Raw genomic sequence first — 55,492 nt, 5'->3', positions numbered from 1 at the left:
TGTATTTGCACAAAGTAGAGGGACCCAGGTCGGTAACCCTGCCGGATGGAACGGTTTTATCCCGGGCTGATCTGCCGCCAAAAGAGACAACCCGCTGGGTGGCATCCCGTAAAGCGATTGTAGTCCGTGGCGTTCTTTACGGATTGATCACGCTTTCGGAAGCCAAAAACCAATATGGCCTCAGCGATGAAGAATTTAATTCCTGGGTTTCTGCGGTCGCAGAACACGGAACGGACGCATTAAAGGTCACCACAATAAAAAAATATCGACAACCTAAGGGAGAGTGTGAATAAATGATTCAACGGTAACGTCAGATTAACCATTTTTGAGCAGGCTCGATTTTAATCGGTAAATTGAGCTGAATTGGAGCAGTAAATGCGTATACTTCTTGTCGAGGATGATCCAACCACGTCCAAAAGCATCGAACTGATGCTGACACATGCCAATCTGAACGTATATGCGACAGATTTAGGCGAAGAAGGGATCGACCTCGCAAAACTTTACGATTACGACCTGATCCTCCTTGATCTCAACCTTCCGGATATGAACGGGCATGAAGTGCTGCGCCAGTTGCGGATTGCGCGGGTGGAAACGCCGATCCTGATCCTGTCGGGGGCCGACGATACAGAAAGTAAAATTAAAGGCTTCGGATTTGGTGCTGACGATTATCTGACCAAACCATTCCATAGAGAAGAATTGGTTGCACGTATCCACGCCATTATTCGCCGCTCAAAAGGGCATTCTCAATCCATAATCCACACCGGGCGCGTTGCAGTGAATCTGGATGCGAAAACCGTCGAAGTGGAAGGCAAGGCCGTTCACCTGACCGGCAAAGAATATCAAATGCTCGAACTTCTGAGCCTTCGAAAGGGAACAACCCTGACTAAAGAGATGTTCCTTAACCATCTCTATGGGGGAATGGATGAGCCCGAATTGAAGATCATTGACGTCTTTATCTGCAAATTGCGCAAAAAACTTAGCAATGCCACCGACGGCGCAAATTATATCGAGACCGTCTGGGGCAGGGGATATGTGTTGCGCGATCCTCAGAAAAACAGCGTCGACGAACCTCGCATTGCGGTTGGCGCCTAGGCGCGCAAGTTTTACGTCGCCAAGGGTCCGGGGCGACACCCTCGCTCACTGAACAGCACGTCTGGACCTAGCCATGCCCTCGCCCTATCACTGAACTCCAAGAACAGTTGACGGGGCGAGGGCATGAGCAATTCCATTTCTGTATCAGACCTGACGGAAGATCAGGCACGCAATGAACTGGCGCGGCTGGCTGGGCTTTTACATCATGCGAACGCATTGTATCATCAGAAAGACGCGCCTGAGATTTCTGATGCCGACTATGATGCGCTGAAACTCAGAAACTCAGAAATCGAGTCGCGATTTCCGCAACTCAAGCGATCTGACAGCCCATCGGATATCGTTGGTGCCCGCCCCGCCGATGGGTTCTCCAAGATTTCACATGCCGTGCGCATGCTGTCTTTGGGCAACGCTTTTCAAGACGAGGACGTCTCTGATTTCGATCGATCTGTCCGAAAATACCTAGGGTTGGATGACGAGACGGGATTGAGCTATACGGCTGAGCCCAAGATCGACGGTCTCTCCCTTTCGCTTCGGTATGAGAGGGGTAGGCTTGTCCAGGCGGCCACGCGGGGAGACGGAGAAGTCGGGGAAAATGTTACCGCAAATGCGCTAACCATATCGGATATTCCACAGGTAATCACCGGCGCACCAGACATCCTTGAGGTTCGCGGCGAGGTCTATATGTCTCACGAAGACTTTGATCGTCTAAATGAGAGCCAGTCCAAGAAAGGCGAAAAAACCTTCGCCAACCCGCGAAATGCCGCCGCAGGATCCCTTCGTCAGTTGGATTCCGCAATTACCCGTTCTCGTCCCCTCAAGTTTTTTGCTTATGCCTGGGGGGAGCTGTCTGAGCCTCTGGCAAGCACCCAATACGAAGCCATACAGCGCCTGAAGGAATTCGGATTTTCAACCAACCCGCTAACCCGTTTATGCGCGGATACAAAGCAGATTCTGGATCACTATCGCAGCATCGAGCTGCAGCGCGCGACGCTTGGATATGACATTGATGGTGTGGTCTACAAGGTAAACGATCTTGCGCTGCAATCACGGCTTGGGTTCCGGTCCAGCACACCACGTTGGGCAATTGCGCATAAATTTCCGGCCGAGCTTGCCTGGACCCGTCTTGAAGCGATCGACATTCAGGTCGGCCGCACCGGCGCGCTGAGCCCGGTGGCCAGGCTGCACCCGGTTACTGTCGGCGGTGTGGTCGTGTCGAACGCAACGTTGCACAACGAAGATTACATTTCTGGTAAAGACGCAAAAGGCGGCGAGATACGCGAAGGCAAAGACATTCGGATCGGCGACTGGGTTCAGGTTTATCGCGCCGGCGATGTGATCCCGAAGGTTGCCGATGTCGACATTTCGAAACGCCCGGATGATGCCGAAAAGTTCATCTTCCCGGAAAAATGCCCCGAATGTCACAGCGATGCGATCCGCGAGGAAGGTGACGCGGTCCGTCGCTGTACCGGTGGCGTTATCTGCCCTGCGCAAGCCGTTGAGAAATTGAAGCATTTCGTCTCACGCAAGGCCTTTGACATCGAAGGGTTTGGAGCAAAGCAGATTGAGATGTTCTATGATGATCCCGATCTGCCAGTTCGGACCCCGGCTGACATTTTTACTCTGAAACAACGAGATAGTGTAAACCCGAACAGGCTGGCTAATCGCAAGGGATGGGGGGCGCAGAGCGCCACCAATCTGTGGCAAGCGATTGATGAAAAACGAGTTATTCCACTGGGTCGGTTGCTGTTTGCACTGGGCATTCGACATGTCGGCGAGGCAGCGTCGAACCTAATCGCAACGCATTACGGATCATGGGATGAGCTGGAAAAAGCGGTTACCATAGCGCATTGTCAGACCGGGTCAGAATGGGATGAGCTGCTGAACGTTGACGGTGTTGGTGAGGTTATGGCCCGCGCATTGGTTTCAGCCTTCGCCCAACCTGCCGAACGGCAGAGCATCGACGATCTTGTGGCTCAGCTTGATGTCCAAGACGCGAAACGGCCCGATACCTCGGGCAGCCCTGTTGCGGGGAAGACAGTGGTTTTTACGGGAACGCTTGAAAAGATGACCCGCGCCGAAGCCAAAGCACGTGCCGAGGCACTGGGCGCTAAAGTGTCGGGGTCAGTGAGCAAAAAGACCGATCTTTTGGTTGCAGGACCGGGCGCTGGATCAAAGGCGAAAAAGGCGGCTGAGCTTGGGATCGAGACGCTCGACGAAGATGGCTGGTTGCAGCTGATCGACGGCAAATGAGTGGTCGTCCCGAATCTCTGTTCCCGCTGTTTTCGCGGCTGGAAACGCTTGACGGCGTGGGGCCGAAGACGGCTCAGGTCTTGGCGCAGTCAGGTGTCGAGACCCCGCGCGACGTCTTGTTCGGGCTGCCTTATGCGGTGATTGATCGGCGCAGAAGAGACACCATTCAGGGCGTGGATTTGCCCTCGACGCTGACCGTAGAAGTCAGCGTTGGCATCCATCGCCCCCCTAGAAACAAGGGCGGTGCGTACCGTGTCCATGTTGAAGACAGCCAGACTGAATTTCAGTTGGTGTTCTTTCATGCCCGCGGCGATTACTTGCAAAAAGTGCTCCCTCAAGGCGCGCGCAGGGTGATTTCTGGCAAGATCGAGCTTTTCGACGGCATTGCTCAGATGGTTCACCCGGATCACATGCTGCCGCCTGCGGATGCAAAGGATATCCCTGAGTTTGAGCCTGTCTATCATTTGACCCAGGGGCTGACCCAGAAAACTGCCTTCAAGGCCGCGCGTAGCGCGGTTGCACTCTCGCCGGAATTGACGGAATGGATTGATCCCGCGCAGGTCGCAAAAGAGAACTGGCCAGACTGGCTGAGCGCTGTACAAGCAGCGCATAATCCGCAGGGTGCGGATGATGTAGCGTCTTTTTCTCCAGCGCATGAGCGTTTGGCCTATGATGAGCTGTTCGCGCATCAACTTACGTTGGCATTGGCCCGCCAAAGAGAGCGCAGGGTCAAGGGGATCGCCAGCGCTGGTACGGGCAAGCTGCAATCCCGTGTGTTGTCGAACCTGCCATACAAGCCCACCAACGCCCAACAGCGCGCAATTCAAGAGATCGCAGGGGATATGGCCTCCGATACGCGCATGAACAGATTGCTTCAGGGGGATGTTGGGTCCGGCAAGACTCTGGTTGCGTTCATGGCGCTGCTGGTCGCGGTCGAGGCGGGCGGGCAGGGCGTCATGATGGCCCCAACCGAGATACTCGCTCAGCAGCATCTGGAAGGGTTGCGCCCCCTCGCCGAAGAGGCGGGCGTGGTTCTGGAAATCCTGACCGGTCGCGACAAGGGGGCGGATCGGCGTGCCAAGCTGTTGGCGCTTCAACGGGGGGATATTCACATTTTGGTGGGCACTCACGCCGTATTTCAAAGCGATGTCGCGTTTCAGGAATTACGGCTGGCAATCGTCGACGAACAGCACCGATTTGGGGTCCGTCAACGCATGGAGCTGTCGGAAAAAGGCAGGGGGGCGGACGTTTTGGTCATGACAGCAACGCCGATCCCACGCAGTCTGGCCCTGACTCAATACGGTGACATGGACGTGTCCGTGCTTGATGAAAAGCCGCCGGGGCGTAAACCTGTCAAAACAGCGGTTGTGAGCACTGAACGGATTCAAGAAGTTGTCTCGCATCTGCAAAAAGCTATTGCTGAGGGCCGCCAATGCTACTGGGTTTGCCCGCTTGTCGATGAATCCGAAGTATCGGATCTGACAGCTGCCGAGGAACGGTTCAAAAGGCTGCGAGCAATTTTGGGGGACGGGATCGTGGGGCTGGTTCACGGCCAAATGCCGCCCGCCGACAAAGACGCTGCGATGAAGGCATTTCAGCAGGGGCAAACCAAAGTTCTGGTGGCGACCACGGTAATCGAGGTTGGCGTGAATGTTCCAAATGCCTCGATCATGGTCATCGAAAGGGCCGAGATTTTTGGCCTGGCGCAGCTGCATCAGCTTCGCGGCCGTGTTGGGCGAGGCGAGGCAGAATCGACATGTCTGCTGATGTATCAGCCGCCCCTCGGCGAAGGGGGGCGCAAAAGGCTGGAAGTTCTGCGCGAAACCGAAGACGGGTTCAAAATCTCTGAGACAGACCTGCAAATGCGCGGAGCGGGCGATCTGATCGGTACCGCGCAGTCAGGTCTGCCGAAGTTTCGTATCGCCGATTTGGAAAGGCAGGCCGGTTTGATGGCAGTTGCGCAGTCTGACGCAAGGGCTCTGCTGGGCGCGGACGCCAAACTTGAAACGCAAAGGGGCAAGGCGGCTCGTGTTCTTTTGTGGCTGATGAAACAGGATCAGGCAATCCGTTTGATATCAGTTGGTTAGACGAAAACAGGAACATTAGTTCACAAATGTTCTCAAAAAGTTCTTTACCAAGACATCAAAATATGAGAACAAAAGGTCAACAAAGGATTAAAACCCTGACCGGAGGAACCCATATGCTGACCCAGATCAAGACCACCCTAAGTCGTTCCCAGTCGACGCTGTTGCAGGACGCAGCAGGTGCGGTTGCACTGGTGGTCATACTTATGGTCGCACTTCATCTTCCCGGAACGTATTAAGCCTTTCTGCCTGCGATCTCGTGCCGATCACGCCGCGCTTGTCATCCCCATTTCAATCAAGGGTGACCTGCCTGTCCCAATACCCTTGAAGGGCCATGCCTCGGCCCCGCGCGGATATCCGGACCCCACATGAGAAACGCATTACCTGCCGCCGCCCTTTCCGCCCGGAAGGTGCGGCGGTCTTTTTTTAAAGCTGGCCGGTTTTCATAATTTCCAACAAAGCCGACAGAACCGAGTTCACTGCGACCGATGCCAGGATCATCCCCATGACCCGGCTGATGATGGCGGCGCCTGAATGGCCGATCAGCCGAATGATCGGTTCGGCCAGCAACATCAGGACAAAGGCAATCGCAACAACCGACAGCATGACCAAAGCCGTGATCCCCTGATCAGCAACACTGTACCTGTTGTTATCGGTCAAGATGACGATGGCCAGCATCGCACCTGGTGAGGCAAGCGAGGGGACGGCAAGTGGAAAGATCGCTGGGTTGTGTTTGTGGAGTTCGTCTTTGATGTCGTCCTCGGCAGCGCGCTGCTCGACTTCCTGTTTGGGCTCGCCAAAAATCATGGTCAGCGCGAACAGGAAAAGGATAATGCCGCCAGCGACTTGAAAAGAGTTCAGGCCGATATCCAGTGCCTCGATCAGCAGTTGCCCGAAGACCAGGAAAAACAACAGAATCCCGGCGCTGATAAGCGAGGCCACAAGCGCCATTTTGCGGCGTGCAGCGGCCCCAAGCCCTGCGGTAACAGCGATGAAGACCGGGATTGTTCCAATAGGATCAATAACAACCCAAAGCGTGACAAAATGCTCAAGTAAACCGTTCAAAACTGGAATTCCCTTCGTTTATTCCGAAAGGCTATAACGTTTCGCCCGTCAAAACCATGTTTAGGCGCAATTTGCACGTTCCGCCTGTTCAAATGCCTCTGCGGTTGCATCAAGAACCAGCAGGATCGAGGCATGACGGTTCTTATATTCCCGTGCGGGCATCAAAACCTCTAGCCCATCAAATGGGGCCTCGGGTGCCGATCCATCCTTTTTCAGCATGGCGGACAGTTGCTCGCGCGCCTTTTCGACCTGAGCACGCGTTGTTCCGACGATTGCCCCGCCAACAACCGAAGCGGAGGCCTGTCCCAAAGCGCAGGCTTTCACGTCCTGACCGAACTCTGAAATTCTGCCATCCTGAACTTTGACATCAACCGTGATGGTCGACCCGCATAGGGGCGAGCGTTTTTTCACCGTAGCGTCAGCATCATCAAGCCGGCATAGGTGTGGGATGTCAGCAGCAAGGGCCAGAATTCGGCCAGAGTATAGCTTTATCAGGTCATTCTCGCCGGACATGGCTTTCCCTCGTTGAATGTTCCCAATACATAGTGGCCATCCACCGGGATGCAAAAGGTTTTTGTCATGTCTTCCTCAGTCGCGTTCGATGCATCGAGTTTGAAATTCAACGAGGCTGGGCTGATTCCAGCCATCGCTCAGGACGAAAATACGGGCGAGGTATTGATGATGGCCTGGATGAACCAGAGCGCCATTGAAAAGACGCTCGAAACCAGACGCGTTACCTATTGGTCCCGCTCGCGCCAGTCATTCTGGATCAAGGGTGAAAGCTCGGGCCATGTGCAGGAATTGGTTGATCTCCGCGTGGATTGCGACCGGGATTGCCTGCTTGTCCTTGTGCGCCAGACCGGCCCGGCCTGCCACACCAACCGTCGATCTTGTTTCTACACAGCGGTCAGAGACGGGGACGAGGTCGAAATCATGCACCCCATGACCTGATTGGTCAAAGCCCCACCATCGCCCGAATATCTTCGGGCGTCGCACCTTCCTCGCGGAACTTGGCAATGGCGCGCGCATCGTCGCGTTTGGCCAGCCGTTTGCCGGCCTGATCGCGTATCAGGCGGTGATGCAGGTAGATCGGTGTCGGCAAACTCAACAGCGTCTGCAGCAGAACGTGGATACGTGTGGCTTCGAACAGATCCTGACCGCGAACCACATGCGTAACTTTTTGTGCAGCGTCATCCAGAACGACCGACAAGTGATACGACGTGCCCATATCCCGGCGCGACAGAACGACATCCCCAACCGTTTCCAACATCTCTGCCTGTGTAAACCGGACACAGCCGGATTCAGCGCCTGGACCTTCTCCAATCTCTTGAAACCATGCAGTGTTTTTATCGATCTGAAACAGGCTGGATGTTTGTTGCAAAGCTTCGGCCATATTCAATCGCAACGGAATATTCAGCGGGCGTGGTTGACCCGATGAACCCTGTTGTTTCCAACGTGTGCGACACGTTCCCGGATAGATAATCCCGTCCGGACCAAGAAGTGGGGCTCCTTCCTGGGGAGCGCTGGCCGCGTTGGCGATGTCTTTTCGGTTGCAGCTGCACGGGTACAGCAGCCCCCGCGACCACAGATCGTCCAGCACGGAATCATAGATTGCGGTTCGCGTGGATTGGCACAGCACCGGTTCAGGCCAAGACAGGCCAAGCCAATGCAAATCATCGTAAATCTGGGTTTCCCATTCCGGGCGCGAGCGAGATCGGTCGATGTCCTCGATTCTCAGCAAAAACAGCCCATTATTCGACTTTGCAAAATCATGGGCCGACATCGCCGAATAAGCGTGGCCAAGATGCAGCGGTCCTGTGGGCGAAGGGGCAAATCTGGTTACTAAAGTCACACTTTTTCAACAATATAAACGTCAGACTTCATGTCCATTCCCGGAAGGTGCGGGCCATATTCCCGGAACAGCAATCGTGCTGCGCCCATATCCAGCCAATCGCTGAGGCGAACGGTATAGCTGTGATATTCAAGCGTATGATCATTATAGGAAAAAGCAATAAGGCCGCCTGACGGTAACGCGTTGATGAGCATATCCAAAGTCTCAGGTGGTGCGGCACCCACGCCGATGACCCCGATTGCGGTGATGACCTTATACGCGCCAGACTGCAGCGGGCTGGGATCTGCGATGTCAAAGCTGATCAAGTTGCGATAAACCCCCTTTGCCAGAGCGCCCTCTAACATCTGCGGGGTGGGGTCTATTCCATCGACGACCTCAAACCCGACCGCGTTCAGCGCGACACCTGACAGGCCGGTACCGCAGCCATAGTCCAGAATTGGGGTTTTGGGCTCGGGCAGTTGCGACCAGAGAGCCCGGGCGATACGTCCCGGGGTCGCATAACCGTTTGACCCAACCTCATCATCATAAGACGAGGCCCATTTTTGATAATGTGCTTTGGTCGCCTGAGGCGAATCCAGCCCATAGACATCCTTTAGGAATTTATCGCTCATACCGATATGTTAGGACGTCGGGGCCGGACCCGTCCAGTCACCAATGCGCCAACCACTTGGTCCATTCTTCCTTGGCCCGGTCAGTATAGGCCTTGTAGCGGTCTTTTCGGCCACGCCGACCGCCTTTTAACCCATCGACAGGACGGAACAGACCGAAATTCACGTTCATAGGCTGGAATGTCTTTGCCTCGGCACCGCCAGTGATGTGGTGGATCAAAGCGCCCATGGCACTGTCCTGCGGAACTTCGGGAACGGTACGGCCCAACATCTCGGCAGCAGCCAGACGTCCGGCCAAAAGACCCATCGCGGCGCTTTCCACATAACCTTCGACACCGGTAATCTGACCGGCGAACCTGATATTGGGCTTTGATTTCAGCCGCATCTGGGAATCCAGCAATGTCGGAGAGTTGATGAACGTATTGCGATGAATACCGCCCAGCCGCGCAAAACTGGCATTCTCCAACCCCGGAATCATGCGGAACACATCGGTTTGGGCTCCGTATTTCATCTTGGTCTGAAAGCCGACAATGTTGAACAATGTTCCTAGCGCGTTATCTCGGCGCAGTTGAACCACCGCGTGAGGCTTTACCTCGGGCTGATGCGGGTTCGTCAGGCCGACCGGCTTCATCGGTCCGTGGCGCAACGTTTCACGACCGCGCTCGGACATAACCTCTATCGGAAGACAACCATCGAAATAGCCTGCGGTCTCTCCTTCATGGAACTCGGTCTTGTCCGCGGCCAGCAGGGCGTCGATGAAGGCGTCGTACTGTTCTCGGTCCATCGGACAATTCAGGTAAGCGGTGCGTTCTTCTTCGGTCTCACCCTTGTCATACCGAGATTGCATCCAAGCTTTGCTCATGTCGATGCTGTCTGCATATACGATTGGTGCAATGGCATCAAAGAACGCCAACGACTCGGCGCCGGTTTCCGCGCGGATTGCTTCTCCCAATCCAGCAGACGTCAGTGGGCCGGTGGCGAAAATCCATTGGCCGTCATCGGGCAGGGCGGTCACTTCTTCGCCAGTGATTTCGACAAGGGGGTGAGCCTTTAACCTGGCCGTCACAGATTCCGCAAACGGATCGCGATCTACAGCCAATGCGCCCCCGGCCGGCAGTCGGTGCGCATCTGCCGTTTTCAAGATCAACCCTTCGGCCTCGCGCATTTCCCAATGCAGCAGTCCAACGGCGTTCTGTTCGTCATCATCCGACCGGAATGAGTTCGAGCAGACCATCTCGGCCAAGTTGCCGGTCTGATGCGCAAAAGTTCCGACTTTTGGGCGCATTTCGTGAATCACGACCTCGACGCCCATTTCCGCCGCTTGCCATGCGGCCTCGGACCCGGCCATGCCGCCGCCCACGATATGCAATTTCTGTGTCATAAGCTGCCACATAGGGCACAGAAGATCGCAACGCAACACAGCAGCGATGGCGCACGGGAAATCATGTTTTCAAGGGATTTTTGGGGTCGCCGATGCGGGAATGTCTGCGCCAGTGAGAGAAACCAGCTCGGAGGGACCTTCCGCCCACGGCGACCCAAAAAGTGTTCAAGGCCTCAGCCTCGTCTCAGCATTGCCACAGTAACGCCCATTTGAAAAGTCCAAAAATGGCGACATTGCGGAAAAATATGCATGACAAATTCCTTATTGGCTCCAATTTGGATCTCTTTTTCCGATAAATGCAGATATTCCTTCTTCGGTATCCCGATGCATCATATTCTGAGCCATTACCTCGCCGGTATAGGAATAGGCTTGATCCAATGGCATATCCAACTGGCGGTAGAAGGCCTGTTTTCCGACTTTCACGGCAGATCCCAGTTTGGAGGCAAGCTGCTCGGCCAGTGAAACAGCCTCATGCTCCAACAGCATTTCTGGCACCACACGATTGACAAGACCCAGCTCAGCAGCTCGTGACGCCGGAATGAAATCTCCAGTCGTCAACATCTCGAAGGCGTGTTTGCGTGGAATGTTTCGGCTAAGAGCAACCATTGGGGTCGAACAGAACAGCCCGATATTCACACCGTTTACGCCAAACCGCGTCCCTTCAGCAGCTACAGCAAGATCGCAGGTTGCAACCAACTGGCATCCGGCCGCCGTAGCAATGCCGTGCACCTGGGCAATAACCGGCTGCGGAAGCGACTGAATTGAAAGCATCATTTTCGCACAGCGATTGAATAGGTCCTGGAAATAGGCTTTGCCGCCGTCTTCAGATTGGCGTCCTGCTGTCATCTGTTTCAGATCATGACCCGCACAAAAAGCTTTGCCTTTACCAGAAAGGATCACCGCCCGGATGGAACTGTCTTCGCGCAGGGCATCAAGTTCAGTCTGTAGCGCAGCCAGCATTTCGTCACTTAGGGCGTTGAGACGGTCTGGCGCATTCATTGTAAGCCTAGCCACGGCGTCTGCGTCATTTCGTTCCAGAATTCCCATCTTGCCCTCCGATCTGATGTGAGGCCAACTCTAGGTCGGCAAATCCAGGAGGGGAAGTATGTCATTGGCAATGAATCGGGAGGAACTGGAGGATTATTTGAGCCAAATCTTCCCCCAGGTCAGTCAGGATTATTCGGTCCAGGATCTGACCGAAAAGTCCATCGTCATGAGACTTTCCGTTGGCGACCGTCATTTGCGCCCCGGTAGGACTGTCTCGGGGCCGTCTATGTTTGGATTAGCTGATGTAAGCGTTTACGCACTGATCCTGGCGCGCAGGGGCCAGCAGTCTCTGGCCGTGACAACCGGTTGTTCAATGGACTTCATGCGTAAACCGGATGGAAATGCAGATTTGATTGCGCGCTGCACCTTGCTGAAGCTAGGAAAATCCCTTGCCGTAGGTGACGTTCTAATATTTTCGGAAGGGTCAGACAAACCCGTCGCTCGCGCAACGATGACCTATTCTTTACCACCAGAGGGGTCAGCTGCGGCAGCTTTTGGGTGAAAAAATGGCCGGGATAAACCCGGCCAAGGAAGAGGTCCCATATAGGGACTGGGGATTATCTAGCCCTGCCAAAAAGGGCGTTCGATCTCTCGTCTGGCCTGATAATTAGTCAGGCCCACATCCTTCAGCAGCCTGTCATCGAGATTGGACAAGTTAATTCGGCTGCGGCGTTGCCGCTCCCATTTTGTGACCGTCGCCGCAAACCGCACGGCCAGTGCGGCAATCAGCGGCAGCCGGGGGCTGTCGTTAAGCGCTATCAGGGCGGGGTTGTGCATTGCGCGTGTCATCTTGGGGTTCCTTTCAAATTGTATTGACACAAACGTAATATGTTCGGTATGAACACTTGATACATTCAGAATTGTGCTGCAATCAAAGGAAGAATTGTAATGGATACAATTTGGCCAGAGTCACTGCCTAAATCCAAAGGGCCAAAATATACACTGGTCGCCGATACAATTCGAAAAGCTATAGATAACAATATTTTGGAAGTCGGTACAAAACTGCCGCCGGTGCGGGAACTTGCCTATAGGTTACAAATCACACCGGGCACCGTTGCGCGCGCCTATACGATACTCACAGACGAAGGTCTGCTCAGCGCCGAAGTAGGACGTGGTACATTTGTGGCCCCGCCCAAGGCGCCTCTGCTCGATGATGTCTGGGCTCGGCAACTTCATCTCAGAGATGACAAATATGAAGCCAATGTCAGCCTGTTCAGCCCAAGGCTCGCCGATATGGGGCAGGTGGCCCTGATCCGCGAATGTATGCAGAAAGTGGCACAATCCGATCCACGCCTGTTTATGAACTATCCAACCCGCGATGCGTATAAACCTATGCGACAGGCTGTTGTAGATTGGCTTTCCGATTTGCCATTGGGACCAATTTCGCAGGACGATATCGTTCTGACCCACGGCGGACAAAACGGCCTTTGCCTTGTATTTCAGACAATATTACGCGGACCAAAGCCGATCGTTCTGGTCGAGGATCTGTCATACGCAGGGTTCCGACGGGCCGGTGAGTTGATGCGTGCAGAGGTCATTGGCGTAAAGATGGACAAATGGGGCGTGGATCCAAACGCTATGGAGCATGTCCTTCGCCAGTCGGCGGCGCAGGCCATATGTGTCTCACCCGAGGTTCAAAATCCGACCGGCTCACATACACCACTGGAACGCCGCAAAGAAGTTGTGGAAATCGCACGGCGGTTCGGCGTCCAGATAATCGAGGACGACTGCTACCGCATGGGTGATGCAAGAGCGCCCAGCTATCGCGCCCTGGCGCCGGAAAGGGGATGGCATGTGTCGTCGATCTCGAAGATTTTGACGCCCGCACTGCGTGTCGGGTTTGCCATAGCGCCGCGCGAGCGCAGCGTTGATCTGCGCCGTTCTGCGGAATATGGCTATTTTGGCCTTGCTCAGCCGCTTGCCGAACTGGCGCGGCTGATGTTGTCTGATCCGCGGACGCGCCAAATCGCAAAAGATGTCCGGACCCGGATGGGGGAATATGTGCGCGTGGCCGTAAACGCCCTAGGTGGGTTCGACCTGAACTGGGCCTCAGATGTACCTTTTGTCTGGCTGAACTTGCCTTCTGGTTGGCGAGCGGCTGCGTTCAGCCGCGCAGCCGAGCGAGAGGGAATTCAACTGCGGTCTGCCGATGAGTTTGCTTTGCGTGACGGGCGCGCACCCAATGCGGTTCGCATAGCCATGAACGGGCATGTATCGTTGGATCAATTCGAGGACGCAATGCAGCGTCTCAGGCGTCTGCTGGATAATCCACCCGAACAGATTTCGGTGTAAGGGGACGCTTAATGGATATTTGGGAAATGCGGGGCAGAGGATTTGTCGTCACACCTATGCTCAAAAGTGACTTCGAAGACCTGCACCTTGCAGCCAGCGATCCGCTGATTTGGGCCGGGCATCCCGCCAAATCCCGCCATCAGAAAGAAGTTTTCGCCCCTTATTTCGATTTTCTGTTGAGCGCAGGTGGGTCAGTGACAGTACGCGAAGAGGCGACAGGCCGGGTCATCGGGTGCTCTCGCTATTATGAGCCTCCCGAGGTTCCCGGGGGCATCGGCATTGGATACAGCTTTATTACCCGTGATCACTGGGGCGGAGCCAGCAATCGGGCGATCAAATCGCTGATGGTAAATCAGGTGTTCGGCGAACTGGATGAGGTCTGGTTTCATATCGACCCAACCAACTTGCGATCACAAAAAGGGACCGCGAAACTTGGGGCGCGGTACGTTGATACCCAGCAACTTGTTCTTGGTACCGGGGCTGGGCAGTGGATGCGTTGGGTATTGACGGAAAAAGATTGGCAAAAACATGGGGTAAAATAATACCTATTTTGTAATGCATTGTTTTTGCTAAGTTAAAACTGATTTGTGTGTATTGACCCGCCTTTCGCGTGGGTTTAAACCCCATCCATCGAATTCGGACCGCTCCGTATGGGGGCGGTCTTTCACATCAAACAGGACTATCCTGCCATGAAAACCTTTTCTGCAACACCTGCAGACATCGACAAGAAATGGATCCTGATCGACGCCGAGGGCGTTGTTCTGGGCCGTCTTGCCTCGATCGTCGCCATGCGTCTGCGTGGCAAGCACAAAGCGTCGTTCACCCCGAACATGGACATGGGCGACAATGTCATCGTGATCAACGCTGACAAAATCCAGATGACCGGCAAGAAGCGCGAAGAGAACTTCTACTGGCACACTGGCCACCCGGGCGGCATTAAGTCGCGCACCAAGCAGCAGATCCTCGAGGGCAAGCACCCCGAGCGCGTCGTGACCCAGGCGGTCAAGCGCATGCTGCCGGGCAACCGCCTGTCGCGTCAGGTTATGACCAACCTGCGTGTCTATGCCGGTGCCGAGCATCCCCATGAGGCGCAAGCGCCCGAAGTTCTGGATGTTGCATCCATGAACAAGAAAAACACCCGGAGCTAATGACCATGGCTGATCAGATCAATACTCTCGAAGAGCTGAGCGCCGTAGCAGGCGTTGAAGTTGTGGCCGAAGAAGTCATCGTGCGTGAACCCGTACGCGACGAACTGGGTCGTGCCTATGCCACCGGCAAGCGTAAAGACGCTGTTGCCCGCGTTTGGATCAAGCCGGGCTCCGGCAAGGTCACCGTGAACGGCAAAGACCAGGATGTGTATTTTGCACGCCCCGTTCTGCAGCTGATCCTGCGCCAGCCTTTCCAGGTTGCCGGCGTAGAAGGTGAGTTCGACGTTGTTGCAACCGTCAAAGGCGGTGGCCTGACCGGTCAGGCCGGTGCGGTCAAGCACGGCGTGTCGAAAGCGCTGCAACTGTACGATCCCAGCCTGCGTGGCGCACTGAAGGCCGCTGGCTTCCTGACCCGCGACAGCCGCGTTGTGGAACGTAAGAAATACGGTAAGCGCAAAGCGCGTCGTTCGTTCCAGTTCTCCAAGCGATAATCGCTCGTACGAACTTTTAAGACTGTTTCAAACGGCCGCACAATGTTGCGGCCGTTTTTCTTTTGTTGATTGGGATTTAGTTTACCGAATCTGTTGTCGAACTCAGCCGGCTGTTTTGGTTTCGATCAGCGGGGCCAGAATCTGGAACATGAATTCGGACAGAACCCTGTTGCCGTCCGCATTCAGATGGCCATCGTATCGGAAATACAGGTCTTCACCCTTGGTGCCGTATTCCTCGGCGAGGTAGGGCAGCGCTTCGTGCCACTGAAATCCTTGCTCGGCCACCACACCCTCCATTAGGCGGTCGGGTAGGCCGGGATCGACCTCGGGATCGGAAGATGTTTTCGCGGCCTGAAGAACCTGAAACAACTGTGGGACGGACACGACCACAAGCTCGGACCCCTGCGACTGCGTGAAGGTTGCCATGCGGGAAAACACCTGCTTTGTCGTCTCGACTTTGGCTTGAAACAGATCGCTCATCGGGGTGGTGAAAAAGGCCTTTCGCGGCGTCATCAGGTACAGTTGGGTATAGGTCTGATCGTTCGCCATCAGCATTCGCTTTAACAGCGTAACCGAGTGTAGCGAGGATTTCTTGATATTCCCCGAGCCTACAACCGAACTGACATCGCTAAAGGCGACATCAACGCCATCAACGGTCCGAATGGGCTCATTTGCGAACATATCATTGGGAAGAAAGGTAACCAGCACGATATCAGGGTCATATTTTTCGCTTAACCGCTCGAGATACAGCGCCTGTTGAGATGTGTTATATCCCGGAACACCTGCGTTGATCAGCTGAACAGGCATGCCTTGATCCAGGAACTTCTGGGCCAAGAGTTCTGGCCAGATATCGCCCAGCTCATTTGATGCGCCGAAGGTAAAGGAATCTCCCAGCAACAGGATCTTGATGGTTTTTCCATCGTCTAATGCACTGGCTGGAAAGCGGGTTTCACGAAACCCGTTTTCGTCGACTTTATACTCAACCGTGAACTCTGGTGCATTGATGGCGACGACGGTGTTTGGCCTGTTCGTATGCCCGACGACCGGGTCCTTCAATCCAAGTGGACCACCCTCTGGATATGTTGTCAGAACGCCTTGTGGTGACAGCCAACGGATGCCCAGCTCCACACCAGCAAGAAGCGTTGCAGAGATCATCACGATGATCAGAAAGTTCAGAATTTTTGACCGCATTTTTTATCTAACTACCTAGAATACCATTTACCGAATTGGTCCCGTTATCGTTGTAATGACGAGGACGCACAAAAAACATTTCTGAATGTTGAGATTAACAGCCCGCACACGTCAAGCGTGAGACGAAAAGAAAGTCACTCCAACACGGATTTGTCAGTCCGCTTCACGTCCTAAAGCCTGTTGAGCCAAAGCAAGGAATTTCTGCCGAGTCTGCTCGATCTTTCGTTTGTTCAGGCTTGGGAACCACCTGCGAACTGGGATCGCCTGCTTATTTCCGAAACTGTCTATCCAGACCCATCGTCCTGAGCCGTCGGCCAACGTCTGATAGACGATGTTGCCGGGGTTCTGGTTACTGACCAAAACGTTCTCTTTGACCAAAATGTCAAAATGCGCGTTCAAAGAATCCAAGTGATGCGGCTTAAGGCGACGGCTTTGGACCATACCAATAAGGCTGGGCGATAGCTGCCCGTCAGGCTCGGAAATCCGCTCGTACATAAGCGCCAGACCCAGGTCCGTCTGAACCACACCTCGCACCTCACATACGGGGATAGGGGCAGCGGATTTCTGGTGACGCACCATAAGATCAAACGACTCGTGAAACTCGCGCAGAAATCCTTTGAACGCCGTCGAGCGTCGAAACATCCGATCAAACCAGGTATCCGTCACAAGATGAGCTTCGTCATCTATCGTCTGAGGTTGCGGGATCTTCAGCAGAGTGTCCGGCAGATCAGGGTGTTGATAGACAAATTGCCGATTACCCTGCGCGATGATCTTACGATCTTTCAACGATAACAGATTTTCGATTCGAGTTTTTTCCATTTCGCCTAACTATAGCGGTTTTGCATTGGAACCAATTATCCGCAGGTGGATAGCCCAAAACAAAATGAAAAAGCCGTCCGTATTGGAACGGACGGCTCATGGTTTCTAACGCCTGAATGCTGATTAAACTCTGTTTTTCAGTCGTTACTCTTCGTGGACCAGCTTCCAAGCACCGTTTTCAACAACGCTCACAAACACCGTGTCGGCACCTTGGTGGTCGTCCGGCGAAAACGAGATGTGATTTCCAACCAGTTCGTCGTTGTAGTCGAGTGTCTCCATCGCAGCGATAAAACTGTCATGAGTCAGATCGGGGCCGGCGGCGTCCAGCGCCTTAACCATCATTTCAGCCGCAGAATAGCCCAACATCGCAAATCCAACGGGGTCTTCGCCTGTTGCAGCCTTATACTCTTCGATGAAGGCTGCAGGGGCCGGTTGATCCGCGCGGGCCCACAAGTCCAGCCATGAGGCGGCGGCATAAAAACCATCCGTCACGCCACCCGGCACCTGCGCAACGACGGTCAGGAAGCTGGCTGATGTTCCCAAGAATTTCATATCCGTTAGACCCATCTTTTTGGCGGTGCCAACCACAGTGATCGCCTGCCGAACCCCAAGGGCCATGGTGACGATGTCGCAGCCTTCATCTCTGAGCTTGCTCAGAGAGCCCACGAAATCGGTCTCATCGGGCTTGTGGGTGGTTTCTGTGCCAAAACCGATCCCAGCCTCTTCGGCACCCGCCTTGCTGCCTTCCAGAATCTCCTCGCCGAAATCGGTGGGCAGATACATGGTGCAGACTGTTTGCGATCCGAATTCGCTGGCCAGATAGTTCACGCCGACACGCGCCTGATCGAAATAGGTGGAAAAGGACGTGAATTTGTTGCGCACTGGTTCTTGCAGCATTTTCTGCGACGACGTCAAAGGCGCGACATTCGGAATGCCCTTGGGATCCAGCAGTTTGAATCCGGCCAGGTTCATCGGCGTACCCAGAGATTGCAACATCGCAAACACCTTGTCGCGGTTCAGCAACTTGTTGTAGCCCTGCATCGCGCGCGGCATCTGATAGCCATTATCCTCAACCACAAAACGGATGGTCCGACCGTGAACACCACCTGCAGCGTTCACGCGGTCGAACACCACATTGGCGCCTTTGGTGGCTGGGACACCAACAGCGGCGAAGATTCCGCTCAGATCATTGACCGAGCCGATTACGATCTCATCATCCGTAACACCCTGTGTCTGAGCGCTGGAGAGTGTCGCGACAGCCGTCAAAACTGTGGCAGCGGACAGCCGTTTAATCAGATTCCTCATTATAATCCTCCCTTTGGATAACGTTTTGTCTAATTGTACATGTCTTCAATAAGATGTTCGTGTTTCTTTTCCACAAAGCTGCGCTTGAGCTTCATTGTGGCCGTCAGTTCGTCATCATCTGCCGTCAGCAGAACATCTATCAGGCGGAAATCCTTGATCTGCTCAACCCGTGCGAAATCCTTGTTTGCGGCCCCCACTTCGTCTTTGATCTGGTCCCGAACCTCGGCGGAGGCACAAAGAGAGGCGAAATTCGAGAAGGGGACCTTTCGATCCTGCGCAAATTTCTCCACGTTTTCCTGATCTATCATGATTAGTGCAGTCAGGAACTTGCGCTTATCGCCAATTACAACTGCGTCCGAGATAAAGGGGCTGAACTTGAGACGGCTTTCAATCTCGGCCGGGGCGATATTTTTGCCGCCCGCCGTGATTATAAGATCTTTGAGGCGACCCGTAATGGTCACGAAACCGTCTTGGTCGATCTGGCCCATATCACCAGTACGCAACCAACCATCGGCAGTGAAAGTCTCGGCTGTTTTGGCGTTGTTTCGCCAGTAACCCTGAAAGATGTTCAACCCTTTAAGCTGAATCTCTCCACCTTCGGAAATACGGACGTCATTAACGGGCACAGCCTTTCCAATGGTTCCGATCCTGTTGTTTCCAAGTGTATTCAATGTCGCCAGGCCCGATGTTTCGGTCATACCAAAACCTTCGACCAGAGGTACACCAATGGCCCAGTACCATTTCAGCAAGTCCGCCGAAATCGGGGCGGCGCCGCTTCCACCGCGCCGCATATTGTCCAACCCCAGCATCCGGCGCAGGTTACGCAGAACCAAACGGTCCCAAAGCCAGTACTGCGCGGCAACACTGGCCGGGACCGGCTTGCCCGCCAGGATATATTCGGCACGTGCCAGACCCGCCTTTACCGCCATTTCAAAGGACGCGCGCCCGGTCGAGGTTGCATCCTGGGCCATGATCTGAACCTGAGAATAGATCTTTTCCCAGACACGCGGGACCGCCGTAAACGTCGAAGGAGAAACCTCTTGCAGATTTGCGAAAACAGTCTCGGGGCTTTCGGCAAAGTTGACGACAGATTTCGTTGCAAGCGGGAAATATATGGAAACATCACGCTCGAGGATGTGGCAGAGCGGCAAAAAGCACAGCTGTTCATCTGTTTCCAATGCGGGCAAGGAATGAGCGCCGGCTTCGATTGCGGCAAGGATGTTCTCGTGGCTCAGCATTGCGCCTTTTGGCATGCCGGTCGTGCCCGATGTATAAACCAGAAGAGCGGTATCCTGCGGGGATGCCAGCGCGATTTCCGCTTCAAAGCGGTCGGGCTCTTCCATCTCGACATGCTGGCCCAGCTCATAAAGATCGCTGATCATCATGCAGCGGTCGTGGTCCAGATCATGCAGGCCTTCATCCTCGAGGATGATGACCTTCAAAAGGGTCGGCAGATCCCCTTCGACCTCGAGGAACTTGTCCAACTGCTCTTCGTTTTCGACCACCAGGAAACGGCTGTCACTGTCATTGATCAGGTATTTCACCTGGGCGGCCGCATCCGTCGTGTAGATGCCCGAGGCAATCCCACCGACGCCCTGAATGCCCATATCGAACCAGGCCCATTCTTTTCGGTCTTCGGAAAGGATCGAAACGACCTCACCGCGTTTCAATCCCAGCTTTTGCAGGGCGAGGCCGATCCATTTCGCGTGCTGCCAGTAATCCGTCCATGAATAGGATTTCCAGATACCGAAATCCTTTTCACGATGCGCCGTACGCGCGCCCAAATCGGCACAACGCTTTTGAAATAGTTGCCCGATGGTTGTGCATTCGTCCACATAGACCGGTCGCTGACCGGGATTTGCGTTGTACTGAACACCGTTGATCATGATCTGAGAGGGCAGGGTGCTTATATTCATGCGCTCACCTCCACGTCTTCTTGCGTTTCCAGCGGCGGTTTTCACGCGCACCTTCTTCCTGCACACCCAGATAGAAATTCTGGATGTCTTCTGACTGCATCAGCTCATCCGCGGGGCCATCCATGACGATGCGCCCAACCTCCATGACATAGCCGTGATGGGCCAGTTCCAGCGCAGCATTGGCGTTCTGCTCAACCAGCATCATCGTCATGTTCTGCTCGTCGTTCAGGCGCTTCAGGATGCCGAAAATCTCTTGCACAAGCAAAGGGGACAGGCCCAGAGACGGCTCGTCCAGCAACATAATCCTTGGATTTGCCATCAAGCCACGCCCGATGGCCAGCATCTGTTGTTGGCCGCCAGAAAGGGTGCCTGCCTCTTGCGTGCGCCGCTCTTTCAGGATCGGGAAGTAGGAAAAAACCAGTTCGCGGTCATGGTCAATCTGGCCTCGGTCCGAGGATGTATAGGCGCCGAGGCTCAGGTTCTCATCCACGGTCAAAAGGGGGAATACTTCGCGCCCTTCGGGTACGTGGACGACGCCTTTCTGCACAACTTTATGTGGCTCGGCCCCTTGAATTTCGACCCCGTCAAAGCTGATCTTGCCCTTTTCCGGGTCCATTACGCCGGACACGGTTTTCATCAATGTGGTCTTGCCGGCCCCATTGGCCCCAAGGATCGACACGATTTTACCCGGAGGCACATCCAGCGACACGCCCCGGATTGCCATGATTGGCCCGTAAAAACTTTCGACATTGCGAATGGTCAGGATCGGATCGCTCATGACACTTTCCCTAGATAGGCCTCAACCACTGCCGGGTGTGACTGTACCTGCGCAGGGGTTCCCAGTGCGAGCATTGCCCCATCCGCCATTGCAAGGACCCGATCCGAGACGCCCGAAACCAAAGCCATGTCATGTTCGACCATCAGCACCGTAATCCCCATCTGCCGCCGGATATCATCTATCCACCAGCGCATATCGGTCGTTTCCTCGACCGACAGCCCCGAGGCCGGTTCATCCAGCAGCAACAACTTGGGATCGGTGGCCAGGGCGCGGGCAACTTCAACCACTTTGCGCACACCGTAGGGCAGGCCTGATATCATCTTGTCGCGATAGGCCTGCAAATCAAGAAAATCTATGATCTCTTCTACCTTTTCACGGTTTTCGATCTCTTGCCGCCGGGCCGACGGCAGGAACAGCACCTCGGACAAAAGTTTTGTCTTGCGGTGCCGATGACGCCCGACCAGCAGGTTCTGCAGAACAGTGGCGTGTTCGAACAGTTCGATATTCTGAAACGTCCGCGCAACACCAAATGCTGCAACGCCGGACGGTTTCACCTGCAGCAAGTCATGCCCGTCATACCGGATTGAACCCTCTATTGGTTCATAAAAGCGAGAGATCAGATTGAAAACGGTCGATTTACCCGCGCCATTGGGGCCGACTATGGCAAAAACCTCGCCGTCTTCGACTGAAAAGGACAGGTCGTTCACAGCCGTGACGCCACCAAATTTCAAGGTGACATTCTTAAATTCAAGCAGGCTCATCTCAGACGCTCCGTCTTGAGATAGGATTTCTGACGTTTGAACATGTCCTTGCGATAGAAGGGAAACAGTTCGAACCATGTCCGGATCTTCAGCCAACGTCCATACATCCCCATGGGTTCAAACAGGATAAAGGCGATCAAGATCATGCCGAAGATACCAAATTCCAATCCCGGAATTGCGACGGTGCTGCCCCCGAAAACTGCGCCGACATACTCTTTTGCGATCGACAAAAATTGCGGCAGAAACCCTATGACGACAGCGCCCAGGAATGCCCCGTGGATTGAGCCCAGACCACCGATCACGATCATCATCAGCAGCTGAATTGAGATTAGGACGCTGAATGTCTCGTTATTGAATGCGCCCGAGAACATCCCCATCAGAGCACCTGCCCAGCCGGTCACAGCGCAGGACAGGGCAAATGAAATCATCTTGGTCTGCGCAATATCAACACCCATCGCCTGGGCCGAGACCTCAGAATCTCGCACGGCGATGAAACTGCGCCCAAGCGGTGCGCGCAGCAGGTTGATATAGCCCAGAGTGACCAGAACCGCGACTGCAAGCACCAGCCAAAAGAATTGGACCGGCGTAGCCCAGCGATCGACCATGAATCCAAATATCTCGACCCCGCCGATATATTTACCGGCGACCCCGCCGGTGATCGGCTCGGCCAGGACAATCACGTCATCCATCAGGATCGACAGGGCCATGGTAAAGATTGCCAGGTAGATACCGTGAAGGCGCAGGGCCGGGATAGCAACGGTCACCCCTGCTATCCCGGTCAGGATACCGGCGATCGGGAAGGCCAGCAGGAATGGCAAGCCTGCCTCAATCAAGATGATATTCGCATAGCACCCAAAGGCCAGAAAAGCCGCATGCCCAAGGCTGACCTGTCCGGTATGGCCGGTCAGTATCATCAACCCAAGACCTGCAATCGCCCAGATCAGAACATTTGTCAGCTCACCCAGATAGAATGCGTCCAACCACCACGGAGCGGCGATCACGACGCCTAGAAGGATCAGGTATAGGCTCAGTTGATACCGGTCTTTCCAAGGCCGGATATCTTGCATGTAACTGGTCTTGAAAATGATCCGCATGGCTTAAACCTTTTTGACCCTAACTTGGCTGAACAGCCCATTGGGGCGAAAGATCAGGACAGCCAACAACAGCGCATAAGGTGCAACCTGACTGTACCCAGCAGCGATATAGCGACTGGCAAACGGTTCGATTACGCCAACGATCAAACCTCCGGCCAATGCTCCAGGTAAACTTCCGAATCCGCCAATGACCGCAGCGGCGAAGGCCTTAATGCCCAGAAGTCCGGTTGCCGGGTCCACGGATCCTTTCGCGGCAAACAAAATGCCTGCGATACCCGCAACCACGCCGGCCAACGCCCAGATGAAACCCTGCACACGTTTTACCGGGATTCCCATATAATAGGCCGCCAGCTGATTTTGTGAGGCACCCTGCATTGCAAGCCCAAGCTTGGTGCGACTGAAGAACTGGTACAGCCCCCAGGTCAGCAGAACGGTAACGACAATAACCGCCACGTCCTCCATCCCCAGTACAAGGCCACCAAAACGCACTTCTTTTCCGGCCAGTGGATTCTGCAGCGTCTGCGGTTCGTGCCCCCAAATCAGACCAGCGACAAATCGGATTACAAAGCCCAGGGCGATGGTCAGAATGACCACAGCCGTCTGGCTTTCCCCGAAAAGCCGCCGAATGATCAACCGGTCCAGCAAGTACCCCAGCACTCCCATGATCCCCAACGAGATCGGCAAGGCCAGCCAAAAAGGCAGCCCCATATATTCGGCATTTGTAAGCCCGATGGTAACAAAGGCGCCCAGCATCATGAGATCACCCTGTGCGAAGTTCACTGCCTCAGTCGCCTTGTAAATCAGAACAAATCCGAGCGCGATCAGCCCATAGACACAGCCATTCGCCAGCCCGCTTATCAGCAGCTGCGCATTATCCAAACTCACCTCCCTATACCGGTTGCTCCGGGTTCATTTAGATCCCGGGCCTCCTCCTTAGCCCGAGGTTAGTACTACAATGGCGTGATAATTACCTTTCCGTCACTCTTTTGCAGTGCATCAACCAGCCCGGACATAACATTTTTTAATGTAAGCTTTTCAGAAACATCTGTTTTCCAACGCCCGTCCGCAAAGCGGGCCTGAACCTCGGCAACGACACGTACCACATCTTCGCGAGGCGTCGCTGTCATCCATTGTGTCAGCCAAAACCCTTCGATTTTCTTACCCATAAAGATGAGCTGTCCCGTCTGCGTTAGTTTGGGCAGTTCAGGGCTGAGCTTGCCATAACACACCCAGCGCGCACCTTTCGGCATCGCACAGAAAATCTGTTCGGAAATCTGGTCGGCGACGGCATCCAAAAAGACCCGAGGTTTAAGCTCTTTGCTAAGCGCTGCGAATTTCTGCAGCATGTCGGGGTCTGATGTTACCAGCACGTCATGCGCGCCCAGCTCTTTCAATGCAGCAACGGTCTCAGCGCGTCTCACGATCGCAATCGGCTTGAGCCCAAGATCGCGACCGAGGCTGCACATAAGCTTGCCTAACTGACTGGTTGCGGCAGATACGATAAAAGCATCTCCGGCCTGACGCGCCAGATCGACCATCGCCATGGCCGTCATCGGGTTCACAATCTGTGCTGACCCATCGTCATCCAAGATATCCGGGCGCAGTGGAATACACATTTGTGCATCGGTCAGAGCGTACTCGGCCCAGGCACCGGAATGAGTGGCCATGAATGCCACGCGCTGTCCCTGCAAACCCTCGGCTCCGGCACCGGTGGCGACGACGTCTCCACATCCCTCAAACCCGGCCGGAGATCCCTTTACCCTAGGCTGCCCGTATTCACCCTTGATAAAATGAAGGTCGGACGGATTAACTGATGACGCCCTCAGACGGATCAGAACCTGTCCTGCGCCCGGCTCGGGCACAGGCATTTCCGTTTCGGCCAGCCAATCAGACGCATTTTGGATGCTGGGACCAGTGGCTTTGCCCGAATACCCATGATGAGTTTGAACGATCGCAAACATGGAAGAGGGAAGGGGGGTCATGAGCGTACCTTTTCTGAACGATAGGAAACTGTCGGGTCCTGCTTGACTGCATCAAACCAACAATTTCGAAAATGATGGCCATGATCGACATCAACCGTGGCATATGTGTTCAGATCAGCCAAGCAAATGGCCAAAGGCGCGTCAATCGAACTATTCTTTGACGTAGGGAAAGACCGCCTGTTTCGGCGGTCTTTCAAATTCTTACTGACCAGTCAACAGGGCCTGAAGTTCCTGAATTTTCAGCGCGATTGTTGCAGGTGAGGCTTTGATATCATCGAGAATACCAACCGCTTTTACCTTCAGTTCTTCTGCCAGTGTGCTTTCCTGAACTGAGGCAACCATGGCGTCATAGTCAAAGTTATCAACACTCATAGCGCCGCTCTCAACCCAGGAATTCAGCAGCTCTTGCCCCTGGTTGGTGAGGGCAGCGACCTCTTCTCCAGCCTGATCGGCCAGCTCAGTCGCTGTTTCACCGGCTTGAGTGGCTAGGTCAGACGCGGCTTCGCTGGACTGTTCGACGATTTCAGCCGCCTGTTCCGTAACGGAAGACGCAGCTTCGCCAGCCTGTTCGGTAACCGATTCTACGGCTTCAGACACGGCGTTTCCGGTTTCTTCAGCGGCGGCTTGCGGCTGTTCGACCGGAGCGGCAGGTTGATTCAGATAGTAATAGATTGCGGCGCCAACGCCGGCGACGACGACCCCTAGCAAGATTATACGCGACATGGGATTCTCCTTTGAAATATGTGTCGCCGAGATGGGGGGAAACTAGCGGACTGGAAAGGGGAATTCGTGGAACATCCTATCAGAACAAGGGATTGAGCCAGTGTACGCCGATCTGGGCCGATCCCGTGGCAATAACACGCCAACGTTGAACAACCAGTGGTCGAGATGCCATTCTTGTCAACCGACCCACAGGGTCGCACGGATGCCTGTTCAGCAGGGAAGCACAGAGGCTAAGAATTCTCGTAGGAACGCGCGCAAAGCGAATAAGGCGACAAAGGCCTGCATTTCAGGTGCTTGAGCCAAATTCCGGAAAGCTGGTTACCAATCATGCGCTGAATGGCTGATGGCGGAGAGACAGGGATTCGAACCCTGGGTGGGCTTGCACCCACAACGGTTTTCGAGACCGCCCCGTTCGACCACTCCGGCACCTCTCCGCGGGGGTCTGTGAGGGGGGGATTTAGTGATGAACACCCGGGGGTGCAAGCAGAAAGTTTCATAATTTATCAATCCCAGGATTTTCCGTTGCCAGATGCCGCAAAACCCCTAGGCTTCTGTACATGAGACATTTTACGCACCACATGACCACCGCCCTTTCGCTGTTTCTTTTCACAGTATTCATGTTGCCAATCCCGGCATCCGCTGCCGGGCGCGATAGGATCGAGGCATTCTTGACCACGACCGGTTTCGACGTTGCCCTTGAAAGTATTGCTCTGGCCTCGGCCTCGGCACCTCAGATGCTGGGTTTTGACCCCGATGGATTCGGGTCGGACTGGGCGCGGCTGACCGAAGAGGTGTTCGATACCAAAGACATGCATGAAACTGCAGTTTCGATTTTAGAGCAGACGCTCAGCGATCAGGCGCTGAATCACGCGGTAGAATTCTATGCATCAGATCTGGGTCAACGACTGGTCTCTGCTGAAAACGCTTCCCATCTGATCGAGGATGACGAAGCAAAACAACAGCAGGGCCAAGAGATAGTCGCTCAACTTGTCCGGGAAGGCTCTCAACGTGTTGAGAGTCTAAAAAGGATGAACACTGCCATCGACTCAAGCGGTACTTCTTTGCGCGCCCTTCAGGAAATACAAATCCGGTTCCTCCTCGCCGCCAGCGCTTCAGGTGTGATCGAACTGCAGTTGGATGCAGATGAATTGCGCGCAATGATGAAACAGAATGAAACCGGGATGCGACAGGCCTTACAGCTCTCCGCACTTGCCGGTGCTGCTTATACCTATCAGGATTTCTCGGATGCGGATGTCATCACCTATGTCGAGGCGTTGGAACAGCCTCTAATGCAGGAAGTCTACGAACTTTTGAACGCCATTCAGTATGAGATAATGGCTATGAAATTCGAAGTCCTGGCAACCAAAATGGCCGAGCTTCACCCCGCACAGGACATCTGATGCGCATTCTGATCGTTTTTGCCCTGATCTTCTGGGCCACATCATCCGGCGCCGTGGAAAAAGCGGATCGGCTGGCGCAGGCAATGCGTCTGGAGAACCTGATCGAAATCCTCCTGTCCGAAGGCGGAAAGATGAGCCAAGAGATGGACGCCACTTTGTTGGATGGCAACGGTGGCGCTCTGTTCGAAACTCGGGTCGAGGCGATTTATGATCCCGATTGGATGTATGATAAGTTGGTCCAGGGATTCCGGCAAAGCCTGGATGAAGTGCATTTGGAACGCGCCATCGCCTTTTTTGAAAGCGATCTTGGCCAGACCATCGTTTCCCTTGAGAATTCCGCACGGCTTGCATTTGTTGATCCGGCAATCGAAGACTTGGCAAAACAGGCCTATTTCGAAAACACCAAAGACAGCATGCAGTTCAAACTGGTCGAAGAGTACATACTGGCCAACGACCTGATCAAACAGAACGTGCGGAGCGCTTTGAGCGCGGATTACAACTTTTTCAGGGGGATAAATGACGGCCAAGTTCTCGATGACAGCGACCTTCTGGACAACCTTCTGCTGCAAAAGGACGGGATCGAGCAAGAGACAGAAACCTGGCTGTATTCCTTTCTGTTGATGGCCTATAACCCTTTGAGCAACGCCCAAATGCGCAAGAACATCGCGTTTTCTCGAACGGATACAGGGCAAGCGCTGAACAGCTCACTGTTCGAAAGCTTCGACAGTATGTATGATCAGATCTATTACGATCTGGGAAAGGCGGTTGCGGCTGTCTTACAGGGCTCTGATCTTTAGTCGCCATTTCATGTTGACTTTCCTCTGCAATCTTTGGATAAGCGCCCATCCCGGCCGGAATCTCCGCGCCGGGTATCGTTATTATTGACCCAAGGGGCTGATCCATGGGTCATTCACACAGCCCGAAAAAGGGCGCGCTGTTCGAGGTGGCTGAGGCCGAAAACACCCGCAAGGGGACCACAGAACGCGGGTTAGACAAAGGAAAGACGCATGTTTGCGGTCCTCAAGACTGGCGGCAAGCAGTACAAGGTTCAGGCGGGTGATATCCTCCGCGTTGAAAAATTGGCTGCCGACGCAGGTGAAAAAGTTCAATTCAACGATGTTCTGATGCTGGGCGGTGACGCTCCGGTTGTTGGTGCACCGTTTGTAGATGGTGCAGCCGTTCAGGCCGACGTGATCGAACAGATCAAGGGTGACAAGGTCATCAACTTCGTCAAGCGCCGTCGTAAGCACAGCTCGAAGCGTACCGTTGGCCACCGTCAGAAGCTGACCCTGGTCAAGATCACCGACATCCTGTCGTCGGGCGCTGACAAGTCGGGCATCAAAGCTGCAACCGGTTCTGCACCGGCAGGCGAAGCTGCACCCGCAGCGAAAAAGCCCGCCAAGAAAGCAGAAGCCAAAGCAGAGGCACCCGCCGCTGTTGCTGCTGCAGACGATCTGACCGCGCTGAACGGTGTCGGCCCAGCCGCTGCCAAAAAGCTGAACGAGGCCGGTATCGAGAGCTTTGCCGCTCTGGCCGCCTTGTCGGACGAGCAGATTGCTGCTATCGAAACGGTCAAAGTGAAACCCGAATGGGTTGAGCAGGCCAAAGAGCTTGCTAAAGGCTAAGGAGAGAGAGAATGGCACATAAAAAAGCTGGCGGTTCCTCCCGTAACGGTCGCGACTCAGCTGGTCGCCGCCTTGGCGTGAAACTGTATGGTGGCCAGGCCGCCATTTCAGGCAACATCATCGTGCGTCAGCGCGGCACCAAGTTCTGGCCGGGCGAAGGCGTAGGCATTGGCAAAGATCACACCATCTTTGCAACTGTTGATGGCGCTGTGAAGTTCCACAAAGGCCTCAAAAACCGCACCTTTATTTCGGTCCTGCCAGTGGCGGAGGCCGCAGAGTAAGCCGAAACCCATAAGGTTTGAAAATTCTTGGGGGACCGGCAGAAAATGCCGGTCCCTTTTCTCGTTTTAACGCAGGTTCGATCAAACAGTCCGATGACAGTCGCAACCACCAGTTTCCTGATCTTTGCCGCCAGTCAGGTCGGCACGCCGGGACCGGCCAATATGGTCCTGCTGGGAACCGGTGCGCGTTACGGGTTTCGGGCAGCGCTGCCTTTTGTGGGCGGCGTCATTCTGGGCAAGCAGCTAATCATCTGGCCGGTGGGCTTTGGGTTGCTGCAATTGGCGGATCAGGCGCCGGCGGTGTTTGCTGTTCTGAAATACGCCTCGGCGGCCTATATCATGTGGCTGGCGTGGAAGATCGCCAACACGCGGCTGTCCCGGCAAGAGGCTGATGGCGCAGCGCCAGGGTTTCTGGCCGGATTGATTGTTCATCCGCTCAATCCCAAGGCCTGGGCCATGATCGTTGCGGGGTTCACGGGGTTTGTCGCCGTCGGAACACCAACTTTTGAGGCAACGCTCGCAATCGCGGCTTGTTTATTGATTTGTCAGGTGATTCTTCATCCAATCTGGACATTTGCCGGAGATAGAATTGCCCACGCGGTTGAAGGTCGGCCGATGGAAAAATATCTGATGTGGACGTTAGCAGGTCTCACTGTTGCGTCTGTACTTTTTGTGTTGTTCGGAGGAGGAACGCACCTATGAAACTTGAGACGATCATAAACCAGCCGGTCATAGAAACCGAGCGGTTCGATCTGCGCCCTCTGCGCCGGTCGGATCTGGGTCTCATCGAACATTATGCCGGAGATGAACGGGTTGCGCGTATGACGACAAGGATTGCGCATCCTTTGCCGCCCGGCGCGGTTGAGGCCTTTGTGACCCGGTCCATGGCCGAAGACCGCAGCGAGGATGTCTGGGCGATGGACGCGACCAAGGATGGCGGTCCGGAGCTGATAGGCCTGATCTCGCTGGAACGCCTGGATCGCAACCAATCCGAGGTCGGCTATTGGGTGGCTCCTGTCTATTGGAACACCGGGATCGCATCTCTGGCGGTCGAAGCGCTGGTTGTCGCCAATCCGCTTGAAAACACGTCGATGTTCGCAAGCGTATTTCAGGACAATCCAGCCTCAGCCAGGGTGCTGACGCATTGTGGTTTCGAATACCTGGGTGATGCCGAAATCTATTCGGTGGCGCGTGATGCGAACGTGCCCACTTGGACATACAGTAAAAAACTCTGACTTGTGGCCGGTGGGGCCTTTGCAGTAGGGGACAGTCATGAAATTTCTCGATCTTGCAAAGGTCTACATCCGGTCCGGGGCCGGCGGTGGCGGCTGCGTCAGTTTTCGGCGCGAAAAGTACATTGAATACGGCGGTCCCGATGGTGGGGACGGCGGTAAAGGTGGCTCTGTCTGGGTCGAAGTTGTGGATGGGTTGAATACCCTGATCGACTTTCGCTACCAGCAGCATTTCTTTGCCAAGAACGGTCAGCCTGGCCGGGGGCAGCAGCGCACCGGAAAAGATGGTGATGACATCATTCTGCGCGTCCCGGTCGGCACTGAGATCCTGGACGAAGACGAAGAAACCGTCATCTGCGATCTGACAGAGGTGGGCCAAAGGGTCCTGCTGGCCAAGGGCGGCAATGGCGGTTTTGGCAACCTGCACTTCAAATCGGCCACTAACCAGGCTCCTCGTCGGGCTAATCCGGGTCAGGCAGGTATCGACCGCACGATCTGGCTGCGCCTGAAACTGATTGCCGATGTCGGCCTGTTGGGGATGCCTAATGCCGGCAAATCGACCTTTCTTGCTGCGACATCGAACGCACGCCCCAAAATTGCCGATTACCCCTTTACCACCTTGCACCCCAATTTGGGCGTGGTGGGTGTCGACAATGTGGAATTCGTGGTGGCCGACATCCCCGGTCTGATCGAGGGCGCACATGAAGGACGCGGAATCGGAGACCGCTTTCTGGGCCACGTCGAACGCTGCGCGGTATTGCTGCATCTGGTCGATGGCACTTCCGAGACAGTGGCAGAAGACTACCGTACGATCATTCACGAGCTCGAAGCCTATGGTGGAGAATTGGCCGATAAGCCTCGCATCACTGTGCTGAACAAGGTCGACGCCTTGGATGACGAGGAACGAGAGCTGGCAAAGTCCGAGCTAGAAGGGGCCGTTGGTGGCCCTGTGATGGCCATGTCAGGTGTCGCGCATCTTGGCGTAACCGACGTCCTGCGGGCCTTGCGCAGTCAGATCGACGATGACCGCGTACGTCAGAAACCCGCCGAGGAGGAACTGCCTTGGCAACCCTGACCGCAGCCAAACGCCTCGTGGTCAAGATCGGATCCGCCTTGCTGGTGGATCGGAACACAGGGTTGCTGCGATCTGATTGGTTACATTCGCTTGCTGAGGACGTCGCATGGCTAAAGGGGCAGGGGACCGACGTCATCCTGGTCTCATCGGGGTCAATCGCGTTGGGGCGTGGCGTTTTGGGTCTGCCCATGGCCACGCTTCCGTTGGAACAGTCGCAAGCCGCCGCCGCTGTCGGGCAAATCCGGCTGGCCCGCGCCTATGAAGAAGCGCTGACGCCTCACAGCATTACTACTGCACAAGTGCTCGTTACGCTGGAGGATAGCGCCGATCGTCGTCGCTATCTGAATTCACGCGCCACCTTGGAAACGCTGCTGGGGCTTGGAGTCGTTCCGATTGTCAATGAGAACGATACAGTCGCCACTGATGAGATCCGATATGGCGACAATGATCGGCTGGCGGCACAGATTGCCGTCACTGTTGGCGCCGACCAGTTGATCCTGTTGTCGGATGTTGATGGGTTCTACTCGGCCAATCCAAATGAGGATGCCTCGGCCAAGCGGTTTGACATGATCGAAGACATCACGCCCGAGATTGAGGCGATGGCGGGTGATGCCGGTTCCGGCCTATCAAAGGGCGGGATGAAGACCAAACTGTTGGCGGGAAAAATGGCCACGGCTGCTGGTTGCGACATGGCGATCACCGAAGGTTCCCCTCTGAACCCGTTGAAAACGCTTGAAAACGGCGCGAACTGTACATGGTTCATCGCGACTGTTGACCCGCATGCCGCACGCAAACGCTGGATTTCAGCGATGAAACCCCGGGGTGAGATTGTTGTAGACGCGGGGGCCGCGCGGGCGCTGAGCAATGGCAAAAGCCTTTTGCCAGCAGGAATAGTCGAAGTGTCCGGAGATTTCGGGCGCGGTGATCCTGTTTCGATCATGGACCCACAGGCGCGACGGCTTGCACAGGGGCTCAGCCGCTATACCGCGCAAGAAGCAGACGCTATCAAGGGGCGCAAATCGACCGAGATCGAAGCCACTCTAGGCTATCCTGGCCGCGCGGTGTTGATCCACCGCGATGATCTGGCTGTTTGACAAATTGACTGAAAGGCACCTGAGATGAAGGATTTCGACAGCATCCCCGACCTGATGACCGATCTTGGGAAACGCGCCAAGGCCGCCGCTGCCGAGCTGGCATTTGCAAGCGCCGAGCGTAAACATGCTGCCCTGATCGGTGCCGCCGATGCCGTTTGGGCCAATCGTGAACAGATCATTGCGGCCAATAAGAAAGATATGGAATTCGGGCGCGACAAAGGGTTGAGCCCGGCGATGATGGATCGCCTGATGCTGGATGAGGCCCGCATTCAGGGCATGGTCGACGGGCTGCGCGCCGTTGCAGAGCAGGCCGATCCTGTTGGTGAGGTTCTGACCGAATGGGACATGCCCTCGGGCCTGAACATCCAGCGTGTGCGGACACCTTTGGGGGTTATCGGCGTGATTTATGAGAGCCGCCCAAATGTAACTGCGGATGCGGGTGCCCTCTGTCTGAAATCCGGGAACGCGGTCATCCTGCGCGGTGGATCAGAATGCTTTCATTCCTCGTCAGCCATCCACGCGTGTTTGGTTCAGGGCTTGAAATCGGCGAACCTGCCCGAGGATGCCGTTCAGCTTATCCCAACCCGCGACCGGGCGGCGGTTCAGGAACTGCTGACCATGACCGATTATGTCGACGTGATCGTTCCCCGTGGAGGCAAAGGGCTGGTCGGGCTAGTCCAGCGCGAGGCCCGCGTGCCCGTGTTTGCCCATCTGGAAGGCATTGTGCATATCTATATCGACAAGGCCGCTGATCCGCAAAAGACGCTCGAGGTGGTTTTGAACGCCAAAACCCGTCGTACCGGAATCTGCGGTGCTGCCGAATGTCTGCTGATCCATCAGGATATCGCTGAAACGCTGGGACGGGATGTCATATCGGCGCTGCTGGCCGCAGGTGTCGAAGTACACGCCGAAGGTACATTGGCCGTTGATGGCACTATCGCGGCCACTTCTGATGATTGGGGCAAAGAATTTCTGGATAGTATCATCGCGGCCAAGCCGGTGGCTGATATCGACGCCGCCATTGCGCATATCCGCAGGTTTGGGTCGAACCATACCGATTGCATCATGACCGAGGATCCCGCTGCAGCTGCCCGGTTCTTTGAACGGCTTGATAGCGCGATCCTGATGCATAACGCCTCAACTCAATTCGCCGATGGCGGTGAGTTTGGCATGGGGGCCGAGATTGGCATCGCCACCGGAAAGATGCACGCGCGCGGCCCCGTAGGTGCGGCTCAACTGACCAGTTTTCAGTATCTGGTGCGCGGTTCAGGGACTGTTCGGTCTTAGAACCGGATTTCGACGCGAGTTGAGGCCGTATCGGTCGCGACCCGCCGTCCCATCGACGATGCGGATTCAGGCAGCAGCGCAAATTGAACCTGCGCCGGGGTGACCTTGTTGGTAAACCGTCCGCTGGGCAGGTTCTTCCATAGCTCGGTTTCCAGCTTCAATTTGTCCGCGGTCCCTGTCACAGACCAGTTCTTCCCGTCGTTTACGATCGTTACATCCCCGCCAAATGGCATCGCGCTTTCGCAGCACATCAACGCCAGAAAGGCCAGTTTCACCTGATTACGCGGTACCGCTTCGGTCAGGTTCCAGTTGACGCGAACACGACCTGCGCGTTCGACATCATTCAACAGCTCTAAAACCTCGGCCCGCCCAAGGGGATGATCGCTGGCCGACCCAAAAGCGACCCTGAAAAAGCGGATGCGTGCGCCGGCGCTGCCGACACTTCCCGCGATCAGTTCCATCTCGGGGCCTTGCACCGCGCCAACCATTTCAAGCAGCTCCAAGCCGTTGGTGATCGCCCCGATCGGGCTGATCAGATCGTGGCAGATCCGCGAGCCGATCAGTTCGGCCAGGTTGACGTCCAAGTCGCTCATGCGTACCTCCTGCTGTATCTGCCGCCGGACCGGAGCCCCTTGATGACAGATCTGAATGCCATTCTCGCACCGGGCATGTATGTCCGCCACCCCGATTTCCCCGATTGGGGCATTGGACAGGTACAATCCAACATCGCAGGTAAGATCACCGTAAACTTCCGCGAGCAGGGAAAAGTGGTAATCGACGGGACACGCATCGCCCTGATGCCGGTCTTTGATCCGTGAAACTGGTTTAAGAAAGGTTAACGTTTGATCGAAGCGCTCTATGTTGCCATTCCCCTGAAACCTGCGGTATCAGCGCGGAAACAATACGGAACCTCTGATGCCGGACGCAGGCCCTTCTTTCACCGTCAAACTCGCCGAAAATGACACCGAATTGCGGGCTGCACAGCGGTTACGCTATGACGTGTTCATACGTGAACTGGGCGGCGGTGGGGAAATGGTCGACCACGATGCCGGGCTGGAGCGTGACAGGTTCGATCCCTATTTCGATCACATGTTGGCGGTTGACGATCAATCTGGCAAAGTTGTTGGCGTTTACAGGCTGTTACCAGGTGATCGTGCTTCTGAAATCGGACAGTTCTATTCCGAAGATGAATACGATCTTTCCATCTTGAAACAAGGCGGACGCAAGCTGTTGGAGTTGGGACGTTCATGTCTACATCCCGATTATCGCGGCGGCACAGCAATGTATCACCTGTGGAACGGGTTGGCCGCCTATGTTGCCGAGCGCGAGATCGAGGTCTTGTTCGGCGTCGCCAGTTTCCACGGCACCGATCCTCAAGCTCTGGCTCAGCCTTTGTCCATGTTACATCACAATCACCTTGCGCCTCCGGACCTTCGGGTTCGGGCTCAGCCCGAAGTGTTCCAGCCCATGGATATGCTGGATAGCGATAAACTGGATCGGCGCGCAGCGATGGTGCAGGTTCCAGCACTGATAAAAGCATACCTGCGTCTCGGCGGGTTTGTGGGCGAGGGTGCCTTTATCGACCATATGTTCAATACCACCGATGTTTGCCTTATCCTCGACACGGCGCGGATGAATGAGCGACAACGGCGCATCTATGGTGGAGCGTAACGTGATGAGTGACGCCTCATGGCACAGTGAAGACGCACCTGACCCAATCAATCTGGGGGTCTGCGGATGGCTATTGGTCTTCCTTCGGGGTTTACCACTTGCTGTATTTGTATTCAGCGGGCTGATTGTCCTGCTGATCCTTCGCATGATCGAGCGCCCGCTCTATGGGGTTCACCGTCCGGTCACGCCCTTCATCACGCAGTTCGTATGCCGTAATGCGTTCCGGATTCTCGGGATTAGCTACCGTACAACCGGCGAGCTTATGACCCAGCGTGGTGCGGTTGTTGCGAACCATTCCTCGTGGCTTGATATTTTTGCGCTGAATGCCCGTAAAAGAATCTATTTTGTCTCGAAGGCCGAGGTAGCCAAATGGCCCGGTATAGGCTGGCTGGCGCGAGCGACAGGTACTGTTTTCATCGAGCGCGACCGCAAGAAGGCACGCGAACAGACACTTCTGTTTCAGGAGCGCCTGACAGCCGGTCACAAGCTGCTGTTTTTTCCAGAGGGTACGTCGACCGACGGTCTACGGATTTTACCATTTAAAACAACACTTTTTGCGGCATTCTTCACCGAAGATCTACGCGATTTCATGTATGTTCAACCGGTGTCGGTCGTTTACCATGCACCTAAGGGTGAGCCTGACCGGTTTTATGGCTGGTGGGGTGACATGGATTTTGCACCGCATCTGTTAAAGACTTTGGGAGCACGTCGCCAAGGTGGCGTAGAGCTAATCTATCATTCGCCAGCCAAGGTCAGCGACTTTGAGAACCGAAAGGCCCTGGCCGCCTATTGCGAAGATACCGTGCGTCAGGCGCACAGCCTTGCGCGGCTTGAAAAATAGGGCGATTGGCCCTTGCACTGCCTGAAAACCTGCCGTATACGCGCGCCATTCAAACCCGCAGGCGGGGTTTGGGCTTTATAGGGGAGACATCCTTATCTGGCCCGCCGGTTGGAGCATCCGCTTCTTTCACCCCCGCCGAGGCGTAAACCGGAAAAAGGAAATAAAGCATGGCTCTTCCCGAGTTCTCCATGCGTCAGTTGTTGGAAGCTGGCGTTCACTTTGGTCACCAGACACAGCGTTGGAATCCCCGCATGGGCCCGTTTATCTACGGCTCGCGCAATGGCATCCACATCATGGACCTGACCCAGACCGTTCCGATGCTGGACCAGGCTCTGCAGGCTGTTCGTGACACTGTTGCCAAGGGCGGCCGCATTCTGTTCGTAGGCACCAAGCGTCAGGCCGCAGGCCCAATCGCCGAAGCAGCTGAAAAGTCAGCCCAGTACTACATGAACCACCGTTGGCTGGGCGGCACGCTGACCAACTGGAAAACCGTTTCCCAGTCGATCAACCGTCTGAACCAGATTGACGAAGCCATGGAATCGGGCGCCGAAGGCCTGACCAAGAAAGAGCGTCTGGGCATGGAACGTGACCAGGGCAAACTGCAGGCTTCGTTGGGCGGTATCCGCGAAATGGGCGGCGTCCCGGACCTGCTGTTCGTCATCGACGTCAAAAAAGAAGCACTGGCCATCGCCGAAGCCAACAAGCTGGGTATCCCGGTCGTGGCAGTTGTCGACACCAACTGCTCGCCCGATGGTGTCGATTACATCATCCCTGGCAACGATGACGCAGCCCGCGCGATCTCGCTGTACTGCGATCTGGCAGCACGTGCCGCTCTGGACGGCATGACAGCTCAGATGGGTGCAGCAGGCGTTGATCTTGGCGCATTCGAAGAAGCACCGGTTGAAGAAGTCGTTGCGGAAGAAGCACCCGCAGCAGCAGAAACACCTGCCGAAGCGTAAGCTGCCCGTCACGTAAATGACATCTGGGGCAGGGTATGACCTGCCCCAATTCCGTTTGAATTGAGGAGAGCCAAAAGATGGCAATCACAGCAGCAATGGTAAAAGAACTGCGCGACACCACTGGCGCAGGCATGATGGACGCGAAAAAAGCGCTGACCGAAACCGGCGGCAACATGGACGAAGCCATTGATTGGCTGCGCACCAAAGGCTTGGCCAAAGCGGCCAAGAAATCGGGTCGTACCGCGGCGGAAGGTCTGGTTGCCGTTCACGTAAACGGCAACAATGGTGTTGCAGTTGAAGTGAACTCGGAAACCGACTTCGTCGGGAAAAACGCCGAATTCCAGGAAATGGTTGGTAAGATCGCATATGCCGCAGAAGGCGTCGACAATGTCGAAGCTCTGCTGGCAGCTGATCTGGGTGGCAAAACCGTTGCGGAAACGCTGACCGACAAGATCGCCACCATCGGTGAGAACATGTCGGTGCGCCGTATGTCCAAACTGTCAGGCGACACTGTTGTATCTTACGTCCATAACGCAGCCACTAACGGCATGGGCAAGATCGGCGTTCTGGTCGCTCTGACCGGCGGTGACGAAGCCATCGGCAAGCAGATTGCGATGCATATCGCGGCTGTGAACCCGGCAGCTCTGTCCGAGGCAGACATGGATCCGGCGATCGTCGAGAAAGAAAAGCAGGTCCAGATGGACATCGCACGCGAATCCGGCAAGCCGGAGCAGGTCATCGAAAAGATGATCGTTGGTCGCATGAAGAAGTTCGTCGCTGAATCGACCTTGTTGAACCAGCAGTTTGTTGTAAACCCTGACCTGACCGTTGAGGCCGCTGCCAAAGAAGCAGGCGCGACCGTCACCGGATTCGTGCGTCTGGAAGTTGGCGAAGGCATCGTTGTCGAAAAAGAAGACTTCGCCGCTGAAGTTGCAAAAGCAGTTCAGGGCTAAGCATCACAGGCCCTGAACAGGGCCTGTATCAATCTGAGAAACCGGGTACGCCAAGCGTATCCGGTTTTTCTTTGCCCTTAGTGTAGAAATGATGCCTAGTAACGAAAAAGGACGCCGAAAGCGTCCACAAGTTAAATCTGGTTTAAATGAGGGGCCCCGCAAAGATGGGGATGGACGAGGCCCCCCAAAATTCCGACAAAGAGACGCGTACAAATAGGCGCCCTATTGTCAGAGCGATCGGAGAGCTTTGTTATTGCAAAGATCCGACCAAATGTTCCCAGGCTAAAGCCACCACTCACGGAACAATACCACTTTGCAACTTTAGCGTTAGATTCGGAAAGTCATGTTTTCCTTACCCTAGGTAAATTGACGCATATTCGCGTCACTCCCTGAGTCAAACCCCAACGATGAACATCTGATTTTGAAGAGATGCTTTCAAAACTGCCTGCGCCGTTGTCTCGACCACGAGGGCCTCGCGCGCCAGACGCAGATGCTTTTCGACAGTGGCCGAAGTCAGCCCCATCAGAATCGCAATGTCCTGAGTTGTTTTGCCGTCGCCGACCCACTCAAGCGCCTCACGCTGACGTTTTGTCAGGGCGCGATTTGGTGCGTTATAGGGCAGGGTGAGGATTTTCAGATGAGCAACGTTGTTCATCAGAAGAATATCCTGGCCAAATTCCTCCCAGACAGCGTCCACATCGTCTTGTGTACGCGATCCATGCGCTGAAAGCGAAATTGCCCCTTTCGACCGAACCGAAACCGAGTCGAAACTGACCGTATAGCCGGCGACGACACCTTTGGTTTTGTTGAACTCGATGACGTCTCGCTCTTTTGCGGTCAGGGTGCCATCAGTCATCAGATCCTGGGCGATCCTCCAGCTTGCGGCCCCTTCATTATGCAAAGCCCATTTCAGCATCGGAGCATGGAAATACAACCCGCCTCCCAGAAACCCATCCAGGTAATCTTTGCTGTGATTGGTCAGGATTACAAAATCCTCGGGATCCCCCAGCGACGTTTCGGTGCGATATCGCGTATATCCGTACAGCAAACGATCGAACCCATATTCTGCCATTTGCCGGCAATGGGCATCCCAGAGCTCTTCCAGGGTTTTGGTATAGCTGAGGAAATTCAGATACTCAGAAAGCTTCATAGCGATCATTCACCCTGTAAATGGGACCGCAACGCATCCAGCGCCAGCACATATCCCTGCGGACCCAATCCGCAAATCATGCCTACAGCCACACGTGAGATATAGGATCGGTGTCGAAACTCCTCACGCGCGTGGATATTGGACAAATGAACCTCGATGACCGGCAGCTCAACCGAGGCGATTGCGTCCATCAGGGCAATCGAGCTGTGCGTATAGGCACCTGCGTTCAAAACAATGCCGTCCTGCACACCTTTGGCGGCATGAATGGCATCAATCAACGCGCCTTCGTGGTTGGATTGGAAATGAATCACTTCCATCCCGATAGACTTACCGTGTTCGAGGCACATATCCTCGACCATTTGCAGCGTTGTGCTTCCGTAAACCTCGGGCTGTCGCGTGCCCAGCAGATTGAGGTTCGGACCATTCAGAATAAGAGCTTTATGCATTGTTATACTGTCCCCATAACAAGGTTCTTAAACGTGAACAGGTAGAGATGTCCACCGAACCTGGATCATGCGTCAGAACCGCGGCCTATAGGACACGAGGCTGAGTTTCAGATATTTGCTGGCTATGCCATGGTCACGACAATTTTCCCAAGGGCCTTTCGGCTGGCCAGAAGGTCTAGCGCCTTTTGGGCTTGATCCAGAGGGAATAGCGCACTGATCTGTGGTTTGATCTGCCCTTTGGCGTATAACCCGAACAAATCTTCCATGTTTTTGCCATGTCCCTTCGGGTCGCGAAACACCGAGGCGCCCCAGAAAACACCGACAATTTGACAACCCTTAAGCAGAGGGAGGTTCAATGGTATCTGAGGGATTCCGGCTGGGAAACCGACGACCAGGAATCGCCCCTTCCACCCCAAGCTGCGCAGCGCTGGCTCTGAATAGGCACCGCCAACGGCATCGTAGACGACATCAACGCCCTGACTACCGGCTAAGGCCTTGATGTCCGATCCAAAGGCCTTTTGCGCCTGTTTGTCCATGTCGCGCGCGTAAATGATCGTTTCGTCCGCCCCGATCTGACGACAGAAATCTGCTTTGTCCTGCGATGAGACTGCCGCAATAACCCGAGCCCCCATGGCATTGGCTAGCTCAATCGCAGCCGTACCAACTCCGCCCGCTGCACCCAGAATCAGGACCGTTTCCCCTTGTTGCAGCGCAGCGCGATCCTTCAGGGCGTGATATGAGGTGCCATAGGTGAAGATAAAGCTCGCCGCGTCCTCAAATGGCATTGAGCTCGGGAATTTAACAGCTGTCGCCGCTTTGACCGCCAGATGTGTGGCAAAACCTCCGTGTCGGGTCAGAGCCAGCACACGGTCGCCAACGTTAAAGCCCGAAACACCTTCGCCCAACCCGATAACCTCGCCAGCGATCTCACCTCCGGGGGCAAACGGTCTTGGTGGCTTTATCTGATACAGGTCGCGTATCATCAGTGTATCCGGGAAATTAACGCCTGCGGCCCGCACGCGAACAAGCAATTCGCCCATGCCCGGCGACGGATCGGGCAGGGTGGTCAGTTCCAATGTCTCCGGCCCGCCCGGAGCGACGCTGAGTAAGGCTTGCATGTTTACGCTAATGTCCCTGTTATTCGGTAAGGAGGAACTTTTGGCCTACTGTTCTGAGTTGTCAAGAAACCACCCGGCACAACCGGGTTAGGCGTTACCCTTGACCGACAAATGAGACAGTTTGCCAAAATCAAAAACCGAGGAGCAGGTCATGACCCCCGAAACTCTTTTCTCATTGCAGGGCAAAACCGCTCTGGTCACGGGTGGGGCCACCGGAATTGGCCGAATGGCGGCCGAGGCGCTGGTCCGGGCGGGTGCACGTGTACTGTTGGCATCTCGTAAAGGTGACGCGTGCGAGGCGGTCGCGGCCGAATTGAACGCACTGGGCGCCACAGGAACCGCCGAAGGGTTTGCCGGTGATGTCGGATCAAAAGAGGGTGTCGGCAATCTGGTGGCCGAAGTGCTCAAGCGCACGGACCGGCTGGATATCCTCATGAACAATGCCGGTGTTTCCTGGGGCGCACCGATGGGTCAGTTTCCCTACGAAGCCTGGGAAAAAGTCATGTCGATCAATGTGACAGGAATATTCGAACTGACCCAAAAACTGTTGCCGATTCTGATGTCTTCCGGGACTGCCGAAGATCCATCCCGTATCGTCAATGTTGGATCGGTTATGGGCGAAGTTCCTATGGGCGACGGTGCGTATAGCTACTCTGCCTCAAAGGCGGCTGTGCTGCATCTGACCAAAATCATGGCCAAAGAACTTGCTCCGCATCACATCACCGTCAATGCGCTGGCGCCTGGACCCTTTGTCTCTCGGATGACGGCATTTGCCACATCTGACGAAGGGACGCGCAAGAAAGTCGGCAAATCCGTGCCCTTGGGTCGCGTTGGACGTGACGAGGATATCGCAGGCTGTATGCTGTTCCTGTGCGGTCTGGGTGGCAGCTATGTCACCGGCGCGGTTATCCCGGTTTCGGGCGGGATCAATGTTGTCACCGCCGGCAACATCTTTGCTGAAGCACTCTGAAGCATCGGCCAAAGGGAGCCACAAATGGACAGCGCAATTCTGGATCTGAAACGCGTCGATGCCTATCTCGGCACGCATCTCAAAGGGTATCGGGGTCCGTTGGAGGCGAAAAAATTCCAGGTTGGTCAATCAAACCCAACTTTTGAGTTAAAAACGCCTGAGAATTCCTATGTTCTGCGCCGCAAGCCGCCGGGCGTGTTGCTGAAATCCGCCCATGCCGTTGACCGCGAGTTCAGGGTTCAAAGTGCTCTGGCCGAAAGCGATGTGCCTGTACCCAAAATGCTGCTGCTTTGCGAGGATGATGACGTCATCGGGTCGGCGTTTTATGTGATGGAGCATCTCGACGGCAGGACGTTTCTTGAACCCACAATGCTTGGCGAAAGAACCGAAACCCGCACGGCAATTATCGACGAGATGAACCGCGTTCTGGCGGCGCTGCATAAGGTCGATATCGATTCTGTTGGCCTGTCCGACTATGGCCCGCCGGGAAGCTATTTTGAGCGTCAGATCGGGCGGTGGACGAAACAATTTCGGGCGTCCGAAACCATTCAGATTCCGGATATGGATGCCTTGATCGAGGCTTTGACCAACGCAACCCCCAAGGATGATGGTCAGAGAACGCTGGTTCACGGCGATTACCGCATCGACAATCTGATGTTCGAAAAGCAGGGCACCCGCTGTCTGGGCGTACTGGATTGGGAATTGTCGACAATCGGGCATCCCTTTGCCGATCTCGCAGCCGTTATCATGCAATGGCAGATGCCACCTGGAAAAGAGGGGCGGGGTCTGGCTGGCATAGACCGGTCCTCGCTCGGCCTGCCATCCGATCAGGCTTTCATTGATCAATACTGCGAGCGCCGCGACCTGCCCGGAATTGATAACTTTGGGTTCTATCTGGCGTTCAATTTCTTCCGAATGGCCGCGATCTTACAGGGTGTTTATAAGCGGGCGCTTGACGGAAACGCCTCTGATCCGAAAAGAGCTCAGATTTTTGGTAGTTACGTTCCTAAGTTTGCACAACGAGGGCTGACTGCATTGGGCTGAGGATGAAACCACCTAGGGCGTATGAAATCTCGACAATTCAAGCTCAAGGTTGGCCAGGCTGTTTTTGCCAAAGAACATCTCAGTATCTACAAACATGCTGGGGACACCGAAAACACCTCGCTTGACCATAGCCTTGGTTTGGTTTTTCAGGTTTTGCTTTACGTACAGATTGGTCATGGCCTCGCGCAGTTTTCGTATAGGCAAGCCGTTATCCTGAAGAATGTCGCAAAGGACACCCAGATCATCCACTTTTTGCCCATGCACCCAAATAGCATCAAATATGGACTCTATATATTTGTTTTCCCATGATTTACCGGATGCTAACAAAGCCCCGCGCATGGCGAATTTGGTGTTCATCGGGAAATGTGGGCTCATATGAAAGCTCAACCCACGGTGACGCGCAAAGCGATGGAGATCGCGGGTCAAATAGGCCGTCTTCTGCCGGTTCTCTGAAAAAGCCTTAAACGGGCTTTGGTTATTGGTGGCTTTGAAAACAGTGGCCAGCAGAACCGGAACATATGTAACACCGACTTCGTGCTTTGCAGCGATATCAGATATCATCTTCTGCGCGAGGAAGGCGTTCGGACTGCAAAAATCATAAACAAATTCTATATGTTGCGGCATATTTCTCCTCCATCAGGCGAGAGTCGAACCGGACACGAATCTATCTGCGAGCACATTAGCAGGCAAAACCCTTTTGGCGTACAGGGACATTGTTGGATTGAGGTGATTTAGCTGTCCTTTTTCCGCTTAACCCCGCAATATCCGGGAAAGATACGTTAATTTCTCAAAGTTGAGCACACACAGATGAAGTTCGAACAAGCCCGGCTAGATCGTATTTGCGATTGGATGCAATCCTATGTGGATGATCGCAAATATGCCGGAAGCTCATTCTTGATGATGCATCAGGGCAGGGAGGTTCTGTTTCATTCCTGCGGGCTTAGAAGCGTTGAGAACAATCTGCCATTCGAGCGGGATACCCTCGTTCGCATCTATTCGATGACCAAGCCGATAACCACTGCGGCCCTGATGATCCTTGTCGAACGAGGTGAGGTTCACCTCGGCGCTCAAGTGTCTGAATATATATCTGATTTCACCGCAACACAGGCGCTGGTCCCCGGCGCCACAAGGTTGGATCAGACCGAACCTGCACCTGCACCAACGCTTCATCAGCTGCTGACCCATACAAGTGGCCTGAGCTATCCTTTCAACCCCGGCATCCTGGCTGCGGCAATGGACGAACTTGATCTTGTTTTCGGCCCTAAAGAAGGGTCTTTGGCCGAAAGAGTATCTTTGCTGTCCACTTTACCTTTCGCCTTTCAGCCGGGAACGCGATGGGAATATTCGGTGGGGATAGACGTTATTGGTCGCGTGATAGAAGTTCTTTCTGGCCAATCTCTGGAGCAATTCCTTGCGGAAGAGATTTTCAAACCTCTTGGCATGTCCCAGACCGGGTTCAGGGTTCCGGCGGGAGCGGGGGATCGGTTTGCCTCGCTCTATACGCCTTTGGCGGGCAATGCGATGGCGCTAAACGAAGCCCGTACGGGTGAGCAGACATTGCGTCTGGTCGACAATGCCGACGCATCGCCCTTTGAATCGGCAACAATGTACTCTGGGGGCGGAGGGCTGGTTTCAACCATTGATGACTTTGCTAGGTTTTCAGAGATGCTCCGAAATCGCGGAAGGTTCGATGATCAACAGATTCTTGCACCAAAAACTGTAGAATTCATGCTTCACAACCACTTACCCGGCGATATTGCCTCGATGGGACCGCAGAGTTTTGCGGAACAACCCATGGAGGGCATGGGCTTTGGCCTTGGTGGCGCTGTCGTCATTAACCCCGGCAGAACCTGTGTTCCGGGCAGCATGGGGGATTTCAGCTGGGGTGGTATGGCATCGACCTTCTTTTGGGTTGATCGTCAGAACGATTTTACAGCGATCTTTTTCACCCAACTGTCACCATCCAGCTCTTATCCCTCCCGCGCAGAATTGAAGGCGCTCACCCTCGGGTCAATCATTGAATGACATTCGGCGCGCTGATACCCATTCGCCAAGATTAATCGGAGTACCGCATATGACCGAAGCAGAGAAAGTTCTTCTGGATCTTCTGGACGTTGAAAGACTGGAAGTGGACCTGTTTCGGGGAACAGGGTCGGGCGGCGAAACACCTATGCGAATTTTCGGCGGTCAGGTCATCGCACAAGCACTAGCCGCAGCATATCGCACCGTCGACAACCGCCTGTGTCATTCCCTGCACGCCTATTTCATCCGCCCGGGCGACCCAAGCATTCCCGTAATTTATCAAGTTGATAGGGCCCGTGACGGAGGTTCGTTCACGACGCGTCGAGTGGTTGCAATTCAGCATGGTAAGCAGATTTTAAACATGTCCGCCTCATTCCACATTCAGGACGAAGGTTGGGATCATCAGCACGACATGCCTGAGATGGAAACGCCCGAATCCTACCCATCGCGATCAGAGCTCAAGAAGAAATATCTGGACAAAGTACCGCCCAGCTTTCGCGGAGAACTAACACGCGAGCGCCCGATCGAAGTCCGCGAGGTCGGCCATCTGGATCCTTTCAACCCAGAGAAATCAGATGACCGCAACCAGATCTGGTTCCGGATGGGAGCCGCGGCCAATGCCGATGCGGTCACGCAGCATCTGTTGCTGGCCTATGCTTCAGATATGTATCTCATGAGCTCGGGAATGCGCCCGCACGGCCTAAGCTGGTTTACTGGTGAAGTGAACGGCGCCAGCCTGGACCATGCGATTTGGTTTCACGCGCCGCTCAAGTTCGAGAATTGGCATCTGTATTCCATGGATTCACCATGGGGCGGGCGAGGGCGCAACTTCAACCGTGGATCAATCTATTCCGAAGATGGCGTTCTGGTCGCATCAGTTGCCCAGGAAGGCCTGATGAGGCGCCCTCAGAACAAAAGTTAAGTCTCTTCAATAAACATTTGATTTAACTTCTGCATTCCTGAAATCCACCTGTCATAATCTCCGGATTTATGGCGAATGTAGTCCAGAACCTTTGGATGCGGCAGTACCAGAAATTGCTCAGAAGATATTGCCTTTACGCAAGCCTCGGCAACATCTTCAGGTTCCAACATTCCGTCAATCGAAGCCACGGAAGTTTCGTGCCCGCGCGTCATATCGGACCGTACGGCCTGTGGGCAAAGTACCGAGACCCGCAAACCTTTATGCCCGTATGTAAGCGACAACCATTCAGCAAACCCAACGGCTGCGTGCTTTGTGACGCCGTATGGCGCGGCACCTGGCTGGTTTAACAATCCCGCAGCAGACGCCGTGGTCATGATGTAGCCTCCGCCACGCTCCAGCATTCTGGGCACCAAATGCCGCGCGGTCCAAACATGGGACATCACGTTGATTTTCCAGATACGATCCCAGTCTTCATCCGGAACCTCCAAGCCACCAATCGTCAATATCCCGGCATTTGCACAATACAGATCGATAGGGCCAATCGAGCTTTCTACAGCTTCGATCAACTCGGCTGTATTAGCCTCAAGCGAAACATCACAATGGAATGAATGGCCGCCAATCTCTTTTGCGACAGCGTCTGCGCCGGTTTTGTTGATATCAGCGCAGACAACCGTAGCACCTTCACGAGCAAATCGCTGTGCCAAACCTTTTCCGATGCCATCTGCGGCACCGGTCACAACAACGATCTTTCCGTTCAGTTCCATTTGATCCTCATAATGTAGTAGGTGTCAGGAACAGATCGTAAGGTATTGTGAGGATTTGAAAAGTTTCCCAAGCGCATTGGCATAATTTTAACATAATACCAATTACACGAATTCTAGAAACTTAGTAAAACGCCTGCAATCCCGTCTGTGCACGCCCCAGGATCAACGCGTGAACATCATGCGTCCCCTCGTACGTGTTGACCGTTTCTAGGTTCACCATATGTCGGATGACCTGAAACTCTAGCGAAATGCCGTTGCCGCCGTGCATGTCTCGCGCATGACGTGAAATATCCAGGGCTTTGCCGCAATTGTTGCGCTTAATGATCGAAATCATCTCGGGCGCGGCTTCGGCCTTGTCCATCAGTCGCCCGACACGCAGGCTTGCCTGAAGACCCAGAGCAATTTCTGTCTGCATATCCGCCAATTTGCGCTGGAAAAGCTGCGTCTGCGCCAATGGCTTGTCAAATTGTTTCCGGTCCAACCCATATTGGCGTGCCGCATGCCAACAGCTTTCGGCAGCGCCCATAACACCCCAGCTGATTCCGTAGCGTGCGCGGTTAAGACATCCAAACGGGCCTTTCAGGCCCTGAACATGAGGCAGCAAAGCATCCTCGGTGACTTCGACACCCTCCAGCACAATTTCACCGGTGATCGAGGCGCGTAGGCTCAGCTTGTTCTGGATTTTCGGCGCGCTCAGACCTTTGAGGCCTTTTTCAAGGACAAAACCACGGATCTTTCCGTCATGTGCATCAGATTTGGCCCAAACAACAAACACATCCGCAATCGGGGCGTTCGATATCCACATCTTGTTGCCAGATAGACGATATCCACCGTCGATCTTTTCCGCACGCGTTTTCATACATGCCGGATCAGAGCCCGCATCAGGTTCGGTCAGACCAAAACACCCGATCCATTCGCCGCTGGCCAGTTTCGGAAGGTATTTCCGGCGCTGCTCCTCGCTGCCATAGGCATAGATCGGATACATCACCAACGAGCTTTGTACAGACATCATCGAGCGATAGCCCGAATCCACGCGTTCCACTTCTCGGGCGACAAGGCCGTAAGAGACATATCCGCCCCCTAGCCCGCCGTATTCTTCCGGGATCGTAGTGCCCAGCAGACCCATTTCACCCATTTCACGAAAAATCTCGGGGTCAGTTTCTTCGTTCTGAAATGCTTCTGTCACCCGCGGCTGAAGCTTTTCCTGCGCATAGGCTTGCGCACTGGCCGCAATCATTCGTTCGTCTTCGTCTAGCTGGTCCGACAGGCGGAACGGATCATCCCAGGCGAACTGGCCCATGTCAGGCGCATCTTTGGCGCGTAATGTCGGCTTGGTGTCAGGGGCATTCATGGTGCGTCTCCGCTTTGTCAGCTTCGCGGCAAACTAACCCGTCGGCCCGCCAAAAAACAGTAAGAGTTTCGCATCCACCCTTGAGTAAAACTCATAGCTTGCAGCCACCTGCCCCACACGTTCAACCCAGCGCGTATCCCGCACCGCGAACAGTGCGAACCGGATCATCTCCACCATACTGCGTTAGTGCTTTGCGTAAGCGGCCGATATGAACGTCGACCGTTCGTGTATCGACATAAATATCCCGCCCCCAGACGCGATCCAATAGCTGTTCTCGGCTCCAGACGCGGCCCGGCTTTTCCATGAATGTGCTCAGCAAGCGAAATTCGGTTGGGCCAAGCTTTAGTGGTTTGCTGTCGCGGCTGACCTTATGAGTTTCAGAATCCAAAACGATGTCTGCGAATTCCAGCCTAATTCCTACAGTCGCAGGCCGGACACGCCGCAACTGGGTGCGTACCCGGGCCATAAGCTCGACAATCGAATAGGGTTTGACCACATAGTCATCAGCCCCGGTTTCCAGACCTCGTACTTTGTCGATTTCTTCCGACCGGGCCGACAGCATGATAATTGGGATCGACCGGGTGTCGGAGCGGGTTTTCAGCCGGCGGCAAACCTCGATCCCGCTAAGATTGGGCATCATCCAGTCCAGTACGATAATGTCCGGACTGTCTTCATCGACCAGCAACATGGCCTCTTCACCATTGGCTGCTTTGGATACGCGAAAGCCTTCTGCCTCGAGATTATAGGCCAGGACTTCGCGCTGAGCCGGCTCATCCTCGACAACCAGAACGGTCGGTTGATCAGCGGACATTCTCAAATCTCCTAGACGGATTGCGATGTAAAATCGGCTTTGGGACGCGCTTCTGTCGGGCGCTCTCCGGTCACCAGATAGACGACCTGCTCGGCAATGGCCGTCACATGATCGCCCATACGTTCTATATTCTTGGCGATGAAATGCAGGTGCATACAGGATGAGATGTTGCGCGGGTCTTCTGCCATGAAAGTCAGGAATTCTCGGAACAGACCATTATACATCTGGTCGACTTCCTCATCACGTTCGATAACATCCGCCGCCAGCTCAGCGTCGCGCTGGACATAGGCGTCCAAAGCGTCCCTGAGCATCCGCTCGACCTCACGTGCCATACGTCGCAAGGCGGCGGCACTGCCATTGATCTCACTGGTATTGACCAGGACGGTCGTGCGTTTGGCTATGTTCTTTGAATAGTCGCCGATGCGTTCCAGGTTGGCGGAAACCTTCAATACCGATAGGACCAGACGAAGATCGCTTGCTGTTGGCGCACGCAGCGCGATCAAACGCGCCGTTTCTTCATTGATCAGCTCTTCCAACGCATCAATGGCCTTGTCGCCCTGACGCACCTCTTGCGCGAGCTCGACATCGCGCGATTCAAGCGACCGTGCCGCGCTCATGATTGCGGCTTCGACGAGGCCGCCCATTTTCATGATATGCGCCTGAATGGCTTCCAGATCCCGGTCGAAGGCGGATGCGATATGTTGTTCTGTCATCTCTGAATACCTATGTTCAGCCGATACGGCCGGTGATGTAGCTTTCGGTGCGGGGATCTTCGGGGTTGGTGAAAATCTGTCCGGTTTCACCAAACTCGACAAGGTTGCCCAAATGGAAAAACGCGGTCTTCTGGCTGACGCGAGCGGCCTGCTGCATCGAGTGGGTAACGATCACCACCGAGTATCGCGACCGCAATTCGTCGATCAGTTCCTCGACCTGCGCAGTCGCAATCGGATCAAGGGCCGAGCACGGCTCGTCCATCAGCAGGACCTCAGGTTCCGTAGCCACCGCACGGGCGATGCACAAGCGCTGTTGCTGACCGCCGGACAGGCCGGTTCCAGGCGCATCAAGACGGTCTTTGACCTCATCCCAGATGGCGCCGCGGCGCAGTGATTTCTCAACAATCTCGTCCAGTTCAGCTTTGTTTCTGGCCAACCCGTGGATACGCGGGCCGTAGGCCACATTGTCATAGATCGACTTGGGAAACGGGTTCGGTTTCTGAAACACCATACCAACCTTGGCACGCAGCTGAACCGGGTCGACGCGTTTGTCATAGATATCTTCGCCATCCAGCAGGATATCGCCCTCGACACGGCAGATGTCGATCGTGTCGTTCATCCGGTTCAGGCAGCGCAGGAAGGTGGATTTTCCGCAACCCGAGGGACCAATAAAGGCGGTGACGGTCTTGTCTTCGATCCTGACGTCGACGTCTTTGATGGCGTGATTTTCACCGTAATAAACCTGAACCTTGTTCGCGGCGATCTTGATGTCTTTGGCGTCCACGGTTCTCTCCACTCGTGTCATATCGTTCATAATTGACCCCATTTACCAGCGGCGTTCAAAGCGACGGCGCAGGATGACTGCGATTGCATTCATTGTTACCAGGAAAAGCAGCAGGATAATGATGCCCCCCCATGCGCGTTCGTAAAAGGCCGGGTCGGCGCGCTTAGACCATTCGTAAATCTGTGCTGGCATGGCCGAGTTCGGAGACAGAAAACCGTCCACTATTCCATCCGGCGGGTTCGAGGCGATAAAGCCCACCATCCCGATCAGCAGCAACGGCGCAGTTTCACCAAGCGCCTGCGCCAGGCCAATTATAGTACCCGTCAGGATGCCAGATGCGGCCAGTGGCAGCACATGATGAAACACTGCCTGCATTTTCGAGGCCCCTACCCCCAACGCGGCGTCTCGGATCGACGGCGGCACCGCCTTGAGTGAAGCTCGGGTCGAAATGATAATTGTTGGCAGCGTCATCAGCGTCAGAACCAGACCACCCACCAGCGGGGCTGAGGTCGGCAGGTGCATATAGTTGATGAACACGGCAAGGCCCAGAATACCGAACACAATCGAAGGAACGGCCGCCAGATTCGAGATGTTCACCTCGATGATATCGGTAAACCGGTTCTGAGGCGCGAATTCTTCCAGATAGATCGAGGCGGCGACCCCGATCGGTAAGGCCAGTGCCAACACGACCAGCATCATGAACAGAGAACCCAGCATGGATACTCCGATCCCGGCAGCCTCGGGCCGCTGATCGGAGGCGTCCGCCCCGAAGATAAAGTCAGGGTTGAACGCCTTGTACAGCACACCAGCAGCACGCAACTGATCCACGAAGTCCAGCTGTGCGACAGAGATGCTTTTGTCATTTGCGATGGACTGGCGTGTCACACGGCCCTTCAGATAGCCATCAACGCGGCTGTTCACCAAAAAACGGAAGCTGACCGACTTTCCGATCTCATCAGGGTTCGAGATGACGTAATTACGCAGGTCCGCCTGTGCGGATTTGGAAAGGATTTGCCCCATCTCTTTGGGCGACAGATCGGACTGGATGCCCAGTTTCTGCACCTCAACCTCCAGTGCGGAGGCGATCAAAGGCGCGTATCCGAAGGTCGAAACCTTGCTGATATCCGCGATGTCACGGTTGCCCTTTTTGTCGAGCTTGTCTTCCTTCAGCTCAACCGTCAGCTCAAGAAAGCTTTGCTGAAAGGCGCCGGTACCGGAGGTGACGATATTGGTCACCAACACGATCAACATCACAAGACCGACACCAATGGCCGCGATCCCGTACATTTTGAACCGGGATTCGGCCGCATTGCGACGCTTGGTTCGCGTGTCCTGATTGAACAGCGAAGCCCCTTTGTGTTTAGCGGCAGGTGCTGCGTCTTGTTTTTGGGACATGTCAGTCATTCATACTGCTCCCGGTATTTGCGCACGATATAGAGGGCGAAGATGTTCAGCCCCAGCGTGATGATGAACAGGGTCAGACCCAGGGCAAAGGCCACAAGAGTCTCCGGGCTTGCGAAATCAGTATCCCCGGTCAGCTGGCTGACGATCCTAGTGGTGATTGTGGTCATGGCTTCGAAAGGGTTTCCCGAGAATTTGGCAATCGCACCGGCGGCCATCACGACAATCATGGTCTCACCGATTGCGCGGCTTGCGGCCAACAAGATTGCCCCTACGATCCCGGGCAAAGCTGCCGGCAGGACGACTTGCCTGACAGTTTCGGAATGCGTTGCGCCTAAGCCTAGCGATCCGTCTCGCATTGACTGGGGCACCGCGTTGATGATGTCGTCAGATAGTGACGACACGAATGGGATGAGCATGATGCCCATGACCAGACCCGCCGTGAGTACAGCGTTCGAACTGGCCATCCAACCAACGCCCAAGGCACCCCCCTGCCCGAACACAGATACCAGTGCCGGACCGACCGTCAGCAGCGCGAAAAGACCGTAAACGATGGTTGGGATACCGGCGAGGATTTCCAGCAAAGGCTTGGCCACAGACCTTGCCACGCTCGAGGCATATTCGGAAAGATAGATCGCAGCGTACAGCCCAATCGGAACCGCAACCAGCAACGCGATCAGAGAAATATACAAAGTCCCCCACAGCAGTGGGAGGATCGACAGTTCACTTCCGCCCCGGAAGTTCGGGGCCCAGGTGCTTCCAAAGAAAAAGTCTTTCCAAGAATGAAGTTCGAAGAAATTCATCGTTTCAAAAAACATGGACAGGACGATGCCAACTGTGGTCAGAACTGCGATCGAAGCGGCCAGCAGCAGCAGCGCCAGAATGCCTTGTTCGACAACATTTCGGGCGCGAAATTCTTTATGAGTGCGGATATAGGCAAATGAGGCCCCGATCAGCGTCACAACCAAAACCGCGATCTGCATCGCAATGGTTCCGCTTGCGCTCATCGAGCGATATTTCTGCGCCGCCAGCAGAATAGGTGCGGTTACCTCTTGCGTAATGATCTGACCAGCCCCTTTCAATCGAGCGGTCACATCGGCAAAATCCTCATGCGCGCTGCGGGCAAAATCTTCGGTCATGGTGCCTGCGGCGACAGCGCCATCCAGGCCGTTGGCAACTCGGCGCACCTCACTCATCAGCAAACCGCGGGTTGACCCCTCGGGGATTGCCGAATCCGGGAGCAATCCCGAGGCAGAGCTGCTTACGACCAAGGGCTGCACCAGCAACCAGGTGACCAGCAAAACGAACCCCGGTATCAGAGCCGTCAGCGCGACGTTGTAGCCGTAGTAGGAAGGAAGAGAGTGCAGATTGCGCAGGTTTCCGTCCGCGCTGGCCATCGCGCGGGACCGGCCCGCAAAATAGCCAAGAACAGCAATCGCCAGCAAAATGAGCAGCAGCCAGGTTAGTGCCATGAGAACTCCGTCAAGCGGCAGGAGTGGATTTAAGAAAACCGGGGCGTAGACACCGCCCCGGTTCAGTCGTGTGAAAGCTTAGGAACCGCCGCCCAAAGTGGTTTCGCTGGCTACGATTTCCTGAACCTTGACCAGCTCAGGGTCTGATACCAGACCGTATGCAGCCAGAGGACCATCGGGGCCTGCAACCTCATCAGCGACGAAGAACTCTGCATATTCTTTCAGCCCGGGGATAACGCCGATATGTGCTTTTTTCACATAGAAAAACAGCGGGCGCGATACCGGGTATTCGCCAGTTGCGATGGATTCGGTCGAAGGCACGATGCCTGCCATGGTCGCAACCTGCAGTTTGTCGGTGTTGTTTTCGTAGAACGCCAGACCAAAGACGCCGATGCCGTCTTTGTTGCTGTCGATACGCGCCAGGGTCTCGGTATAGTCACCGTCGATGTCGACCGAAACGCCATCGGTACGCAGAGCGATACAGGCTTTTTCAGCGGCCTTTTTGTCGTCGCCATTTGCAGCTTTGTAGACATCAAAGTCACCCAGATGCTCACAACCGGCCAGGATCACCTTGTCTTCGAACACTTCACGCGTGCCGTGCTTGGTGCCGGGGATAAAGGCTGCGATCGGCTGCGCTGGGAATGCAGGGTTCACGTCGGCCCAGGTCTTGTTGGGATTGTCGACCAGCTGGCCATCAACCACAATCTGAGCGGACAGCGCTTTGTACCAATCTTCCGGCGTGAACTCGAATGAGTTGCCGTTGATGTCGGATGCGAAAACGATGCCGTCATAGCCGATCTGAACTTCGATGATGTCGGTGACGCCGTTTTCGGCGCAGGCTTTGATCTCTTTTTCACGGATCTGGCGCGAAGCGTTCGCTACGTCGATGGTGTTTTCACCAACACCTTCACAGAACCGCTTGAGGCCGGCCGAAGATCCGCCCGATTCAACAACCGGGGTCTGGAAGTCAAAGTTTTCGCCAAAGGCTTCTGCAACGATCGAAGCATAGGGCAGAACGGTGGAAGAACCAGCAACCTGAACTTGATCACGCGCGGTGGCCGCAGTGGCCGAAACAGCAGCGATAGCCAGAACCGAAGCCGACAGTTTTACAAAGGACATTTCAGTCTCCTTGAGAAATATGTTTCTGGATCATCCTCATGATGATCTTGGCCGAACCTCTAAAAGTCGTGCGTAAGCCTTTTGTGACAAGTGTGTAACGGTTTCATGACACGTTTGGATTTTCAGCCGATACGCCACGGGACATATGCTGTGAAAGAAACAAAACAGATCCGACAACTGGTTTGATCCGAGCGATCAGCGCGGCAAAATCACTGTAAAAACAGTGCCTTTTCCAAGATCGCTTTCCACCCGCAATCTGCCGCGATGGCGGTTTAGAATATGTTTTACAATCGCAAGGCCTAACCCGGTTCCACCCAGTTGCCGTGACCTATGACTGTCCGCGCGATAGAATCGTTCGGTCAAACGCGATACATGCTTCGGGTCGATTCCAGGTCCCCTATCCACGATCTGAATGCGAACACCGGGACCGCGCATAGCAGTATCGTGATCCGAAGATTTGACGCGAACTTCTACCCGACCACCGCTGCCGCCGTATTTAATTCCGTTCTCGATCAGGTTGGTAAATACTTGGAGCAACTGGTCGCTGTCGCCAACTAGCACTATTTTGTCTTCGGGCGCATCCAGGCTCAGCACTACATCCGCGCCATCTGCCAATGGACGCAGAGAATTGAGGGTCGATTTAAGAAGTGCTGTCAGCTCAAGTTGTTCTTTCGGGCGAACCCGCTCTTCGCTTTCGACCCGGTTCAAAGACAGAAGATCGCCGACAAGCCGGTTCATGCGATTTGCCTCGTCGTTCATGATCTGAAGAAAACGATCCCGGGCAGCCTCGTCATCTCGGGCCGGACCGCGCAAAGTTTCAATAAAGCCCATTAATGCCGTCAGTGGGGTCCGCAATTCATGGCTGACATTCGCGACGAAATCACGTCGCATCTGATTTGCTTGCTCAACATGCGTAACGTCCTGAAATACAGCAAGCAACGCACCGCCGGATACTGCACCGACCCCATTCATATACCGGCACTGAACTTCGAAAGTTGTATCCTGGGCACCGTCATTGGACAGGTGCCGAGTGTTGGACGTTCCCTTCGTGCGCAGGCTTTGTTCAATCGCTTCAATAACCTGCGGCTGTCTGAGGATGGTCGCGAAA

60 protein-coding genes and 1 tRNA gene (2 of these 61 cut by a window edge) are annotated in these 55,492 nt (G+C 54.8%); 29 read left to right on the top strand and 32 right to left on the bottom strand.

Translation table 11 applies throughout. From position 1 onward, the window contains the following. From sciP to AC2FJW_RS00855, 5 genes are all read left to right on the top strand, one after another. Positions 1–293 carry the 3' portion of a CtrA inhibitor SciP gene (gene sciP, locus AC2FJW_RS00875; RefSeq protein WP_281994636.1) on the top strand. The gene continues 1 nt to the left of window position 1, outside the view, so 293 of the gene's 294 nt are visible here — the last part of the coding sequence; the start codon is cut by the window's left edge — 2 of its three bases fall inside, at positions 1–2; it ends in the stop codon at positions 291–293. Positions 294–375: 82 nt separating this feature from the next. Continuing rightward, entirely contained in the window at positions 376–1,092 is a 717-nt protein-coding gene (gene ctrA, locus AC2FJW_RS00870; RefSeq protein WP_496748969.1) for a response regulator transcription factor CtrA, read from the top strand. A 123-nt stretch (positions 1,093–1,215) separates the two neighbouring features. Then, complete coding sequence (gene ligA / locus AC2FJW_RS00865) at positions 1,216–3,342, top strand: NAD-dependent DNA ligase LigA (RefSeq protein WP_496748968.1); 2,127 nt, start codon at positions 1,216–1,218, stop codon at positions 3,340–3,342. Then, positions 3,339–5,429: an ATP-dependent DNA helicase RecG gene (gene recG, locus AC2FJW_RS00860; protein WP_496748967.1), complete on the top strand. Its 2,091-nt coding sequence runs from the start codon at positions 3,339–3,341 to the stop codon at positions 5,427–5,429. The genes ligA and recG overlap by 4 nt, the downstream gene beginning before the upstream one ends. After that, positions 5,381–5,665 (top strand): hypothetical protein, encoded by a 285-nt coding sequence (locus tag AC2FJW_RS00855; RefSeq protein ID WP_496749177.1) that lies wholly within the window; start codon positions 5,381–5,383, stop codon positions 5,663–5,665. Before recG ends, AC2FJW_RS00855 begins: the two co-directional genes overlap by 49 nt. A 187-nt stretch (positions 5,666–5,852) precedes the next feature. Here AC2FJW_RS00855 and AC2FJW_RS00850 read toward each other — a convergent pair whose 3' ends face one another. Then, complete coding sequence (locus AC2FJW_RS00850; protein ID WP_142633886.1) at positions 5,853–6,491, bottom strand: MarC family protein; 639 nt, start codon at positions 6,489–6,491, stop codon at positions 5,853–5,855. A 60-nt stretch (positions 6,492–6,551) separates the two neighbouring features. Continuing rightward, positions 6,552–7,004: an iron-sulfur cluster assembly scaffold protein gene (locus tag AC2FJW_RS00845; RefSeq protein WP_281972123.1), complete on the bottom strand. Its 453-nt coding sequence runs from the start codon at positions 7,002–7,004 to the stop codon at positions 6,552–6,554. Positions 7,005–7,052: 48 nt separating this feature from the next. On the opposite strand from AC2FJW_RS00845, the gene hisI reads away from it, so the two are divergent. Beyond that, positions 7,053–7,442: a phosphoribosyl-AMP cyclohydrolase gene (gene hisI / locus AC2FJW_RS00840; RefSeq protein WP_281972122.1), complete on the top strand. Its 390-nt coding sequence runs from the start codon at positions 7,053–7,055 to the stop codon at positions 7,440–7,442. Between the two features lie 4 nt (positions 7,443–7,446). On the opposite strand, the gene gluQRS is transcribed toward hisI, so the two are convergent. From gluQRS to AC2FJW_RS00820, 4 genes are all read right to left on the bottom strand, one after another. Further along, the gene (gluQRS, locus tag AC2FJW_RS00835) at positions 7,447–8,343 is read right to left on the bottom strand and encodes a tRNA glutamyl-Q(34) synthetase GluQRS (protein ID WP_496748966.1); all 897 of its coding nucleotides are present in this window, start codon (positions 8,341–8,343) and stop codon (positions 7,447–7,449) included. Next, positions 8,340–8,954, bottom strand: a complete 615-nt coding sequence (locus AC2FJW_RS00830; protein WP_496748965.1) for a class I SAM-dependent DNA methyltransferase — start codon at positions 8,952–8,954, stop codon at positions 8,340–8,342. The genes gluQRS and AC2FJW_RS00830 overlap by 4 nt, the downstream gene beginning before the upstream one ends. Before the next feature lie 37 nt (positions 8,955–8,991). Continuing rightward, positions 8,992–10,332 carry a methylenetetrahydrofolate--tRNA-(uracil(54)-C(5))-methyltransferase (FADH(2)-oxidizing) TrmFO gene (gene trmFO, locus AC2FJW_RS00825; RefSeq protein ID WP_496691256.1) on the bottom strand — a complete coding sequence of 447 codons (1,341 nt, stop codon included), beginning with the start codon at positions 10,330–10,332 and terminating at the stop codon, positions 8,992–8,994. 261 nt (positions 10,333–10,593) lie between these two features. Further along, positions 10,594–11,379 (bottom strand): enoyl-CoA hydratase, encoded by a 786-nt coding sequence (locus AC2FJW_RS00820; protein WP_282021264.1) that lies wholly within the window; start codon positions 11,377–11,379, stop codon positions 10,594–10,596. 58 nt (positions 11,380–11,437) lie between these two features. Here AC2FJW_RS00820 and AC2FJW_RS00815 point away from each other — a divergent pair, with 58 nt between their 5' ends. Next, the gene (locus AC2FJW_RS00815; protein WP_496748964.1) at positions 11,438–11,881 is read left to right on the top strand and encodes a PaaI family thioesterase; all 444 of its coding nucleotides are present in this window, start codon (positions 11,438–11,440) and stop codon (positions 11,879–11,881) included. A 59-nt stretch (positions 11,882–11,940) separates the two neighbouring features. Here AC2FJW_RS00815 and AC2FJW_RS00810 read toward each other — a convergent pair whose 3' ends face one another. Then, the gene (locus AC2FJW_RS00810) at positions 11,941–12,168 is read right to left on the bottom strand and encodes a DUF1127 domain-containing protein (RefSeq protein ID WP_142633870.1); all 228 of its coding nucleotides are present in this window, start codon (positions 12,166–12,168) and stop codon (positions 11,941–11,943) included. Positions 12,169–12,267: 99 nt separating this feature from the next. On the opposite strand from AC2FJW_RS00810, the gene AC2FJW_RS00805 reads away from it, so the two are divergent. The 4 genes from AC2FJW_RS00805 to rpsI all read left to right on the top strand — a co-directional run bounded on the left by AC2FJW_RS00805 (position 12,268) and on the right by rpsI (position 15,310). After that, positions 12,268–13,671: an aminotransferase-like domain-containing protein gene (locus AC2FJW_RS00805; protein WP_496695416.1), complete on the top strand. Its 1,404-nt coding sequence runs from the start codon at positions 12,268–12,270 to the stop codon at positions 13,669–13,671. 11 nt (positions 13,672–13,682) lie between these two features. Continuing rightward, positions 13,683–14,213 (top strand): GNAT family N-acetyltransferase, encoded by a 531-nt coding sequence (locus AC2FJW_RS00800; RefSeq protein WP_282027414.1) that lies wholly within the window; start codon positions 13,683–13,685, stop codon positions 14,211–14,213. A gap of 147 nt (positions 14,214–14,360) precedes the next feature. After that, positions 14,361–14,819, top strand: a complete 459-nt coding sequence (rplM, locus tag AC2FJW_RS00795; protein ID WP_281994631.1) for a 50S ribosomal protein L13 — start codon at positions 14,361–14,363, stop codon at positions 14,817–14,819. Between the two features lie 5 nt (positions 14,820–14,824). Beyond that, positions 14,825–15,310 (top strand): 30S ribosomal protein S9, encoded by a 486-nt coding sequence (gene rpsI, locus AC2FJW_RS00790; RefSeq protein WP_271947073.1) that lies wholly within the window; start codon positions 14,825–14,827, stop codon positions 15,308–15,310. Positions 15,311–15,412: 102 nt separating this feature from the next. Here the strand turns inward: rpsI and AC2FJW_RS00785 are convergent, their stop codons facing one another. The 11 genes from AC2FJW_RS00785 to AC2FJW_RS00735 all read right to left on the bottom strand — a co-directional run bounded on the left by AC2FJW_RS00785 (position 15,413) and on the right by AC2FJW_RS00735 (position 26,313). Further along, on the bottom strand, positions 15,413–16,501 hold the full coding sequence (locus AC2FJW_RS00785) for an SGNH/GDSL hydrolase family protein (RefSeq protein ID WP_496704626.1): 1,089 nt from the start codon (positions 16,499–16,501) through the stop codon (positions 15,413–15,415). A gap of 153 nt (positions 16,502–16,654) precedes the next feature. Continuing rightward, positions 16,655–17,320, bottom strand: coding sequence for a YrbL family protein (locus tag AC2FJW_RS00780; protein ID WP_496693179.1), 666 nt, complete (start codon positions 17,318–17,320; stop codon positions 16,655–16,657). A gap of 144 nt (positions 17,321–17,464) precedes the next feature. Then, positions 17,465–18,625 (bottom strand): ABC transporter substrate-binding protein, encoded by a 1,161-nt coding sequence (locus AC2FJW_RS00775; protein WP_281994628.1) that lies wholly within the window; start codon positions 18,623–18,625, stop codon positions 17,465–17,467. A gap of 29 nt (positions 18,626–18,654) precedes the next feature. Continuing rightward, complete coding sequence (locus AC2FJW_RS00770; RefSeq protein WP_496748963.1) at positions 18,655–20,541, bottom strand: AMP-dependent synthetase/ligase; 1,887 nt, start codon at positions 20,539–20,541, stop codon at positions 18,655–18,657. A gap of 4 nt (positions 20,542–20,545) precedes the next feature. Then, positions 20,546–21,319, bottom strand: a complete 774-nt coding sequence (locus AC2FJW_RS00765) for an ABC transporter ATP-binding protein (protein ID WP_496748962.1) — start codon at positions 21,317–21,319, stop codon at positions 20,546–20,548. Beyond that, a complete protein-coding gene (locus tag AC2FJW_RS00760; RefSeq protein WP_496691247.1) occupies positions 21,316–22,080 on the bottom strand; it encodes an ABC transporter ATP-binding protein in 765 nt (254 codons plus the stop codon). Before AC2FJW_RS00760 ends, AC2FJW_RS00765 begins: the two co-directional genes overlap by 4 nt. Further along, positions 22,077–23,174 carry a branched-chain amino acid ABC transporter permease gene (locus AC2FJW_RS00755; RefSeq protein WP_142633851.1) on the bottom strand — a complete coding sequence of 366 codons (1,098 nt, stop codon included), beginning with the start codon at positions 23,172–23,174 and terminating at the stop codon, positions 22,077–22,079. The genes AC2FJW_RS00760 and AC2FJW_RS00755 overlap by 4 nt, the downstream gene beginning before the upstream one ends. Positions 23,175–23,177: 3 nt before the next feature. Beyond that, positions 23,178–24,053: a branched-chain amino acid ABC transporter permease gene (locus AC2FJW_RS00750; protein ID WP_496748961.1), complete on the bottom strand. Its 876-nt coding sequence runs from the start codon at positions 24,051–24,053 to the stop codon at positions 23,178–23,180. 71 nt (positions 24,054–24,124) lie between these two features. Continuing rightward, positions 24,125–25,156, bottom strand: a complete 1,032-nt coding sequence (locus AC2FJW_RS00745; protein ID WP_496748960.1) for a zinc-binding dehydrogenase — start codon at positions 25,154–25,156, stop codon at positions 24,125–24,127. 201 nt (positions 25,157–25,357) lie between these two features. Continuing rightward, positions 25,358–25,879 carry a hypothetical protein gene (locus AC2FJW_RS00740; protein ID WP_281972111.1) on the bottom strand — a complete coding sequence of 174 codons (522 nt, stop codon included), beginning with the start codon at positions 25,877–25,879 and terminating at the stop codon, positions 25,358–25,360. A 344-nt stretch (positions 25,880–26,223) separates the two neighbouring features. Beyond that, positions 26,224–26,313, bottom strand: a tRNA-Ser gene (locus AC2FJW_RS00735). A gap of 144 nt (positions 26,314–26,457) precedes the next feature. Here AC2FJW_RS00735 and AC2FJW_RS00730 point away from each other — a divergent pair. The 9 genes from AC2FJW_RS00730 (at position 26,458) to AC2FJW_RS00690 (ending at position 33,873) form a co-directional block, all read left to right on the top strand. Beyond that, a complete protein-coding gene (locus AC2FJW_RS00730) occupies positions 26,458–27,279 on the top strand; it encodes a DUF2059 domain-containing protein (protein WP_271948056.1) in 822 nt (273 codons plus the stop codon). Beyond that, positions 27,279–28,076: a DUF2059 domain-containing protein gene (locus AC2FJW_RS00725; protein WP_496748959.1), complete on the top strand. Its 798-nt coding sequence runs from the start codon at positions 27,279–27,281 to the stop codon at positions 28,074–28,076. Before AC2FJW_RS00730 ends, AC2FJW_RS00725 begins: the two co-directional genes overlap by 1 nt. 210 nt (positions 28,077–28,286) lie before the next feature. Next, positions 28,287–28,904 carry a 50S ribosomal protein L21 gene (locus AC2FJW_RS00720; protein ID WP_271947092.1) on the top strand — a complete coding sequence of 206 codons (618 nt, stop codon included), beginning with the start codon at positions 28,287–28,289 and terminating at the stop codon, positions 28,902–28,904. An 11-nt stretch (positions 28,905–28,915) separates the two neighbouring features. Next, positions 28,916–29,185: a 50S ribosomal protein L27 gene (gene rpmA / locus AC2FJW_RS00715; RefSeq protein ID WP_120635433.1), complete on the top strand. Its 270-nt coding sequence runs from the start codon at positions 28,916–28,918 to the stop codon at positions 29,183–29,185. A 93-nt stretch (positions 29,186–29,278) separates the two neighbouring features. After that, positions 29,279–29,887, top strand: coding sequence for a LysE family translocator (locus tag AC2FJW_RS00710; RefSeq protein WP_496688076.1), 609 nt, complete (start codon positions 29,279–29,281; stop codon positions 29,885–29,887). After that, on the top strand, positions 29,884–30,420 hold the full coding sequence (locus tag AC2FJW_RS00705; protein ID WP_142633834.1) for a GNAT family N-acetyltransferase: 537 nt from the start codon (positions 29,884–29,886) through the stop codon (positions 30,418–30,420). Before AC2FJW_RS00710 ends, AC2FJW_RS00705 begins: the two co-directional genes overlap by 4 nt. A 37-nt stretch (positions 30,421–30,457) precedes the next feature. Further along, positions 30,458–31,492, top strand: coding sequence for a GTPase ObgE (gene obgE, locus AC2FJW_RS00700; protein WP_496695437.1), 1,035 nt, complete (start codon positions 30,458–30,460; stop codon positions 31,490–31,492). Further along, positions 31,480–32,586, top strand: coding sequence for a glutamate 5-kinase (gene proB / locus AC2FJW_RS00695; protein ID WP_496748958.1), 1,107 nt, complete (start codon positions 31,480–31,482; stop codon positions 32,584–32,586). The genes obgE and proB overlap by 13 nt, the downstream gene beginning before the upstream one ends. Before the next feature lie 24 nt (positions 32,587–32,610). Beyond that, positions 32,611–33,873 (top strand): glutamate-5-semialdehyde dehydrogenase, encoded by a 1,263-nt coding sequence (locus AC2FJW_RS00690; protein ID WP_496748957.1) that lies wholly within the window; start codon positions 32,611–32,613, stop codon positions 33,871–33,873. Here AC2FJW_RS00690 and AC2FJW_RS00685 read toward each other — a convergent pair. Beyond that, the gene (locus AC2FJW_RS00685; RefSeq protein WP_496704611.1) at positions 33,870–34,466 is read right to left on the bottom strand and encodes a histidine phosphotransferase family protein; all 597 of its coding nucleotides are present in this window, start codon (positions 34,464–34,466) and stop codon (positions 33,870–33,872) included. The two genes, AC2FJW_RS00690 and AC2FJW_RS00685, sit on opposite strands and share 4 nt — an antisense overlap. 42 nt (positions 34,467–34,508) lie before the next feature. On the opposite strand from AC2FJW_RS00685, the gene AC2FJW_RS00680 reads away from it, so the two are divergent. The 5 genes from AC2FJW_RS00680 (at position 34,509) to tsf (ending at position 38,297) form a co-directional block, all read left to right on the top strand. Beyond that, positions 34,509–34,691, top strand: a complete 183-nt coding sequence (locus AC2FJW_RS00680; RefSeq protein WP_271947102.1) for a DUF3553 domain-containing protein — start codon at positions 34,509–34,511, stop codon at positions 34,689–34,691. Between the two features lie 97 nt (positions 34,692–34,788). Further along, the gene (gene olsB / locus AC2FJW_RS00675) at positions 34,789–35,544 is read left to right on the top strand and encodes an L-ornithine N(alpha)-acyltransferase (RefSeq protein WP_496688091.1); all 756 of its coding nucleotides are present in this window, start codon (positions 34,789–34,791) and stop codon (positions 35,542–35,544) included. A 4-nt stretch (positions 35,545–35,548) separates the two neighbouring features. Further along, the gene (gene olsA / locus AC2FJW_RS00670) at positions 35,549–36,385 is read left to right on the top strand and encodes a lyso-ornithine lipid O-acyltransferase (RefSeq protein WP_271948058.1); all 837 of its coding nucleotides are present in this window, start codon (positions 35,549–35,551) and stop codon (positions 36,383–36,385) included. Positions 36,386–36,552: 167 nt separating this feature from the next. Further along, positions 36,553–37,344 (top strand): 30S ribosomal protein S2, encoded by a 792-nt coding sequence (gene rpsB / locus AC2FJW_RS00665; protein WP_142633821.1) that lies wholly within the window; start codon positions 36,553–36,555, stop codon positions 37,342–37,344. A gap of 77 nt (positions 37,345–37,421) precedes the next feature. Beyond that, positions 37,422–38,297: a translation elongation factor Ts gene (tsf, locus tag AC2FJW_RS00660; RefSeq protein ID WP_496748956.1), complete on the top strand. Its 876-nt coding sequence runs from the start codon at positions 37,422–37,424 to the stop codon at positions 38,295–38,297. A gap of 394 nt (positions 38,298–38,691) precedes the next feature. On the opposite strand, the gene AC2FJW_RS00655 is transcribed toward tsf, so the two are convergent. The 3 genes from AC2FJW_RS00655 to AC2FJW_RS00645 all read right to left on the bottom strand — a co-directional run bounded on the left by AC2FJW_RS00655 (position 38,692) and on the right by AC2FJW_RS00645 (position 41,011). After that, a complete protein-coding gene (locus AC2FJW_RS00655) occupies positions 38,692–39,447 on the bottom strand; it encodes a LuxR family transcriptional regulator (protein ID WP_142633818.1) in 756 nt (251 codons plus the stop codon). A 5-nt stretch (positions 39,448–39,452) separates the two neighbouring features. Further along, positions 39,453–39,893 (bottom strand): type II 3-dehydroquinate dehydratase, encoded by a 441-nt coding sequence (gene aroQ / locus AC2FJW_RS00650; protein ID WP_271947108.1) that lies wholly within the window; start codon positions 39,891–39,893, stop codon positions 39,453–39,455. Positions 39,894–40,015: 122 nt separating this feature from the next. Further along, positions 40,016–41,011, bottom strand: coding sequence for an NADPH:quinone oxidoreductase family protein (locus AC2FJW_RS00645; protein WP_496748955.1), 996 nt, complete (start codon positions 41,009–41,011; stop codon positions 40,016–40,018). Positions 41,012–41,162: 151 nt separating this feature from the next. On the opposite strand from AC2FJW_RS00645, the gene AC2FJW_RS00640 reads away from it, so the two are divergent. Then, on the top strand, positions 41,163–41,981 hold the full coding sequence (locus AC2FJW_RS00640) for an SDR family NAD(P)-dependent oxidoreductase (protein WP_271947112.1): 819 nt from the start codon (positions 41,163–41,165) through the stop codon (positions 41,979–41,981). Positions 41,982–42,005: 24 nt separating this feature from the next. Then, the gene (locus AC2FJW_RS00635) at positions 42,006–43,025 is read left to right on the top strand and encodes a phosphotransferase family protein (RefSeq protein WP_496748953.1); all 1,020 of its coding nucleotides are present in this window, start codon (positions 42,006–42,008) and stop codon (positions 43,023–43,025) included. Positions 43,026–43,037: 12 nt separating this feature from the next. On the opposite strand, the gene AC2FJW_RS00630 is transcribed toward AC2FJW_RS00635, so the two are convergent. After that, the gene (locus AC2FJW_RS00630; RefSeq protein WP_496748951.1) at positions 43,038–43,649 is read right to left on the bottom strand and encodes a 2-hydroxychromene-2-carboxylate isomerase; all 612 of its coding nucleotides are present in this window, start codon (positions 43,647–43,649) and stop codon (positions 43,038–43,040) included. 183 nt (positions 43,650–43,832) lie between these two features. On the opposite strand from AC2FJW_RS00630, the gene AC2FJW_RS00625 reads away from it, so the two are divergent. Together AC2FJW_RS00625 and AC2FJW_RS00620 are read left to right on the top strand one after the other, a co-directional pair. Then, the gene (locus AC2FJW_RS00625) at positions 43,833–45,050 is read left to right on the top strand and encodes a serine hydrolase domain-containing protein (RefSeq protein ID WP_496748949.1); all 1,218 of its coding nucleotides are present in this window, start codon (positions 43,833–43,835) and stop codon (positions 45,048–45,050) included. Between the two features lie 49 nt (positions 45,051–45,099). Continuing rightward, on the top strand, positions 45,100–45,969 hold the full coding sequence (locus AC2FJW_RS00620) for an acyl-CoA thioesterase (RefSeq protein ID WP_281994614.1): 870 nt from the start codon (positions 45,100–45,102) through the stop codon (positions 45,967–45,969). Here AC2FJW_RS00620 and AC2FJW_RS00615 read toward each other — a convergent pair. The 9 genes from AC2FJW_RS00615 to AC2FJW_RS00575 all read right to left on the bottom strand — a co-directional run. Beyond that, the gene (locus AC2FJW_RS00615; protein WP_496748947.1) at positions 45,966–46,733 is read right to left on the bottom strand and encodes an SDR family oxidoreductase; all 768 of its coding nucleotides are present in this window, start codon (positions 46,731–46,733) and stop codon (positions 45,966–45,968) included. The genes AC2FJW_RS00620 and AC2FJW_RS00615 overlap by 4 nt on opposite strands. A gap of 121 nt (positions 46,734–46,854) precedes the next feature. Further along, positions 46,855–48,084 (bottom strand): acyl-CoA dehydrogenase, encoded by a 1,230-nt coding sequence (locus AC2FJW_RS00610; RefSeq protein WP_496748946.1) that lies wholly within the window; start codon positions 48,082–48,084, stop codon positions 46,855–46,857. A gap of 121 nt (positions 48,085–48,205) precedes the next feature. Next, the gene (gene phoB, locus AC2FJW_RS00605; protein WP_142633798.1) at positions 48,206–48,895 is read right to left on the bottom strand and encodes a phosphate regulon transcriptional regulator PhoB; all 690 of its coding nucleotides are present in this window, start codon (positions 48,893–48,895) and stop codon (positions 48,206–48,208) included. Between the two features lie 11 nt (positions 48,896–48,906). Then, positions 48,907–49,608, bottom strand: a complete 702-nt coding sequence (gene phoU / locus AC2FJW_RS00600) for a phosphate signaling complex protein PhoU (protein WP_271947126.1) — start codon at positions 49,606–49,608, stop codon at positions 48,907–48,909. 16 nt (positions 49,609–49,624) lie between these two features. Then, a complete protein-coding gene (pstB, locus tag AC2FJW_RS00595) occupies positions 49,625–50,422 on the bottom strand; it encodes a phosphate ABC transporter ATP-binding protein PstB (RefSeq protein ID WP_142633794.1) in 798 nt (265 codons plus the stop codon). Between the two features lie 12 nt (positions 50,423–50,434). Next, positions 50,435–51,796 (bottom strand): phosphate ABC transporter permease PstA, encoded by a 1,362-nt coding sequence (pstA, locus tag AC2FJW_RS00590; protein ID WP_496748945.1) that lies wholly within the window; start codon positions 51,794–51,796, stop codon positions 50,435–50,437. Beyond that, positions 51,793–53,265 (bottom strand): phosphate ABC transporter permease subunit PstC, encoded by a 1,473-nt coding sequence (gene pstC / locus AC2FJW_RS00585; RefSeq protein WP_496688112.1) that lies wholly within the window; start codon positions 53,263–53,265, stop codon positions 51,793–51,795. Before pstC ends, pstA begins: the two co-directional genes overlap by 4 nt. A gap of 78 nt (positions 53,266–53,343) precedes the next feature. Continuing rightward, positions 53,344–54,384: a substrate-binding domain-containing protein gene (locus AC2FJW_RS00580; RefSeq protein ID WP_142633790.1), complete on the bottom strand. Its 1,041-nt coding sequence runs from the start codon at positions 54,382–54,384 to the stop codon at positions 53,344–53,346. A gap of 195 nt (positions 54,385–54,579) precedes the next feature. Then, on the bottom strand, positions 54,580–55,492 hold the 3' portion of the coding sequence (locus AC2FJW_RS00575; protein ID WP_496748943.1) for a sensor histidine kinase. The gene runs 134 nt beyond the window's last position; only the last 913 of its 1,047 coding nucleotides appear in the window; its start codon lies beyond the right edge, outside the window; the stop codon is at positions 54,580–54,582.

The sequence above is a fragment of the Ruegeria sp. CDSA020 genome (assembly GCF_059612345.1).
Note: the sequence above shows the minus strand (reverse complement) of the source record. Positions and strands in the feature narration are given on the sequence as shown.

Bases quoted from the DNA above. Each gene is read 5' to 3' on its own strand.
- olsB (WP_496688091.1), top strand. From the start codon at position 34,789: ATGCCGGACGCAGGCCCTTCTTTCACCGTCAAACTCGCCGAAAATGAC.
- rpsB (WP_142633821.1), top strand. From the start codon at position 36,553: ATGGCTCTTCCCGAGTTCTCCATGCGTCAGTTGTTGGAAGCTGGCGTT.
- AC2FJW_RS00705 (WP_142633834.1), top strand. From the start codon at position 29,884: ATGAAACTTGAGACGATCATAAACCAGCCGGTCATAGAAACCGAGCGG.
- AC2FJW_RS00655 (WP_142633818.1), bottom strand. From the start codon at position 39,447: ATGAAGCTTTCTGAGTATCTGAATTTCCTCAGCTATACCAAAACCCTG.
- AC2FJW_RS00765 (WP_496748962.1), bottom strand. From the start codon at position 21,319: ATGAGCGATCCGATCCTGACCATTCGCAATGTCGAAAGTTTTTACGGG.
- AC2FJW_RS00685 (WP_496704611.1), bottom strand. From the start codon at position 34,466: ATGAGCGACTTGGACGTCAACCTGGCCGAACTGATCGGCTCGCGGATC.
- AC2FJW_RS00815 (WP_496748964.1), top strand. From the start codon at position 11,438: ATGTCATTGGCAATGAATCGGGAGGAACTGGAGGATTATTTGAGCCAA.
- AC2FJW_RS00635 (WP_496748953.1), top strand. From the start codon at position 42,006: ATGGACAGCGCAATTCTGGATCTGAAACGCGTCGATGCCTATCTCGGC.
- AC2FJW_RS00755 (WP_142633851.1), bottom strand. From the start codon at position 23,174: ATGCGGATCATTTTCAAGACCAGTTACATGCAAGATATCCGGCCTTGG.
- pstB (WP_142633794.1), bottom strand. From the start codon at position 50,422: ATGAACGATATGACACGAGTGGAGAGAACCGTGGACGCCAAAGACATC.
- pstA (WP_496748945.1), bottom strand. From the start codon at position 51,796: ATGACTGACATGTCCCAAAAACAAGACGCAGCACCTGCCGCTAAACAC.
- AC2FJW_RS00760 (WP_496691247.1), bottom strand. From the start codon at position 22,080: ATGAGCCTGCTTGAATTTAAGAATGTCACCTTGAAATTTGGTGGCGTC.
- rplM (WP_281994631.1), top strand. From the start codon at position 14,361: ATGAAAACCTTTTCTGCAACACCTGCAGACATCGACAAGAAATGGATC.
- AC2FJW_RS00845 (WP_281972123.1), bottom strand. From the start codon at position 7,004: ATGTCCGGCGAGAATGACCTGATAAAGCTATACTCTGGCCGAATTCTG.
- ligA (WP_496748968.1), top strand. From the start codon at position 1,216: ATGAGCAATTCCATTTCTGTATCAGACCTGACGGAAGATCAGGCACGC.
- AC2FJW_RS00630 (WP_496748951.1), bottom strand. From the start codon at position 43,649: ATGCCGCAACATATAGAATTTGTTTATGATTTTTGCAGTCCGAACGCC.
- phoU (WP_271947126.1), bottom strand. From the start codon at position 49,608: ATGACAGAACAACATATCGCATCCGCCTTCGACCGGGATCTGGAAGCC.
- AC2FJW_RS00645 (WP_496748955.1), bottom strand. From the start codon at position 41,011: ATGCAAGCCTTACTCAGCGTCGCTCCGGGCGGGCCGGAGACATTGGAA.
- AC2FJW_RS00625 (WP_496748949.1), top strand. From the start codon at position 43,833: ATGAAGTTCGAACAAGCCCGGCTAGATCGTATTTGCGATTGGATGCAA.
- AC2FJW_RS00580 (WP_142633790.1), bottom strand. From the start codon at position 54,384: ATGTCCTTTGTAAAACTGTCGGCTTCGGTTCTGGCTATCGCTGCTGTT.
- AC2FJW_RS00805 (WP_496695416.1), top strand. From the start codon at position 12,268: ATGGATACAATTTGGCCAGAGTCACTGCCTAAATCCAAAGGGCCAAAA.
- ctrA (WP_496748969.1), top strand. From the start codon at position 376: ATGCGTATACTTCTTGTCGAGGATGATCCAACCACGTCCAAAAGCATC.
- AC2FJW_RS00770 (WP_496748963.1), bottom strand. From the start codon at position 20,541: ATGAATATAAGCACCCTGCCCTCTCAGATCATGATCAACGGTGTTCAG.
- AC2FJW_RS00745 (WP_496748960.1), bottom strand. From the start codon at position 25,156: ATGACCCCCCTTCCCTCTTCCATGTTTGCGATCGTTCAAACTCATCAT.
- AC2FJW_RS00740 (WP_281972111.1), bottom strand. From the start codon at position 25,879: ATGTCGCGTATAATCTTGCTAGGGGTCGTCGTCGCCGGCGTTGGCGCC.
- hisI (WP_281972122.1), top strand. From the start codon at position 7,053: ATGCAAAAGGTTTTTGTCATGTCTTCCTCAGTCGCGTTCGATGCATCG.
- phoB (WP_142633798.1), bottom strand. From the start codon at position 48,895: ATGTCCGCTGATCAACCGACCGTTCTGGTTGTCGAGGATGAGCCGGCT.
- AC2FJW_RS00710 (WP_496688076.1), top strand. From the start codon at position 29,279: ATGACAGTCGCAACCACCAGTTTCCTGATCTTTGCCGCCAGTCAGGTC.
- rpmA (WP_120635433.1), top strand. From the start codon at position 28,916: ATGGCACATAAAAAAGCTGGCGGTTCCTCCCGTAACGGTCGCGACTCA.
- AC2FJW_RS00720 (WP_271947092.1), top strand. From the start codon at position 28,287: ATGTTTGCGGTCCTCAAGACTGGCGGCAAGCAGTACAAGGTTCAGGCG.
- AC2FJW_RS00775 (WP_281994628.1), bottom strand. From the start codon at position 18,625: ATGAGGAATCTGATTAAACGGCTGTCCGCTGCCACAGTTTTGACGGCT.
- AC2FJW_RS00615 (WP_496748947.1), bottom strand. From the start codon at position 46,733: ATGGAACTGAACGGAAAGATCGTTGTTGTGACCGGTGCCGCAGATGGC.
- recG (WP_496748967.1), top strand. From the start codon at position 3,339: ATGAGTGGTCGTCCCGAATCTCTGTTCCCGCTGTTTTCGCGGCTGGAA.
- AC2FJW_RS00610 (WP_496748946.1), bottom strand. From the start codon at position 48,084: ATGAATGCCCCTGACACCAAGCCGACATTACGCGCCAAAGATGCGCCT.
- tsf (WP_496748956.1), top strand. From the start codon at position 37,422: ATGGCAATCACAGCAGCAATGGTAAAAGAACTGCGCGACACCACTGGC.
- AC2FJW_RS00780 (WP_496693179.1), bottom strand. From the start codon at position 17,320: ATGGAAAAAACTCGAATCGAAAATCTGTTATCGTTGAAAGATCGTAAG.
- obgE (WP_496695437.1), top strand. From the start codon at position 30,458: ATGAAATTTCTCGATCTTGCAAAGGTCTACATCCGGTCCGGGGCCGGC.
- AC2FJW_RS00810 (WP_142633870.1), bottom strand. From the start codon at position 12,168: ATGACACGCGCAATGCACAACCCCGCCCTGATAGCGCTTAACGACAGC.
- aroQ (WP_271947108.1), bottom strand. From the start codon at position 39,893: ATGCATAAAGCTCTTATTCTGAATGGTCCGAACCTCAATCTGCTGGGC.
- AC2FJW_RS00830 (WP_496748965.1), bottom strand. From the start codon at position 8,954: ATGAGCGATAAATTCCTAAAGGATGTCTATGGGCTGGATTCGCCTCAG.
- AC2FJW_RS00785 (WP_496704626.1), bottom strand. From the start codon at position 16,501: ATGCGGTCAAAAATTCTGAACTTTCTGATCATCGTGATGATCTCTGCA.
- AC2FJW_RS00730 (WP_271948056.1), top strand. From the start codon at position 26,458: ATGACCACCGCCCTTTCGCTGTTTCTTTTCACAGTATTCATGTTGCCA.
- AC2FJW_RS00725 (WP_496748959.1), top strand. From the start codon at position 27,279: ATGCGCATTCTGATCGTTTTTGCCCTGATCTTCTGGGCCACATCATCC.
- trmFO (WP_496691256.1), bottom strand. From the start codon at position 10,332: ATGACACAGAAATTGCATATCGTGGGCGGCGGCATGGCCGGGTCCGAG.
- AC2FJW_RS00690 (WP_496748957.1), top strand. From the start codon at position 32,611: ATGAAGGATTTCGACAGCATCCCCGACCTGATGACCGATCTTGGGAAA.
- pstC (WP_496688112.1), bottom strand. From the start codon at position 53,265: ATGGCACTAACCTGGCTGCTGCTCATTTTGCTGGCGATTGCTGTTCTT.
- AC2FJW_RS00640 (WP_271947112.1), top strand. From the start codon at position 41,163: ATGACCCCCGAAACTCTTTTCTCATTGCAGGGCAAAACCGCTCTGGTC.
- AC2FJW_RS00800 (WP_282027414.1), top strand. From the start codon at position 13,683: ATGGATATTTGGGAAATGCGGGGCAGAGGATTTGTCGTCACACCTATG.
- AC2FJW_RS00820 (WP_282021264.1), bottom strand. From the start codon at position 11,379: ATGGGAATTCTGGAACGAAATGACGCAGACGCCGTGGCTAGGCTTACA.
- AC2FJW_RS00620 (WP_281994614.1), top strand. From the start codon at position 45,100: ATGACCGAAGCAGAGAAAGTTCTTCTGGATCTTCTGGACGTTGAAAGA.
- AC2FJW_RS00680 (WP_271947102.1), top strand. From the start codon at position 34,509: ATGACAGATCTGAATGCCATTCTCGCACCGGGCATGTATGTCCGCCAC.
- rpsI (WP_271947073.1), top strand. From the start codon at position 14,825: ATGGCTGATCAGATCAATACTCTCGAAGAGCTGAGCGCCGTAGCAGGC.
- olsA (WP_271948058.1), top strand. From the start codon at position 35,549: ATGAGTGACGCCTCATGGCACAGTGAAGACGCACCTGACCCAATCAAT.